36 protein-coding genes (1 of these 36 running past the window's edge) are annotated in these 42,555 nt (G+C 42.3%); 21 read left to right on the top strand and 15 right to left on the bottom strand.

Annotation, left to right across the window (positions count from 1 at the left end; genetic code table 11):
- The first annotated feature begins 88 nt into the window (after positions 1–88).
- The 4 genes from EAG18_RS08040 (at position 89) to EAG18_RS08025 (ending at position 4,647) form a co-directional block, all read left to right on the top strand.
- Entirely contained in the window at positions 89–799 is a 711-nt protein-coding gene (locus tag EAG18_RS08040; protein ID WP_275557251.1) for an AraC family transcriptional regulator, read from the top strand.
- A gap of 135 nt (positions 800–934) precedes the next feature.
- Positions 935–2,839 (top strand): S9 family peptidase, encoded by a 1,905-nt coding sequence (locus tag EAG18_RS08035; RefSeq protein ID WP_125251855.1) that lies wholly within the window; start codon positions 935–937, stop codon positions 2,837–2,839.
- Between the two features lie 376 nt (positions 2,840–3,215).
- On the top strand, positions 3,216–3,971 hold the full coding sequence (locus tag EAG18_RS08030; protein ID WP_125251854.1) for a type 1 glutamine amidotransferase domain-containing protein: 756 nt from the start codon (positions 3,216–3,218) through the stop codon (positions 3,969–3,971).
- A 277-nt stretch (positions 3,972–4,248) separates the two neighbouring features.
- Positions 4,249–4,647: a hypothetical protein gene (locus tag EAG18_RS08025; RefSeq protein ID WP_125251853.1), complete on the top strand. Its 399-nt coding sequence runs from the start codon at positions 4,249–4,251 to the stop codon at positions 4,645–4,647.
- A 227-nt stretch (positions 4,648–4,874) separates the two neighbouring features.
- Here EAG18_RS08025 and EAG18_RS08020 read toward each other — a convergent pair whose 3' ends face one another.
- Positions 4,875–5,246 carry a helix-turn-helix domain-containing protein gene (locus EAG18_RS08020; RefSeq protein ID WP_125251852.1) on the bottom strand — a complete coding sequence of 124 codons (372 nt, stop codon included), beginning with the start codon at positions 5,244–5,246 and terminating at the stop codon, positions 4,875–4,877.
- A gap of 119 nt (positions 5,247–5,365) precedes the next feature.
- Between EAG18_RS08020 and EAG18_RS08015 the strand changes: the two genes are divergently transcribed.
- A complete protein-coding gene (locus tag EAG18_RS08015; protein ID WP_125251851.1) occupies positions 5,366–5,947 on the top strand; it encodes an NAD(P)H-dependent oxidoreductase in 582 nt (193 codons plus the stop codon).
- A 387-nt stretch (positions 5,948–6,334) separates the two neighbouring features.
- Here the strand turns inward: EAG18_RS08015 and EAG18_RS08010 are convergent, their stop codons facing one another.
- The 7 genes from EAG18_RS08010 to EAG18_RS07980 all read right to left on the bottom strand — a co-directional run bounded on the left by EAG18_RS08010 (position 6,335) and on the right by EAG18_RS07980 (position 19,410).
- A complete protein-coding gene (locus EAG18_RS08010) occupies positions 6,335–7,939 on the bottom strand; it encodes a HAMP domain-containing methyl-accepting chemotaxis protein (RefSeq protein WP_125251850.1) in 1,605 nt (534 codons plus the stop codon).
- A gap of 390 nt (positions 7,940–8,329) precedes the next feature.
- Positions 8,330–10,342: a HAMP domain-containing methyl-accepting chemotaxis protein gene (locus tag EAG18_RS08005; RefSeq protein ID WP_125251849.1), complete on the bottom strand. Its 2,013-nt coding sequence runs from the start codon at positions 10,340–10,342 to the stop codon at positions 8,330–8,332.
- Positions 10,343–10,629: 287 nt separating this feature from the next.
- Positions 10,630–11,490, bottom strand: a complete 861-nt coding sequence (locus tag EAG18_RS08000) for a DNA-binding domain-containing protein (RefSeq protein WP_125251848.1) — start codon at positions 11,488–11,490, stop codon at positions 10,630–10,632.
- Positions 11,487–12,440, bottom strand: a complete 954-nt coding sequence (locus EAG18_RS07995) for a DUF692 domain-containing protein (RefSeq protein ID WP_125251847.1) — start codon at positions 12,438–12,440, stop codon at positions 11,487–11,489. The genes EAG18_RS08000 and EAG18_RS07995 overlap by 4 nt, the downstream gene beginning before the upstream one ends.
- 12 nt (positions 12,441–12,452) lie before the next feature.
- Positions 12,453–14,765, bottom strand: a complete 2,313-nt coding sequence (locus tag EAG18_RS07990) for a ferritin-like domain-containing protein (protein ID WP_125251846.1) — start codon at positions 14,763–14,765, stop codon at positions 12,453–12,455.
- 442 nt (positions 14,766–15,207) lie between these two features.
- Positions 15,208–18,459 (bottom strand): S41 family peptidase, encoded by a 3,252-nt coding sequence (locus tag EAG18_RS07985; protein ID WP_185745571.1) that lies wholly within the window; start codon positions 18,457–18,459, stop codon positions 15,208–15,210.
- Between the two features lie 153 nt (positions 18,460–18,612).
- On the bottom strand, positions 18,613–19,410 hold the full coding sequence (locus EAG18_RS07980) for a putative porin (RefSeq protein WP_125251844.1): 798 nt from the start codon (positions 19,408–19,410) through the stop codon (positions 18,613–18,615).
- Between the two features lie 189 nt (positions 19,411–19,599).
- On the opposite strand from EAG18_RS07980, the gene EAG18_RS07975 reads away from it, so the two are divergent.
- The 7 genes from EAG18_RS07975 to EAG18_RS07950 all read left to right on the top strand — a co-directional run bounded on the left by EAG18_RS07975 (position 19,600) and on the right by EAG18_RS07950 (position 26,094).
- Entirely contained in the window at positions 19,600–19,986 is a 387-nt protein-coding gene (locus EAG18_RS07975) for an STAS/SEC14 domain-containing protein (protein WP_125251843.1), read from the top strand.
- 143 nt (positions 19,987–20,129) lie between these two features.
- Positions 20,130–20,822 carry an SDR family oxidoreductase gene (locus EAG18_RS07970; protein ID WP_125251842.1) on the top strand — a complete coding sequence of 231 codons (693 nt, stop codon included), beginning with the start codon at positions 20,130–20,132 and terminating at the stop codon, positions 20,820–20,822.
- A 249-nt stretch (positions 20,823–21,071) separates the two neighbouring features.
- Positions 21,072–21,728, top strand: a complete 657-nt coding sequence (locus EAG18_RS07965; RefSeq protein WP_125251866.1) for an ABC transporter ATP-binding protein — start codon at positions 21,072–21,074, stop codon at positions 21,726–21,728.
- Positions 21,721–22,506, top strand: coding sequence for a hypothetical protein (locus EAG18_RS22330; protein WP_275557250.1), 786 nt, complete (start codon positions 21,721–21,723; stop codon positions 22,504–22,506). Before EAG18_RS07965 ends, EAG18_RS22330 begins: the two co-directional genes overlap by 8 nt.
- 26 nt (positions 22,507–22,532) lie before the next feature.
- The gene (locus tag EAG18_RS07960) at positions 22,533–24,074 is read left to right on the top strand and encodes an FtsX-like permease family protein (RefSeq protein ID WP_275557249.1); all 1,542 of its coding nucleotides are present in this window, start codon (positions 22,533–22,535) and stop codon (positions 24,072–24,074) included.
- Positions 24,064–25,134, top strand: coding sequence for a lipocalin-like domain-containing protein (locus EAG18_RS07955; RefSeq protein ID WP_125251841.1), 1,071 nt, complete (start codon positions 24,064–24,066; stop codon positions 25,132–25,134). The genes EAG18_RS07960 and EAG18_RS07955 overlap by 11 nt, the downstream gene beginning before the upstream one ends.
- 273 nt (positions 25,135–25,407) lie before the next feature.
- Positions 25,408–26,094, top strand: coding sequence for a porin (locus EAG18_RS07950; RefSeq protein WP_125251840.1), 687 nt, complete (start codon positions 25,408–25,410; stop codon positions 26,092–26,094).
- 85 nt (positions 26,095–26,179) lie between these two features.
- Here the strand turns inward: EAG18_RS07950 and EAG18_RS07945 are convergent, their stop codons facing one another.
- Genes EAG18_RS07945 through EAG18_RS07935 form a run of 3 tightly spaced genes read right to left on the bottom strand, consistent with a single transcriptional unit; the run spans position 26,180 to position 28,573 of the window.
- A complete protein-coding gene (locus tag EAG18_RS07945) occupies positions 26,180–26,680 on the bottom strand; it encodes a GNAT family N-acetyltransferase (RefSeq protein ID WP_125251839.1) in 501 nt (166 codons plus the stop codon).
- Positions 26,680–28,014 (bottom strand): FAD-dependent oxidoreductase, encoded by a 1,335-nt coding sequence (locus EAG18_RS07940; protein WP_125251838.1) that lies wholly within the window; start codon positions 28,012–28,014, stop codon positions 26,680–26,682. Before EAG18_RS07940 ends, EAG18_RS07945 begins: the two co-directional genes overlap by 1 nt.
- A gap of 1 nt (position 28,015) precedes the next feature.
- A complete protein-coding gene (locus tag EAG18_RS07935; protein ID WP_125251837.1) occupies positions 28,016–28,573 on the bottom strand; it encodes a GNAT family N-acetyltransferase in 558 nt (185 codons plus the stop codon).
- A 214-nt stretch (positions 28,574–28,787) separates the two neighbouring features.
- Between EAG18_RS07935 and EAG18_RS07930 the strand changes: the two genes are divergently transcribed.
- The 3 genes from EAG18_RS07930 to EAG18_RS07920 all read left to right on the top strand — a co-directional run bounded on the left by EAG18_RS07930 (position 28,788) and on the right by EAG18_RS07920 (position 31,811).
- The gene (locus tag EAG18_RS07930; RefSeq protein WP_125251836.1) at positions 28,788–30,221 is read left to right on the top strand and encodes a chitinase; all 1,434 of its coding nucleotides are present in this window, start codon (positions 28,788–28,790) and stop codon (positions 30,219–30,221) included.
- 131 nt (positions 30,222–30,352) lie between these two features.
- The gene (locus EAG18_RS07925; RefSeq protein ID WP_125251835.1) at positions 30,353–31,552 is read left to right on the top strand and encodes an RsmB/NOP family class I SAM-dependent RNA methyltransferase; all 1,200 of its coding nucleotides are present in this window, start codon (positions 30,353–30,355) and stop codon (positions 31,550–31,552) included.
- A gap of 19 nt (positions 31,553–31,571) precedes the next feature.
- The gene (locus EAG18_RS07920) at positions 31,572–31,811 is read left to right on the top strand and encodes a DUF2999 family protein (protein WP_125251834.1); all 240 of its coding nucleotides are present in this window, start codon (positions 31,572–31,574) and stop codon (positions 31,809–31,811) included.
- 59 nt (positions 31,812–31,870) lie between these two features.
- On the opposite strand, the gene EAG18_RS07915 is transcribed toward EAG18_RS07920, so the two are convergent.
- Together EAG18_RS07915 and EAG18_RS07910 are read right to left on the bottom strand one after the other, a co-directional pair.
- A complete protein-coding gene (locus tag EAG18_RS07915) occupies positions 31,871–32,629 on the bottom strand; it encodes a DUF3667 domain-containing protein (protein ID WP_125251833.1) in 759 nt (252 codons plus the stop codon).
- Positions 32,630–32,670: 41 nt separating this feature from the next.
- Positions 32,671–33,669: a WD40 repeat domain-containing protein gene (locus EAG18_RS07910; protein ID WP_125251832.1), complete on the bottom strand. Its 999-nt coding sequence runs from the start codon at positions 33,667–33,669 to the stop codon at positions 32,671–32,673.
- A gap of 359 nt (positions 33,670–34,028) precedes the next feature.
- On the opposite strand from EAG18_RS07910, the gene EAG18_RS07905 reads away from it, so the two are divergent.
- A complete protein-coding gene (locus EAG18_RS07905) occupies positions 34,029–34,913 on the top strand; it encodes a DMT family transporter (RefSeq protein ID WP_125251831.1) in 885 nt (294 codons plus the stop codon).
- Positions 34,914–35,289: 376 nt separating this feature from the next.
- Here the strand turns inward: EAG18_RS07905 and EAG18_RS07900 are convergent, their stop codons facing one another.
- Both EAG18_RS07900 and udk read right to left on the bottom strand, forming a co-directional pair.
- Complete coding sequence (locus EAG18_RS07900) at positions 35,290–36,513, bottom strand: NupC/NupG family nucleoside CNT transporter (RefSeq protein WP_125251830.1); 1,224 nt, start codon at positions 36,511–36,513, stop codon at positions 35,290–35,292.
- A 12-nt stretch (positions 36,514–36,525) separates the two neighbouring features.
- A complete protein-coding gene (gene udk / locus EAG18_RS07895; protein ID WP_125251829.1) occupies positions 36,526–37,155 on the bottom strand; it encodes a uridine kinase in 630 nt (209 codons plus the stop codon).
- A gap of 307 nt (positions 37,156–37,462) precedes the next feature.
- Here udk and EAG18_RS07890 point away from each other — a divergent pair, with 307 nt between their 5' ends.
- The 5 genes from EAG18_RS07890 to EAG18_RS07870 form a co-directional block, all read left to right on the top strand.
- Positions 37,463–38,674 (top strand): phosphopentomutase, encoded by a 1,212-nt coding sequence (locus EAG18_RS07890; RefSeq protein ID WP_125251828.1) that lies wholly within the window; start codon positions 37,463–37,465, stop codon positions 38,672–38,674.
- A 14-nt stretch (positions 38,675–38,688) separates the two neighbouring features.
- A complete protein-coding gene (gene deoD, locus EAG18_RS07885) occupies positions 38,689–39,390 on the top strand; it encodes a purine-nucleoside phosphorylase (protein ID WP_125251827.1) in 702 nt (233 codons plus the stop codon).
- A 509-nt stretch (positions 39,391–39,899) separates the two neighbouring features.
- Complete coding sequence (locus tag EAG18_RS07880; protein WP_275557248.1) at positions 39,900–40,871, top strand: hypothetical protein; 972 nt, start codon at positions 39,900–39,902, stop codon at positions 40,869–40,871.
- 69 nt (positions 40,872–40,940) lie between these two features.
- On the top strand, positions 40,941–41,681 hold the full coding sequence (locus EAG18_RS07875; protein WP_125251825.1) for a ferredoxin--NADP reductase: 741 nt from the start codon (positions 40,941–40,943) through the stop codon (positions 41,679–41,681).
- A gap of 5 nt (positions 41,682–41,686) precedes the next feature.
- Positions 41,687–42,555: the 5' portion of a hypothetical protein gene (locus EAG18_RS07870; protein ID WP_125251824.1), read on the top strand. 28 nt of this gene lie beyond the right edge of the window; the window shows 869 of its 897 coding nt (coding positions 1–869); its start codon is at positions 41,687–41,689; its stop codon lies beyond the right edge, outside the window.

Genomic DNA, 42,555 nt, shown 5'->3' with positions numbered 1-42,555 from the left:
CGTTTAATGTTGATAAGTCGCCAAGATGCAAGCAAATGACCTAATCAAAAACGCTCCGCATACACAATTCATAACAAAGACGATTAATATGGCGGCTGGTTATATTGATGACTTCCACTGTCATTCGTGGCACCAAATCGTGTTTCCATTGCGAGGGCTACTACAGTCAAATATTGGGGATAAACGTAGCATAGTGCCTCACAATGGCATGCTTTACATACCTGCACATACAATTCATAAATCCATCGCAGTGACCAATACAACGTTTTTAGCGATTTACCTCAACCCTGAAAAGTATATTCAATATGCGCAGCAACCTAAATCTTGTCAGGTCACACCCTTTATCAAAGCATTGATATTAATGCTGTTTGAAACCAATACGCACAAACAGCCACAAGCGAATATCACGCATTTATTGACGGTATTGCGAGATCAAATTGATATGGCAACAAGTTATGAAATCCCTTTGCTCATTCCTACTGACAAGCGGCTTTTATCCATTTTCTCACAACTAAAAGCGCAGCCATATCTTTCATTTACGTTAAAGGAGTGGGCAAATATAGTGGGTGCATCAGAGCGTACTTTGTCTCGATTATGTGCTAGAGAGTTTTCTCAATCATTTGCACGATGGCGGCAAAACATAAGGTTAGTGTTATCTTTGCAATTGTTGGACTCGCAAAAAACCATACAGGAAGTTGCCGTTGAGCTGGGTTATGCCTCTGACTCTGCTTTTGTCCAAGCTTTTAAGAAACTATTCAACCAAACACCAAAACAATACCGTACTGATAACTTACGGTAAAACGCAGATTGGCGGCGTGAAGCGGTTGTTCTTCATCATCTTTACTTGGGAAGACAGTATCTTGTCGCGTATTCTTTTAAGTTTTCTTCTTATTATGTAATCTAATTGGGTTTTGATTAGTGGAGACATTTGCCAATGTTGCGAATTTTTTTATGTGCTAGCTTAGGGTTAGCACCAATAGTGGGGGTATCTGCCCAAGAGGTAATGACCCCAGAGAAGCTATGGCAAGTAAAGCGCGTAAGTGCACTTGGGTTATCTAAAGATAAAACACATGTGATTTACCGAGTTACTACACCAAGCGTTGAGAATAATGACTTTGATAGTAAAGTGTATCAAGTACCATTAAAAGGCGGCACTGCGCAGCTACTCACCGCTTATCAGGGAGTGCTATCAGATAACAATGTGTCACCTGATGGTAGCAAAAAGTTGTTCCATGATAGCGTTAAAGTAGAGTCTGTTTTAGCCACAGATAGATACCAAGCATTAACTCAAGCCAATGCTTATGTATTTGACGATTTAAACTACCGTCACTGGGATACATGGAAAGATGGCAGCGTTAAACATGTTTTTTATCAAGACCTTATCACGGAAGAAAAAGTCGACATTATGAAAGGGATGCCTTTTGATAGTCCAACGTCACCATTTGGTGGCTCCAGCGACTACATTTGGGGTCCTAAAGGTGAGAATATCTACTATGTCAGTAAAAAACTGACTGGCACAGAGTATGTAACAAGCACCAACACTGATATTTATCGCTACAACTTAGCCAGTAAGAAAACCACAAACCTGACAGAGCAAAACTTAGGTTATGATAAAAGTCCTGAATTTTCGCCAACAGGCCAGCTTGCTTTTTTGCGTATGGATGAGCCTGGTAACGAAGCTGATAAGAACGACATAATTGTTAAACTGGGTGAAAGAGAAGTAAACCTGACGGCACACTGGGATGGCACGGTGAGTAGCTTTGAGTGGAGCCACGATGGTAAGCACATTTATTTTATCGCGCCAATAGACGGTACAATTCAGCTGTTTCAGGTTGCAGTAAATCGTAAAACAAAAGATAAGCCAAAAATTAAGCAGTTAACCAAGGGTATGTTTGATGTCAATGGCATCGTTGCAGCCTTGGATGGTCAGCTGGTGGTTACGCGAAATAGCATGAACCAGGCGAAAGAGATTTTCCGTTTTGATCTCAATAGCAAAAAGCTTGTCGCGCTAACCAACGTAAACGAAGCACTGTATGCAGGTCTTGATTTACCGAATGTTGAAAAACGAATGGTGAAGACAAAAGACGGTGAAGATATGCTAACGTGGGTGATCTATCCACCTAATTTTGATAAGCGCAAGCAATATCCAACCCTGTTATATCTACAAGGTGGTCCGCAGTCACCGTTGTCTCAGTTTTATTCATACCGCTGGAATTTCCAAGTGATGGCATCACAGGGCTACATTGTGGTGGCACCAAATCGTCGTGGTATGCCAGGTCATGGTGTGAAGTGGAATAAAGACATAAGCCAAGACTGGGGTGGCAAGGTAATGCAAGACTACCTTGATGCGATAGATAATGTGGCTAAAGAATCTTACGTTGACAACAAACGAATTGCAGCTATTGGTGCAAGTTTTGGTGGTTACTCTGCATTTTACTTAGCTGGTAAACATGAAGGGCGATTTAAAACCTTTATCTCTCACTGTGGTATTTTTGACTTACGCAGTATGTATGGCACAACGGAAGAAATGTTCTTCGTGAACAATGAACTTGGTGGTGCGTATTGGGAGAAAAATAACGCGGCAATCAACAAGGCTTACGCGCAATTTAATCCAATCAGCTATGTCGACAAATGGGATGCTCCCATGTTTGTGATCCATGGTGGTAAAGATTACCGAGTTCCTCTAAGCCAAGGCATGCAAGCTTTTCAGGCAGCTAAATTACGTGGCCTAAAAAGCCGTTTCTTATATTTCCCTGAAGAAAACCACTGGGTACTGACACCGCAAAACGGCATAGTTTGGCAGCGCGAATTCTTCAAGTGGTTAGATGAGACACTATAGTAGATATAACTATCATCATTGATTGAATAATTAAACTGAACGCGGAATAGCAACGTCTTTGAGTCGTTGTTATTCCGATACAAAACAGGCGTTAACCTTGTATCTGCGACTTTTAATCGTAATTGTCGTTTATTCTTCAATAAAAAAATGCTGTCAAAAACCTTGCTACGGCAGTGTGCTATCAACAAGATAGCTATCTCCATATAGACAAAACAAAAGTGTCGCTAACAAACAACCCTTATCGCAATGCTTGAGCTGAGCCAATCTATTTGAGTCCAATGAGTTTAACTCTAAGGTGTTATCAACCTATGTAAATGAAGTAGGTAATGAAGCGCGCTACAGTGTAATCACTGAAAACAAATAGGGTGATTAGCATATGATTAAACAGATATTTTTGATTTTTATTTTGACGATTGGCACTTTTACTTCGGCGGCAAACGCATCTAATGAGCACACAGTATTAATCGTACTAACCAGCCATGATCAACTTGGCACTACGGGGCGAAAAACAGGGTTTTGGCTCCCTGAATTAACACACCCATATTACCGTTTAAAAAAGGCTAATATCAACGTGGATATTGCCAGCATTAAAGGTGGCCTTGCACCAATAGATGCAAAAGCATTGGCTGAGCCGGACGATTATCATCAGGTTTTTTTAAATGACGTGGAGTTAATGACTAAGGTGATCAATACGATCCCACTAAACCAAATAGATGCGAATGACTATGATGCAGTAATTTTTAGCGGCGGATCTGGGCCTATGTGGGATTTCCCTGACAATCGTGATGTTGCGCGTGTCGCTTCCGATATTTTAAATAAAAATGGAGTACTTGCTGCTGTTTGTCATGGTGTAGCAGCGATCACGAATGTTAAGCTTGCGAACGGAGATTATTTAGTTAAAGGTAAGCGGGTTACAGGGTTTAGCAATCAAGAGGAAAGTGATTTAGGGACAACGGATATCGTCCCATTTCTATTGCAAAACCGGCTYATCGAACGTGGTGGTATTTACTCTTCAGCAGCTGCATGGCAAACCAATGTAATAGAAGATGGTCAGTTAATTACGGGACAAAACCCAGCATCAGCTACACTGCTCGCTGAGAGAGTTATCGCGAAGCTAAGAGCAAATAATTGACGCATCCTGCGGGGGTTACTAAAGGCTCACAACTTAGTGTTCAACAGAAAGTAACCTGTGTGGCGACAAGTCTTGTTAAGCTAGTTGAGTTTCAAGTGAGTTGGCAGCTATAGCGTATATAGATCGTAGGCATACTCGAGTAATCTGAGCTTCGGATGAGGGATGTCTTTTTTAACACGTTTGGTTTGGCGCTACTTCCATTTTCAAAAACAACGAGCTAACTTACTCATAGTCCCAGTCTCAGGTTAAACAGTTCACAGGAATAGGAAAATAAAAAATGTATAAAAGGATAATGAGCGCGCTTTGGATGCTGTTGGCTGTGCAGAGCCAAGCTGCAGAAGAGGCGTTGACAATAGACAGTGTAGTACCAAGTCATATGGAGCTGGCCTTTCCAAACGATGCTAAGGTGTATCCAGACAGCAGTGATTTTACAGTGCTTAACACTGTGCTGATGAGTAATGATAGCGGTGAACGATTTGCAACAGTTACCCTTAAAAACCAATCAAGTGGACGGCGCACATTAACGCAAAAACACCTGTTAGCATTGACGGCAAATGGTCAACGGATCATGCCTATGGAGCTTTCAGAGCACTTTAATGGTGGGGAAACCCTCTCGTTAACGTTATCGTTTGGTGAGAGTAAATTCCCATTGCTTCAAGTTTACACAAGAAATTAGTCACAGCTCTAATTGAAACGGGGTAGCTAGCTTATTTTTAAAGTCAATAAACTTTGAGCTGTTCTGCCCAACTCGATTAGTGGTGATTAATCACACCTAACAGTCGCGTCCGAGCCGCAAATATGGGTAGCTTTACGATACTTATCTTGATCTTAAGTTTTTTCTGTTGTTGATTCAGATAAAACTTAGCTGAAAAATGAAATTGTTTGAAAAGATGAGCAGACCAACTACTTTGAACTTATCTGTAGATCATTAGACTCAGACCAAATTCTTAATTCTTCTAAAATATGGAGTGCGGATCTCCCAAAGCTTGTTAATTCATAGGTTACGGCAATGGGCCTGTCACTAATGACTCGGCGTATGACCATTCCTTCTTCTTCAAGTTCTTTAAGCCGTTGGTCTACCATTTTCTTTGTGGCACCACCAAGCATACGAGTTAAGTCATTGAATCGTACAGGTTCATCTTTTAGGTGATAAATGATAGAACCTTTCCACTTTCCACCAATTAAGCGCATTCCTTTTTCAATAGCACAGGGCTCCAAACATGCGTTGTAAACTTTTTTTCTTCCTTTAACGTCTGTTTTTATTGAACTTTTCATTGTCACCCACTCATTTATTCTAGGTTACTAAAAGTATACTAATTGATTGTTGTTAAAAGGTATCTAAAATATACCACAATTAATCACTCAAAATAAATTTTAATTTTGGAGAGGTATAAATGAGCAACATCTTAATCATCAATGGTCACCAGTATTACCCTTTTTCGGAGGGCAAGTTAAATGCGACACTGGTAGAAAAAGCAGTTTCAATGTTAGAAAGTAAGGGTCATAAGACACGTGTAGTGACAATCTCAGAAGAAACTAATGTTGAGCAAGAGCTAGAGCATCATCGGTGGGCTGATATCATTATTCTTCAAACTCCAATTAATTGGATGGGAGTCACCTGGTCATTCAAAAAATATATGGATGAAGTATACACAGCAGGTATGGGTGGTGCGTTATGTTCTGGAGACGGTCGAACACAGAAGGCGCCTAAAAGAAATTACGGTACAGGCGGCGCGCTAACCAATACCAAATATATGATGTCTCTAACGTTTAATGCGCCAGAAGAGTCATTTAATAATGCGACTGAGTTTTTTGAGGGTAAATCAGTTGATGATCTTCTATTTCCAATGCATATGAACTTTAAGTTCTTTGGTATGCAACCGATGGAGACTTTTGCGTGCTTTGACGTGATGAAAAATGCAGATATTGAAAATGACTTCAAACGTTTTGAAGCTCACATTCACAAGCATTTTTAGGAGTCATACCAATTTTCTTAATTAAGTGGTCTATTTTGAGGCGAGAAAATCTTGTCGATAACCCCGCTACCGCGTCCTGCTATCGCTAAGGTACCTAAATCTGTGTAGGCAAGGCAAAAATTTTGCTATTTAGTGCTCTAAATAAGAAATTTTTAACGCAGTTACCGTCAGATTTACTCCTTCAAATATTCACAATTAAGTCAAATTGGTATTAAGCCCTATTGTTTGGAAATGCGTTTGCAAAAGACACGCTAGTCGAATCAACGCATATCGCGTCTCCAAGTCAATATGAAGTTCTACTTAAGAACGCTTACATACTTGAGACACAAGTACGTAAGATCTAACTTTTAGGGTAAAAACGGCAATAAAGCGCTTGATTGACCAACCTTACGTGCGCAAATTAAATTTTTGTACAAGCTGCGCCAGTGTCGTTGCTTGGGTACTCAGAGCCTCACCAGAGCGTGCAGCAACTTGAGTGTCTTGCAATGAGTTGCGGCTTGATTCTTCAATATGCGAAACATCACGCGCCATTTCACTTGCCACAACTGACTGCTCTTCTGTTGCTGTTGCAATAGATTGGATCATGGAAGCAATTTCTGAGGCACTTTTCACGATTTCTCCAAGTTGAGAGCCTGCGGCTTCGGCCATTACGACACTTTGCTCTACTTGGCTGACGCTACTTTGCATTGAGTTGACCGCGTGATCAGTTTGTTGCTGTATTGACTGTACTGTCGAAACGACTTCTTCAGTAGCTTGTGAAGTGCGTTCTGCTAAGGTTCTAACTTCATCCGCTACAACAGCAAAGCCTCGTCCTTGCTCTCCAGCTCTCGCTGCTTCTATGGCTGCATTGAGCGCGAGCAAGTTAGTTTGCTCGGCAATACTACCTATGACGCTTATGACATTACCAATCTGGCTGCTCAGCTCTCCAAGGCTAGTAACGTTGTCCGCGGTGTTTTGTACGTCCTTTGACGCTGCTCTTATCTTGTCTATTGTTTCGCCGACGGATTTACCCCCTTGGCTAGCAAGAGAGCGAGCTTGCTCTGCGTGCCCAGCCGCAATTTGACTTTGTGCTGCCACTTCCGACACTGTGGCACTCATTTCTTCAATTGCGGTAGCTACTTGGGTTGATTGATCTGAAGATGTTTGGCTTCGCACAGCTATCTGATTATTTGTTTCAGCAATACAATGACTAGAGGTGCGCACTTCACCGACAACTTTGCTAATTTCTTTTAGAAGGTGGTTAAGGGAGGCTGCCATTTTATTTGTTGATGTTGCCAAGCTGTCTATTTCATCCTGGTTTTGATGAATAATATCAGGTTGAGAAATATCTCCATTACTGACACGCTCAGCAATTTCTAGTACCTGATTTAATCTAGTGATAATAGATTTATTTAATGAGTAGGCAATTACTAAGCCTAATATCGCGGCAATTATACAAATAGTAATAATAATCAAAAGCGTTGAGTTTAATCCATTAACCAACTGGTCGAGAGATTGAGTCGCATCGTCTCGTTCCTCAGTTGCAGAGACAGTTAATATTTTTTTCAAAGGTTGGAGATAGTTTTTGTCTGCGAGCTGAATAGCACGGGTGCTGCTTTGTGCATTAACGTTGCTGGCGAAAATCGTGGCATCTATCTGTTTATGGTATTGAGACATCAAGCGCATAATCTCAGCCATTTTTTGCCGGTCAGATGCTTTGGCTGATTCATAGAAATACAAGGTTTCGTGTGTTTCCTTAAAGTCTTCCAATAGCTCATTAAACTGACGCTTTTTACTCAGATCACCATTAGCATATTCCAGTGCAGATGCCTCAAGTCTATGACCTATATCCAATAATTTGTTGTAATAGATCATACCGGGGAGATCATCATTTTTGATCTCAAGTGCGCGCGATGTTTCAGTCGACACCTTAAACCATACGAAAATACTGGATAGTGTCATGAGTAAAATCAGAGTACCAAATGCGAAATAGAGTTTTTTACTTAGCTTCATTGTTACAACCAGAGAGTAGAGAGTCTTTATTGAGATAGATTATTTTTATGTGCACTGTAATTAGTTTGCAGTTCAGCTGCGGTTTCATCGCATTTAATCGTAACGATTTGTTATTATTAAGCGCCATTGAAGAAAATGAAATAAGCCAGTTAGTCATACCGGAGTATTTCATTTTTAGATATATAGCACGCAGCGTAAAGAGGCTTTTTGCACCGATTTACTTATACACTGGATTGAGGGTTATTGCATTATTTATTGCGCTTAGTTGAATTTTATTTGACGTGAATCAGCTATTTAAAAGGTGAATTTATGGATGTGAAAACCCGTTGAGACTAATAAGAATAATTGTTGATAAGGAAAAGTGCGGTGGCTTTAACCGCACTTAATTTGCTAACGTTTTAGCTTAAACTTTTGAACTAACTCCGATAGCGCTTTAGCTTGTTGGTTTAGTTCTTTGGCCGAATGCGCAGCGACTTGAGTATCATTCAATGAACTTTGGCTAGATTGCTCTATGTGAGCAATATCTTTTGCCATTTCACTGGCCACAACAGATTGTTGCTCAGTTGCTGTTGCAATAGATTGGATCATCGTTGCGATTTCCGATGCGCCTTTTACTATGTCTTCTAATAGCGAACCGGCTTTTTCAGCCATAGTAACGCTTTGCTCAACTTGTGCAACGCTGCTTTCCATTGAGGCTACGGCATGCTCCGTCTGAGTTTGGATAGATTGAACAGTTGACACTACTTCATCGGTGGCTTTGGATGTTCTTTCTGCTAATGTTCTTACTTCGTCTGCGACCACGGCAAAACCCCGTCCTTGCTCACCTGCACGAGCAGCTTCAATGGCTGCATTCAACGCCAGTAGATTCGTCTGCTCTGCGATACTACCGATCACACTTATTACATTACCAATTTGATTACTAAGCTCTCCTAGGTTGGTTACATTATCAGCGGTGTTTTGCACATTACTCGATGCTTCTTTTATTTTAGTTATGGTTTGACCAACCGAGTCGCCACCTGCACTGGCTGAAACTCTAGCTTGATCTGCATGCCCCGCAGCGACTTGGCTTTGCGAGGCAACTTCAGAAACCGTTGCGCTCATTTGCTCAATTGCAGTTGCGACCTGTGTAGATTGCTCTGACGCGCTTTGGCTTCTATTTGCTATCTGGCTATTAGTATCCGAGATTTCATTACTGGAGACTTGTACATCGTGAACCACTTTAGTGATAGCCACAAGTAGAGTATTCAGCGATGCTGACATTTTGTTTGTGGCATCCGCAAGACCGTCAATTTCATCAACGCCGTCGTGGCTAATATCTGGTTGAGATATATCTCCTTCGCTGATCCGCTCAGCCACTCCCAGTACCTTGTTTAATCTAGAAACAATTGATTTGCTGATGAAAAATGCAATGGTTGCGCCGAATATTGCGGCAACCAATGTGATCAGAATGATGATAAGTAGCGTGGTATTTAATCCATCTACCAGCAAGTCGAGTGCGCTTTCTGCATCGTGGCGCTCTTCCTCAGATGAAACACTAAGAATTTTTGCAAGCCCGACCAATAAGCTGTTGTCGAGCTGCTGAAGGCTAGCTACTGCACGAGCTTTTGCACCGCCGTCATATTCGCTAAATATGTACTCCGCTTCTTTTTGAATTTCATCATACATTGACTCAATGGTTGCAATGTCTTTTACTTCGTTTTCTTTTTGTTCAAGTGGTTTGAGTTTTGCGAGATAATGCTTGAAACTATCAGAGTCTTCCTTAAATTCTGCTTTTGCTCCCGGTTCACCCATGGTGTAGGCAATAATTGCCGCGAGCATATCGCCTGATTCATCGACTAACTCAAGGTAGTAGCGCACGCCAGGTAAATCATCGCTGAGGGATTCCTGTAAATCGGTAGATTGCAGCGCATCATTGAATTCTTGCTCTTTGGCTTTGTCTAAAATGGACTCTAAATCTTCACCTATGGTTTGTTTGAGCTTATAGACGCGGTTTTTGATCCGTTCGTGAGATGTGGGATCATAGGAATCGAATACCTGACGGTTAACTTTTTCGTGAAATTGAGTCATGGTATTTAAGATTATTGCCATTTTTTCCCGATCAGATTGTTTGGCTGACTCGTACTTGTACAGCTCCTGCTGAGTTTGCTTAAATTGAGCAAATAACTGGTTGAAATCGCTTTTTTTACTAATGTCGCCGTTGATGTATTCAAGCGCTGATGTTTTGAGTTTATGCTCTATATCGATGAGTTTGTTATATAACAATATACCGGGTAAGTCGTCATTTTTAACTTCTAATGCTCGAGCTGTTTCGGTTGAAACCTTAACCCAAACAAATGCGCTCGAACAAGTCATTAGCAGTATTAATGCGCCGAACGCTACAAAGAGCTTTTTACTTAAATTCATAACACACCTATTTGGTAGATAGCGTGCTTTTCCTTGCCCGTAAAGTTATCGTTCAATGAGCCTAAGTCAAAAATGAGCATAGCTATGTCATCTTTGTACGATCAGCTGCCGCTCCAGCGAAACGATATTGTGGTTGGTTAAAAATCGAGGTTTGCATAACTAGCCGATTTAAATCCCAGATTAAATAATAGTTTAAAAAGTCAAATAGGCTAAAATTAAAAGTAGTTCCGCTGTGTTGTGAAACAGTGAGATCCCTACCTCACCTATAGGCTAAAGAGGTTTTACTGCTACGGTACTCGCATTACCAGCCCCACATTCATTGCGCTTGGTAACCAAACGGCTAGCTGTGAATGGAGCGCTTGTACAGTCACATTGGTGCGATGAGCACAGGAGCTTATTGCATCTCGTAAGCGTAGAGGCTTAGTTTGCAGATGGAGTAAAAAGTCTGCTTGCCAATTGCTTATCGTGCAAGCCTTGATACGGTATTGCTGTCGAGACACTGCAATATGCGTCTGCATTGGCTCTGGTATCGTGTATGGTGTAGATTGCTCAAGTTGCGCAATAAGTGGTAGCAGGTGGTAGTCGGTATGAATAAGCTGTGCTGATTCTGGCACTGCGATAATAAAGTCCTCCGCTATCCCACACAGTAGCTCTATTTCATTTATTGCTGGGGTGGGCAGGGCGGTTTCTGGTCCGGGTTTTAGTAGAGCTTGTGCTTTTGCTCGTTCAAACTTGGCAAGCTCTGCGGGTATACTCAGCATCGCTTGCTGATGAGCGGAAAAATCTCCAATGGGTTTTGTTTGCCTCAGAAAGTCAGCGAAGCGCCCGCCAAGCTGATGCAGTGTCCAAGACTCTGAGGGGAGGCTGACGATGAAAGCTTTGGCGAATGTTTCAAACACTTCCTCTCCCATGAATTGGTTAAGCAGCGCAAACTCGCCTTTTAGGCATTCGACCAACCGCATCACATAGCCTGCAGCATAGATGTCGACTCTTCTCATCGCCCCCAATTTTTTCGTACTTTTTATACAGTCATGTAGCATTACACCATGAGGGTTGGCTGCGATATTTAGCTTTTGCTCTAGGTCGCCTCGCACCATTAAAACTGTGCTAAGCCACTGCTGAGTTTGCGTTAAATCTGGCGTTTTCATTTGATTAATTCTGCTCTGTCATTAACGATTGGAGTTGAAATGGCGTTAAGGGTGGTGCCAGTCTCTTGCTCTGGAATGTGTCCAGCAAGCACTGATTTTGCTTTGTTTAACTCATCCACAAGTTCACCAAAGCTTGGAATATTGGCATCCCATTCAAGCAAAGTAGACACACCACCGGTTAACTGTTGCGCCAGTTGATAGAGTTGCCAAACTCTTGCGGGTACTGGATGATCATGAGTGTCTATTAAACAATCACCGCAGTCACTAGGACCTGCTAGATGGAGTTGGACAATGTGTTGATGAGGGAGCTGACGAATAAAAGCTTCAGCGTCAAACCCGTGATTGAAACTACTCACAAAAACGTTATTTACATCCAGCAGCATACCGCAGCCAGTTGCTTTGACTAACTCACTAAAAAACTCGCTTTCAGTGAGGGTCGAGTGTTGAAATTCAAGATATGTTGATGGATTCTCAAGTATTAAAGGGCGCTCTAAAAAACTCTGTACTTGGTCAACACGCTTGATAACGTGTTGCAGACTTTCGTCAGTGAGTGGCATTGGCAGTAAATCGTGGCTATTTAGGCCAGCAATACCTGTCCAGCATAAATGATCAGAAATAAGCTGCGGCTTGACATACTCACCCAACGCTTTAAGTTTACCTAAGTATTCAAGATTGAGTGGATCGCTACTACCTATGTTCATTGATACACCATGCATCACGAGTGGATATTGCTCCTTGAGTTGAGCAAGCACATGCCGACCATAGCCGTGATTATCAATATAGTTCTCACTGATGATTTCAAACCAGTCTACACCAAGTGATACTCCGCGCGCTAAGTGAGACATAATAACGGGATAGTGTTGGCTGCGAAGGCCAACACCAAATCCTAAGTTGGTTAATTGTTGTGTAGCGGACGCAGCAAACTGCTGTGTCCGGATTGGATTTTTCATACTCGCTCCCAATCAAGTTGATGGAGGCAATGCAAGGCGAATATCTGAAGGCTCTGGTTTATCCATGGGCGTATTATCCTCTTTCAACAATCCATTGGCATTACAGTAAGCCTGCCATGCAATATCGTATACAGCGTCCCCTTTTTTGTAGGGCATAAAATCTTCGTTTTGACCTTTTGTATTTTTGTATTGAATCGGCGAGAAGGTGTTATCTTTTAAGTCAAACTTAAATAGCTGCATCTCGTATTCATTGTCTTCACCAGAAAGCTCTGGGAATAGTTGAGAAGCAGAGATAGGTACTGCGCAGCCGCCCAAGTTGTTACACTTGTTATCAGCAGGCGCACTTTTTGGCCCAGTCGATACACTCCCCCCACAGCTGCCGCCTGCGGTTGTACTATGCACGAAACCACAGCCACCTTGAGCTTTACAATCGTTACTGCCCTTACAGCTGTGATAAACCTCAGGAGGTGGCAAGTTATCTGCACCAATGTTGGTGTAACTCATTCCTTGACAGGCATGGTAGAGGGTATTTGGATCTTGTGCTTTAATCCCAGTAACTAAATCAGGTGCAATTCCAGTCGTTGCCCAACAGATAGAAATTCTATCACCAGAGCCACCCATTGCAGGGCCCGGAAATTCACTGGTTTTACCTGACCAATAGCGGTCAAGTGCTGTGGTTAACCCTTTAATCGTACCCACTGCAGATTGACTAAATAATTGGTGCGTATTACCAATATTAGATGTCAGTTTTAAGTTATTTAGTGCTTTAACAACGCTGGTTACACAAGGTAGATTTGGGTTAGTTTTAGCCGCTTTATCACCACCTTTGGGATCCAACAATGCCTCGTTCCAGCTATTCCCCTCAGCAAACCAAGTCGGCCAAGTGATGTAGCGCTCGTTTGACTTGTTTGCAGGCTTTTCAAATTCGACGATGAGCTTCATCGTATCTGTAAAAATCTGAAAGTGGTCTTTGTACTTGTTGGTGATCCGTGCACATGCTGACCCTGAAATTGGGCCCTCTTCGGGGCTTGCAGGATAATCCGCTTTCAATGCTTCCGCACTAGGTTGAAACTTCTCTTCTACGGTACTGAGATGGGTATCATCAGCTTTAGCCGCTTTTGCTGCCAGTAGAGTTTGTGCCCACTTTTCATCAGCCCAGCGTTTGCATATCATGTCAGCTACACCATCGCCTTCTCCTTGATCGGTAATGGCATTCACGTTATTCATTAGTGCTTCTTTTAATGCAGTGTGATCTTCTTGAACGTAAAGTGAGCCCTTAATTCCAGGGAATTGCGCCTTGTAATCTTTATTACCAGGGCGTTCATTAAAATAGTCACGCTGAATGGTCGCGTAATCGAGCAAGCTCGTGCCATCATTATATTGGATCTGAATGTAATCCCAATAGCAGAGGTACATGTGTCCAATCGAACCAAATAGCGGTAGGTTCTTTTCGGTGTAATCTGGCTTCCACCAATCAAAGGGAGCTTGCTCAAAATATTTTGGTCTTGTGTTGTTCTCATCCACTTTAACGCATGAGTTCTTAATAATTTTTTTGGCGTTTTCTTCCGTTTCCTCAATCAACATAAAGAGTAGTGTTTGCTCTTTGTTAAGTTCTGTGGCATTAACACGGAGATCCTTTAACGTCTTGTTTGGAAAGATCTGTTTAAAATAAGCCTGAACTTCAGGGCTGAGTTTAGACAAGTCATCGCTACAATCGGCAAAGTCTAAAATATGAGGGATACTACTTTGGTTGTTATAGCACTTCCAGCCATACTGTTCATCAATTAGCGCTGGGCTGGTAAAACTTGGTGTTAGACCCAGCTTACTTGCCATGTTTGAGGCAAGTTGTAAGTGCAACATCTCTTCGATAAAAACACTATACACGCCGTTAAACACTTGTTGGTTCACAGAAAGTTCAAAAGCGTTCTTTTGGTTGTTTGGGTCATCATCATCACCCACCAAAGTATCGATATCAAATAGGGGCTTAAGCTCTACGTCGTAGCCTTTGTTTAGGCGGTGCTCTGGAATATATCCCGCTGTTGGGCTAAGTCCAGGCCAGTAGCGACCGGGGTATAGATCTGACGGATCTGCAATTTGGTGAGTTCCTTGAATTGAATAAAGTCCTGTCATGTAAAGTGGGATGGTAAAGAGTTCAACATTAATTGCAGCTTGTGCAATTGCTCTCAAACAGGATAAATCAGCAGCTTTATACTGACTATCACGGGCTTTAATTTGTTGCTTTTGGGCATTACTTAGCATCGCGCCGGCATCAATTTCTGCTTTTACTTCAACAACAGATTGATCCGTTTTGTTTTGCACATTCATGGTTTGCTCCTTTGTGACGGTGAATGTTGTGCAATACCACAGGCTTAAATAGTACTAATCTGTTTAAATATGTGTTCAATTTTAAGGAGTAAACAAGGCACGAACAGCGTTAAATATTTCATATTAAAAACAACTTAATAGCAAAATTTTTGCCTGATTACTGGTACAGTCTTTTCACCTCAAAATAGATCATGTGATTAAGCAAATTGGCATAAGTTAGGATACAGATTGCGTACCTAAAGCAACTTAGAACTTAAGCATATAGGCATATGTAATAAACACACGAGATAAAAGTAGACGTAAATTAGGAAAAATTCGATTACGGAGTATTACGTACCAGTAACTTTTTTATAACGTGCTAGTGTGAGTGATGAAGTCGGTGACTTAAGCGAGGCTGAAAAGTGGTTTAAAGGTGAGCCTTTAAACCACTTTGAATATGAATTTAAAACTTAGTTGGTGCAGGTGGCACTGTTAGTGTTTTTTTCGGGTTGTCTTTTAACTCTTTCAATAACTCTTCGACAGCACGCTCGACAGAAGGGTCTTTACCTGCGTGGATCAATTCAGGCCTATCTATCACCTCGATATCAGGGCTTACTCCTTCATTTTCAATGATCCAGTTGCCGTCATTATCTAGGATACGGAAGGTTGCTGCTATCACTTGGCCTCCATCAACAAGGCTTGGGTTTCCGGAAATCCCAATTAAGCCCCCCCAAGTGCGTGTACCAATTAGCTTTCCTAGACCCGCTTGGCGGAAATAGTAAGGTAGGGCATCACCACCTGAACTTGAATAGCCGTTGATCAACATCGCTTTTGGACCGTCGTGGGCAAATTGTGGAGTTTTTGTTGGCTCAACACCACGACGTTTCCAGTAATTAAGCGGTTTACGAGCAAGCCAAGTAATAATGTGCTCAGGAATAAAACCACCACCATTATAACGATCGTCGACGATCAGCGCTTCTTTCGTTGTTTGTGGCATAAAGTTCTTAAATAAAGAACGGTTACCATCATAATGCGTATTTGGTAGGTGGACGTAGCCGATTTTACCATCGGAAAGCTTGCTTACGTAGTCAGCCCGTGATTGCACCCAAGCCATGTAACGTAGTCCTTGCTCACTGGCAACAGGCTTGACCGTTGTCTTCCAGCTATTTTCGGCACTTGGAGACTTGCTTAGAACAAGCTCAACCTGCTCACCTTGGGTATTTTCAAGTAACTCATAAAAGTTAACCACTTCTTTTACTGAGCGACCATTTACAGAGATGATGTAATCACCTACATTGGCATTGACGCCAGTCTCGTCAAGCGGTGAGCGGTAGTTCTCATGCCAATTTTCACCTTTAAAGATACGTTCAATTTTCACATAACCTGATTGGTGAGCGCTTATTTCTGCACCAAGCAAACCGTGCTTTTTGCGCTCGGCTGTTGGAGCATCACCAGATTGCACGTAAATGTGACCGGCGTTTATCTCTCCTGCAATTTCACTTAGTACGTAGTCTAAGTCGCTACGATGCGCAACTGCATTGGCAAGAGGCTGATACTTCTCTAAAATTGCATCCCAATCTTGGCCATGGTGATTCTCATCGTAGAACCAATCACGCAATGTACGCCAACCTTCTACATACATTTGTTGCCATTCAACTTTAGGGTCGATTTTCAGTGTCATCTTAGATAGGTCAAGCTGACTGCTCTTTAAGTCCTGTTTTGGCTTAGGTGCGATAACACTGTAATTATTGCCAGCACGAGCAATTAGATGCTTACCGCCAGCGGCAACCTTATAGCTGCTTACCCCTTCGGCAACTGTTTCTAGTTTGCTATCAGGTTCGCTACCAAGTAGCTTTAATGCACCACCTGTTAGTGTTAGAACGCCACCGTCGACACCTGTTAGCGCACCGTAGTTACCGGCTGGAGCGGAGAGGGATACAACCCGAGACATAAAGCCGTTGGCATCAATATAATTTTCTTTTTTGGTGCTATCAGCTTTTGCTTCATCGTCTGATTGAATGCTTAACTCATCGCTTTCAAACGCGTTTAATGGCTTGATATGATTGTTTACCGCGACGCTGTAAATACGTGTGGCGTTGTTGAACATATAATCAAACTCATAGCTACTAAAGGTGAGGTTGTAGTCGCGTTCAGACGTAAAGTAAATGTAGTTACCATCTGGCGAGAAAGTCGGGTTACGCTCGCTGGTCATTTCGTCAGTCAGTCGAGTGACCTTTTTATCTTTGATATTATAGTGCCATAGCGAGGCGTAGCGGTTCTCGTTGTTTTTAACAAAAACAATATCTTCGCTGTTAGGTGACCATGTGTATTCGGTTAAACCATCTTCATCGTATTTGGCGGTATCAATTTTATGCGTATCACCAGATTTCGCATCAACCCACCATAGCGTGTGGTTTTTATCAGCAAAGAGCAGTTTGCTGTTATCAGCCGACCAAATTGGCGTAAAGCGCCAGATGGTACCATTGTCGGTTAACTGGATGGTTTTGTTGTTATTTGCTCTATCTTTAAGATAGATCTCATATTCACCTGTTTTATCACTCATGTAGGCAATATAACGGCCATTTGGTGACCAGCTAGCTTCAATCTCTCGGCCTTCTGGGGTGTAAGAAAGGTTGCGAGTTGGACCTTGTTTTACTGGAACAGAGAATAGCTCACCACGAGCAGTAAACAATGCACGTTTACCATCATGTGAAATATCCATTGAATCAATAAAATCACTGACATTTTTGCTGTAAGGCATGGCATATTGGCGCACACCAGCAACATCAATGTTTAGCTTTTTGGCAGATTTTGTCGCTTCATCAAAACGATATAGGTAACCGCCATTTTCATAAACGATGGCGTCAGGACCTGCTGATGGCCACAAAACATCAAAGTCTTTGTGGTCAGTCATTTTTACTGGAGACTTACCGTCGCGATATTTATACAGGTTGAGTGTATAGTCACGATCAGATACAAAATAAATACTGTCATTTACCCAAGTCGGTTGCTGATCCGTTGCTTTATCAGTGGTGAGCTGTTTAGACGTGTTGTTTTCAAGGTCGTAAACCCACACATCTTGTGCACGGCCACCGCGTGAGCGTTTCCAGGTTCTAAACTCCCTGTCGATAGGGGTGTAAACATACTTGCTGCCATCAGGCGAGAGCATACCGCCACCAGTTTCTGGGATGGCCATCGGCTGCTCAAGTCCACCTTCGACAGGTACCATATATGGGCGACCCATGCGTTTACCCCATGGGGTGCGGTTTGCTCTGAACACGATATGTTTGCCGTCAGGCGTCCAATCCATCACCCGATAATCAAAACCACCGCGGGGAGGCATCGCGCCGACATCGTTATAATAGGTGAGCTGTTTTAAGCCTGAACCATCGGCATTGATGACATAGATCTGGCGGCTACCATTGTACTCAGCGGCAAAAGCAATTTTGCTACCATCTGGTGAAAACTTAGGAAAAGTTTCAAAACCAATGTGGTCAGTTAATCGCTGACTTTTCCCTGAATTGGTATCTGCGATATAAATGTCGCCAGCATAGACAAAAGTGACTTTATCTTTGTGAATGTCAGGAAAGCGAAGTAAGCGAGTATCTTCTGTTTGATACGCTGAAACAAAAGGCGCGGCTGCCGTAGCAATGGCGAGCACGAGTGTTTTTATTTTCATCATAATATAGGCGTTTCCGTTATTATTTTGATACATAATAACGATTAAGCACTGAAATGCACCCAATTTAGATGAGTAGCTTGTTTCAAAATGTGAAAAACACCCCAACGCGGAGTGTGGTCGCGAAGGGATGTTGAGTAGTTGGGGGAGTATCAATGAGGTACTGGTGTACCTCAATATTGTGTCAACTTAGAACTGTGCAACAAAAGTTAGGTTGCTTGTTTCGCCGCCATCTGTGTCAACAACACTACCTGTAAGGTAGTAAGTGTCATTGAAGAAGTACTTCGCTTCCACCGCTAAGTCTGAGTCATATGAGCCAAGACCAAGTGCAAAGTTACGAGTGAAGTAGTAGTTTGCTAGTACATTCGTCACATTGTCATCAAAGCCTTCGATGTCAATGCGGTTATGTTCCACGTCGATTGTGAAGTAGCTTTCGCCACCCACGTGCATCAAATAACGAGCACTTAGGTTTAGGTAATCAAACTCATCTTCGGTTTCAATGGTAAAACCAATATAATCTGTAGAGTTGAGCTCATGGTTATATTCTGCTTTGAACCAAGTTGTATCACCATGTTCGAACTCTTCCTGACGAATACTTAGCTTTAGGTTCTCGTTATATAAGTAACCAAAGCCAAAAGAGTAATGATCGTCAGCTTCACCAAGATCTGAAATGCTACCAGTAACAAACCACTCTTTAGTGATAAAACCTTCACCGTGAGCAGAAAAGGCATTTGAGAAATCATCGTTGGCATAGCTTAGGCCAACATTACTGTCTGTATCTAGGTAGCCAAAGCCATCCCATACGCCAACTGATTCTTGAGGTGCGAAAAAGTAATCAGAAGAAAGCATCAGTAGGCTGTTATCGGAGCTATCGTAGTCTGTGTAACTAGCAGCGTTGAACCACTCTTTTTGAACGTTTCCTGCGTTAGCTTGAGCGGTCGCTGAAACAAGTAGTGAAACAGCTGCGATAGATAGTAGTTTTTTCATGTTCATCCCTTTAATTTCCATATATTGAGCTACATCAACTCAACGGCGCGCATAGTAGTACTAGAAATCTGAACAGGAACTGACAGGAGTCAAAAATTTATGAATTGGCGTAAATGCTCAGCTTTACATATGCTTTAGTTGGATTTGCAACTTCGGTTTTAGCTGGTTTACATGTTAATAGGAAGCGTAATGTCAGACTCGTTTCATGGTATTTCTATAGGCACTGAGAGGCGTCAAAGCGATATCTACTTAACCTTAACACTCAGCGGTAAACTTACCCATGAAGATTACATTACTATTACGCCTATTATTGAAGAGGTTATAAAAACGGTAAAGTCGCCACAGGTGTATGCACTAATTGATGCAATTGACTTTAAAGGCTGGGAGCTTAGAGCAATGTGGGACGATTTTCAGATAGTATTATCTCACAGCCACGAGTTTAAAAGAGTGGCCATTTATGGTGGCAAAAAGTGGCATCGTCTTGCTGCATTGATTGTTAATTGGGTTATAAGTGGGGAGGTAAAATATTTTCGAGATAAAAATCAGGCAATACTTTGGATTGAAAACAAATCATAGCCATACACAAAACGGTAATACATTGATGCGCAATGATGAATACAGAAATGCCATTTGTCTAAAAAGTGGATTATCCAGTTGCTCATCATGTATAGTGAATAAACACCAGCGGCTTTTATCTGAATGGCTTGGGAGTTGACTCTGTGAAAACAATACTGATAACAGGTGCTAATCGTGGGATTGGACTTGCGTTAACTAAGGTCTACCTGCAATCGGGGTGGCATGTGCTGGCAACATGTAGAGATCCGCTAGCTGCAACTGACTTAAATGCGTTATCTGCGACGTTTCCTGAACTTCAGGTGTTCGCACTAGATGTCACTAATTTTGATCAAATGACGGAGTTGAGCGAAAAGCTTGCGCCAGTTGCCATTGATATTGTCGTTAATAATGCTGGCATATATGGACCAAAGGGTTACGCCTTTGGAGAAACAGATATTGAAGCGTGGCGTGAGGTGATGGAGGTCAATGTCTTTGCTACCATGCGACTTGCTGAGCTTTTTTATACCCACTTAAGTAACTCAACAGAAAAAATATTTGCCGCGGTGTCATCCAAAGTTGGTAGCCACACAATGAATACCAAAGGCGGTGGATATATTTATCGCAGCTCCAAAGCTGCAGTGAACTCAGTGATTAAAAGCTTATCAAATGATTTACTGGTTGATGGGATCCGTACCGTTGCATTGCACCCTGGTTGGGTTCAAACAGACATGGGGGGAGCTGAGGCACCGGTTACACCAGAGGAGTCGGCTGCTGGGCTTTATAGCGTGTTATCACATTTTGTTGATGCACAAAGTGGCGGCTTTTATGACTACAAAGGAGATGCAATTCCTTGGTGATCGCCGCATAAGTTATGTTTAATAACAACTAGCCTTAATACGTGCTCAATTTGAAGGAGTAAATCTGAAGCCTAATTGCGTTAAAAATTTCTATTTAGAACAACTAAATAGAAATTCTTGCATTGCTTACATAACATAAATACCTTGGCGTGAGCAGGGCGTGGAGCGGTGCTATCGACAAGATTTTCTCGCTTCAAAATAGTAGACCACTTAATTAAAATAATTAGTATAAGAAAGGAATATGTGTCTGTGGTAGAAGTACAAAATGTTGTCTTCTCTCGTCGTGACGGAGAGTCTCGCAGAGAAATTTTAAGTGATCTTAATCTTAGTATTGGTAAAAATGAGCAAGTGGCAGTGGTAGGAGATAGCGGCTCTGGCAAAACCACATTGATCCATTTAATAGGTGGGCTACTCAGGCCTGACAGTGGCAGCATCATTATCGACGGCCAAGATATTACCAAATTTAACGACACAGCGCAGGCCAGATACCGCAGAAGTCTGGGCATGATATTCCAGCATTATCAACTACTATCAGTACTCAACGTATACGACAATATTACTTTCCAAGCACAGCTCAACAATATAAAACTAGCACCACAGACAGTCAAAACACTTGCTTCACGCTTGGGGATTGCAGATAAACTCAATGCCTTACCACATCAATTATCTGGTGGGGAGCAACAGCGAGTAGGTATTGCACGGGCTATGTTGAATAAACCTCAGTTGCTATTAGCAGATGAGCCTACAGGCAATTTAGATGCAGCCAAAAGCGAAGAAGTTGTGTCACTTTTACGTCAGCTATGCCAAGAGCAGTCGGTGAACCTGATTATGGTTACTCACAGCCAACACCTTGCCAATAGCCTAGATAGAAAAGTGACCATTGAGAATAAGCGCGCTTATGGTTAAGCACTCTCAGTTAAACATGGCCTTACCTACAGCGCTTGAAATTAGATTAATACTGGGGGTTTTTTTCCAGTTTTATCGCCGACACCTTTGGCTCTTTTTCCTGTTTGTTCTTGGTTTGTCGCTGGGGAGTGCGTTATTAGGTGCAATCCAAGGGCTGAATCAAGAAGCGAGTAACCGCTACCACCAAACCAGTGCGTTGATAAATAATCCAATCAGTCACTTTGTGAGGCCAATTCACGGTAGTAAAACACTTGAAGCGACTATTTGGCAGACGCTACGAAAAGCAGGTGTACGTTCTGCTGAGCCGGTTGCTGAAGGAGTGGTCACAGTAGTCGAAGGTCAAAAAGTACGTATAAAAGGTGTAAATACTCTTCAGTGGCTTGGCAAAGGGAGTCAGCCAGACCGTCAACAAAATCAAAATCCTAGTATGCAGTTTGGTTTTAACACTATTTATATCTCCAATGCCTTGGCGGAGCGCTTCTCCTTGAAGCAGTATCAAAGTATGCAAATTGCCGGTGTTGATTGTGTGTTTGTCGTATTACCAGGGCTTAGCGGGAATACCGCATTGGCAGACATAGCCTTGGTTGACCGCCTGTTACATTTGGAAGGAAAAATCAGTTACATAGAAATTTCAGACTTTCATTTGAATAGTGCGCAGGTAAACGCCATTATTGCCAACAAAGCGCGACTGCAAAGTGCCGAGGCGCAATCATTCGACTCCCTGTCACAAGCCTTCTTTTTCAATCTCAAAGCGCTTGCGCGCTTGTTGTCGCCGTAAGTATAGAAATAATACTACTTAGCTTTTTGGCAGCATTGCTCGGTGCCGGTATCGCTTTTGTCGGCTCGAATGCTTTGGTGGCAGAAATCACACTCGCACTGAAAGGTCTCTTCGAACTGGACAGGCATTTACCGGTTCATTTTAGTTGGGTGGTCGTTTTACAAGCCTTTATGCTAAATATGTTGGTATTGGCGAGCATTGCTTATGCACAAACCAATGTGTTGACTTTCCATCGTAAGAAAAGATTTCGAGTACTTTGTGTCATAGGAGCTGGACTGATAGCAGGGTACTTCTATATTGGTAGCGATAATCCTTTTTTCGCGCTTGGCCTTTGTGTGTGTTTATTGCTGGTGTTCTTTATTATTACGCCTGTGGTACTGCGAATATCGTTTGCGTGTATACCCACAACCCGGCCATTACTCAAGTGGATGAAAGCTGATAGTCATGAGCAGATCAGAGTATTAACCACAAGCGTCTATGCAGTTTTGCTGGCTGTGGGCACGTCGGTGGGGTTGCAAATTATGGTTGCTAGCTTTAGCACTGCGTTGCAAATTCATTTAGATAGTCGTTTAAGTGCCGAGCTCTATATTCGGCCAAATCATATAGAAAGCTGGCAGTATCAATGGTTATCAGCAAGGCAGGAAGTTGATACTGTGGGTGTTTTTTGGCAAGCAGAAGGCAGTTATCAGCRCAATGATAGTGACCCTAATACACAATCAGTGAGATTAATCAGCTTTGGCTCTCATGCTGATTTACATCAAAATCTTACGTTGCTTTCTGGAGCTCCACCAACTTCAAAAACGCTGTACCACGAAGCCAGCATACCGCGCAGTGGATGCCTTGCTAATGAACCAAGTAAACTATTACATGGCATAAGATTGGGTCAATACGTCACCATCAAACAGGGTGAGCGTCAGATTAACTGCGAAATAACAGGGTTTTACTATGATTATGGTGAGCAGCGCAGTGTTTTTGTGGTGGTTACTACAGCCATTTTACAAGCCAAGTTTAATTACGAGGCTTTTGGCTTCTCATTGCGTTTAAAAGAAGAAGCTGATGAGCTCGGCTTGAAACAGCAACTTTTACAGCAATTTGAGCTTACCGAATCACAAGTTGTTGAAAATCATGTGTTTAAAAAGTATGCGACACAATTATTTGAACATACATTTTACGCGACCAATGCTCTGAACCTGATGATAGTGGTGATTGCTTTATTTGGTCTTTGGGTGTCATTACTCACTTTGGGAGTCAAGCAGGTGCAGCCTTTGGCTGTGCTTAAAACCTTGGGGATCACTACACTACAAGCATTTCAGGTTAAGCTTTCGCAAAGCTCGATTATCTTATTGATAAGCTTGGTATTAGCAATGGTATTAGGTGGGTTATTGGGCTGGGTATTGCTGAAGTTTGTTATGCCTGTTGGGTTTGGCTGGAGCATTCCTTTTTTGATTCCGTATCAAAGTATTATGGTGTTTATCATGAGTATTTACAGTTTAGCCTTGTTGGTAAGTATTGCCCCGCTCATTAAGCTCAGTCGATATGCAGTTGCGGACTTATTACATGAAGACTAGATTGTGTTTATTGTTATTTATATTGGCACTATGTGTGGCTTGTACGCCAGAGCCTGCCGCCGACACCGAGGCTCAAACGCGCTTTTTTAGCCAAGTGCGAGGCACTGCTGTATCACCGGATTATCAGCTACGCTTTCCTCATGATCATGGCAGTCATCCAGATCAAGGTATTGAATGGTGGTATATCACGGCAAATCTTCACAGCGATTTAGGCAAAGCGTTTGGGGTGCAATGGACGTTATTTAGAGTATCCGCCCCAAACACACATTACGCGAGTCATTGGTGGGATGATCAGCTCTACTTTGCGCATTTTGCGATTCAAAATGATGAGTCTCATCAAGCTTATGAGCGTTATGGTCGCGCAGGTCAAATAGAAATCGCGACTACTCCTTTTATTGCCCGCCTTGACGACTGGTATTTAAAAAGTGACTCAAGCGCTTTTTTGCCTCTGTCTCTGCATGCAAGCGAAAGCGGCAACAGTATTAATCTTAAGCTTAATGATAGTCCCTTGGTATTACATGGGGAAAATGGCTATAGCGAAAAGACCGCAGATGGTCATGCATCTATGTATTATAGCTACCCATTTTTAAATGCCTCTGGCACGCTTTACTTTAACGGTGAAAGCCATCAAGTATCAGGTAAAGCTTGGCTTGATAGAGAGTGGTCATCAGCTTTTATAAGTAAAACACAGCGTGGATGGGACTGGTTTAGTATCCGCGCAAAAGACAGCAAACAGGGGGCTCTGATGGTGTTTTGCATTCGTGATAATGAGCAAAGCTATACTGATTGTCGAGGTACCAAGATTGCAAGCGATGGAAAATCGCCACAGCAGATAGAACATAATGAAATTAAACTGACGGTGCTAAAGTCAATACCGCTTGATGGTGTTCATTATCCTTCTAAATGGCAGTTAGAGCTTGATGGTGAGTCACCAATTATCATTGAAGCCATTAATCGAGACTCTAGAAATCAGCTCTCTATCCCCTATTGGGAAGGGCGAGTCAGAACCTCTGGAGGATTTGATGGAGAAGGTTTCGCTGAGCTGGTGGGCTACGAATAAGCGCTAAAAATTATATTGAATCTAAGAAACAGAATAACCTCAGCTACCTTATCTAGTGGTAATGTCTGGTATATTAATTGTGAGCTAAGCAAAATAGCTTATGTCGGTGACGGGTTAATTAGACAAAAGTTGTTACAAAGTGAAGCTGTATTTATTTAAAAGCCTTGTTGTTTTTGCTCGAAAATACAGTAGTATGCGCCGCGAATTGTACCAATATGCGTGACTGTTGGGTGCCGCAAATTGGTATTGCATACGAGCAATATGGAGTAAATCGTGAATTCAGTATTAAAGCAAGTAGTAGCAGTTTCAGCCTTACTAGTATCAACCGCCAGTGCTGCAAACTCAACAGATTTTGTTGAGCTTGKCTATGGTAAAATAACGATTGATAACTTAGATGAGGTAAAACCAGCGGGTGTCGTGGTTACTGCAAATAAGGCTTTTGATGGTTTTTATCTTCAAGGAAGTTATGCGGTACTTAGCGATGATATTAGTCGCTCTCAGCTAGAGGTTCATCACGATATACGTATAAATACAGCCCTAGAGGTGGATACAGATTTAGACTACTTGACCTTGTTGGTAGGGCACCAATTTGATGTTAGTGATGCAGGTTTTATGGATATTTACGGTGGCTACTCAAGGTATGAGGTAGACGTTGAGTATTCAGGTATTACAACAATAGTGCATAACAATGGTCAAGCTTATCAGCAGCAACTTTCAGATAAAGACAGTGATAATAGTGACCACTATCACTTAGAAGCTGCGTATGAGCATGCTTTTGGCGCATTATCTGCGCGCATTGGTCTTGGTGTTGAGCGTATTCAAAACGACGAAAGTGAAACCAACTTTGTATACCTAGCTAAGCTTGGTTACCAGTTTACAGACCGCATTTCAGCTAATATCAGCTACAGAAATGCAGATGAATACGATAACTTCGGTTTGAACTTGCGTTATAGCTTCTAATCAAGTTTATGTAATGATGAGATACAGGTCGTTGTAAAACGAGGCTGTATCTCTGATCCCCTGTATAAGCTTAAAAATGGCGTGTTTAGTCAATCCGACTGGTATAAACATGGTTTGCAATCACTTTGCCATTAAATGAAAAATCAAACTGACCACAGTGAGCTAACCCAAGCTTTTGATAAAATTGATTTGATTCATTCTCTACCCATGTGTACAGCCAATATTTTTCACCTAGATCGGCACATGCGGCCGTGATGAGTTGCGAGCCGGCTCCCTTACCATGCCATCTTCTTAATACATAAAGCTTTTCAATCTCGAATCCAAGATCTTGGTCGCCGTATTGTGAAGACCTGTTAGCTTGAATGTATCCCTGTATTGCACCATCATGCTCAGCAACATAAATGCTGATTTCATCACGTTGTAACAAAGCTAAAAAATATGCTTGTGTAAAGGTGGTAAGTGCATAGTCGGCATATTCTTGTTTTACTCCCTCTAACGCATACGTGTCGAGCCACACCTGAATAGATAAGGCTGCGAGCGAGGCGGCGTCGCATGGTCGGGCTGGACGAATTTGGAAGTAGTACATTATCCTAGTTTATCCATTATTTGTGCGTATTGGTAATAAGCGAGCTGGCCAAATCGACGTAATTGTGGCAGCGGAAATGTGGGTAGCGGTTTAGTATAAATAGGTAGATTAGGTACAGGTTGTCCCATTAACTTTTCAGCAAGGCGTTTACTGGCCTGCGCACTAAATGCCACTCCTGAGCCACAGTAGCCGAGTATGTAACCGGTGTTATTTTCAGTATAAATATGTGGAATATCATCAAGCGCTGCCGCAATATAACCACTCCAGAAATAATCTACTGTAAATGGCAGTTGTGCAAAGCAATCTTTAAGCGCCGTCTGTAAGTTGTGTTGATACTTTAAGTTATCTTGACTGCGCCCAAATACAGCACCACGCCCACCAAATAAAATGCGATTATCTGGAAGTCGGCGGTAATAATACTTGAGTCGCCGGGTATCCATGACGACTTGCTCAGTGAATAGACCATGGGCATTTAACACGTCATCACTAAGAGGGTTGGTAACAATAATACTGCTTAAGATCGGCAAATAACGACCTTGTGTTAAAGGAGATAAGTTGCGTTGGCTATAGGCATTTGCTGCAATCACCACTTTATCTGCTGATACCTTGTGACCATTAACTTCTAAATGGTGTTTACCATTTGGGCTTTGGTGGTGTGTGACCAAGCTATTTTCGTATATCTTTACTCCGGCTTGCTGTGCCATCGCTTTGTAACCCATTAATAATTTTAATGGATGGACACCAAAGGCATTATCAAAACGCAGTGCGCCAAATCCCTGTTGATTACGCATATAAGCGTCACGGAGTTGTTGCTGGTCAAGCAGTTGGTGTTTGTTACAGCCCACTGTGGAATTTAAGTACTCAGACTGCGCCTTTAAAAGCGAAAATGCTTGCTGATTATGTGCTACTTTAAGGTAACCTGACGCTTGGGTATTACACTCAATGTGGTTCACTTTGATATGATCACGCACTCTATCTACCGCATCATTATATTCTTGGTAGATGGATTTACTGATGTCTACACCATATCTTTTAGCAATCTGAGAATAACCTAAACGTCCTGTACTTGGTAAAACAAACCCTGCGTTTCTTGCGCTTGCACCAAAGCCAATTTGGTTGGCTTCAAATAATGCCACACTTTGCTGAAAGGTAGTCGCTAGATGATAAGCTGTCAGTAATCCAGTAAAGCCGCCGCCAATGACTGCCACATCAACCTGCAAGGGACTATCAAGTGCTGTGGATGGCTCACCGATGTCGCAGGTTGCAGCCCAGTAACTCTTGGCAAAAGCTTGCCCCTGACAATGTGGCTGGGTTAGAGGATCAAATCCGGACATACTAAAACTCCAGCACCATTTCTGCCGCTTGGCAGTGGCACTGTGCGCCACAAATAGTGCAGACATAACCATGATAGATACAATCGTCTAGCCATTTGTCATCGTGTACTTTGATGAGTTTACCACCTGCTTTAGTGAAGTATTTTACTGCGCCATTGCCTGGGCTTTGCTTCCATAGGTGAGAAACACCGGCTTTTGCACCTTGTTGTTTTAGTGCTGCCACTGCATGGCTTAATAATTGTGGTCCTATACCTTGCCCCTGTGCATTGGGCGAGATAGCAATACACTTAAAGTAAGCCATATCATTTTCATCAACCGGCCATAGTGTTGGCGAGCTCCATTTGTCAATTGGCCATTGTCCGGCACTGTAGGTGGTTCTAAAACCAAGTAGTTCACCATTCTCGCCCAGCGCAACAAAAGAAGCATTGATACCGTTTTTACAACCTTTTTGGTACATCTGTTCGATACCGGTTTCATCTAAGTAGTTATCACCATGAACGAGGTTACCAAGCTCAATAACGGGTAAGAAATGCTCTGGTTGCAAGGGAGTGATTTTCATAAGAAGCTCTATTGTTGTTATTTATAATCAATTTTTATTAGCGTTGGCCTTAGCATATCACGTTGACTGACGTACCAAAAAGTCTTGGTCGTGCTCATTTTTTGAGACTCTGTTATTGAGCTTCGGATCGTTAAATTTGACAGCGATGTCATTTTGTTAATAATTGTTAAGTTAGTGGGTTCCACTATTAACAACAACGTGTAAAGGAAAAAACATGAAAACGCTTAAATTAGCAACAGCAATTTCGCTGGCTATTACTGCAAGTCAAGCAATAGCTATGAGTCCGCAACCAGATCCGCAAAACCCGGGGGGCTATATCGTGTCGCGAGTAGAGCTTTCTGCAACTGAGGGCGCAAAAACAAACAATCCAATGTATGCAATCTGGTCCAAGGCACTAGAAACTCTAGATAACACAATCGTTGAGGGAATTGCTCCTAACCTTGCTAGTAATCCCAATAACGTTAAGCGAGCTGAGCGTGTCTTTGGTGAAGCACAATGGCAATTTTTAACCCAAATGGCTGCGCCTGAATACACATATACCCGTTTTTTACGTGCTATTGGTAAGTTTCCTGCTTTTTGCGGCGACTACACCGATGGTCGCGATGCTGATGCAATCTGTAAACGCTCAATCGTCACCGCTTTTGCGCACTTCGCCCAAGAAACTGGAGGCCACATTGCCAAAGATAATATTTCTGATAACCCATTAGGTCTTGAAGAGTGGCAACAAGCCTTGGTACATGTGCGTGAAATGGGGTGGTCAGAAGGAGAGGTTGGTTATACTACAGGGTGTGGTCAAAATGATTGGCAGAATCGTCGCTGGCCCTGTGGCACTGGGCAAGGTTACTTTGGTCGTGGTGCAAAGCAGCTGTCTTATCACTTTAATTACGGTGCGTTCAGTGAAGTCATGTTTAATGGCGACGCCACTGTATTGCTTAATAACCCAGGTTTAGTTGCTGATTCTTGGCTAAATTTAGCGTCCGCAATTTGGTTTTTCTTAACTCCTCAAGCACCAAAGCCGGCGATGCTGCATGTGATTGACAAAACTTGGGTGCCGTCACAGCGTGAGTTAAATGCAGGGATTGGTTATGGTTTTGGTACCACTATTAATATTATTAATGGTGGTATCGAGTGCGGAGCACAAAACCGTGACAAAGGTCAACCTGTTAACCGCATCCGTTATTGGGAAGGGCTATCACATCACTATAATATTGCCATTGCAGCGGATGAAGAAAACACCTGCTGGCAGCAAACCCCTTATGGTAGCTTAAATTTAGATGGCGCAACTGACGTACTATACACCAACTGGGAAGGAGACTGGACATATTACGCAGACCGCCCCGGAGGCTATTCTTTCGAGTGTAAACTTGTTGGGTATCAAACGGCTTATTCGGCACTTGTACCAGGAGACTACGAAAAATGCGTGACAAACTTTTACCAATCCCACGCAAGTTGGCCTCAAGTTCGAGTGGTTGACGACTTACCTACAACCCCTGTTGAGCCGCCTGTGGGTGGTGTACCAGCTTGGGATGCTGATAAAGTCTACTTAAAAGGCGACCGTGCCAGCTACAATGGCGTGATATATGAAGCTAAATGGTGGACCAAAGGGAATATTCCAGCAGCTGACGGCCCTTGGTTAGCTGTTAAATAACACGGCAGTCGTTGTGGAGCGCATTATTTTGCTCCACAACTTCAAGATTCTCAGCAAAGATCACAAACTCCAATTGAAGCCCTTCTGTAGGCACGCTAAAATAGTATTTTAGCAATAACCGAGACCATATTGTGTCTGTAACTCGCGCATTAGTTCAAACTTTATCTGAGTGCATTGAACATGTACTTGACACCTCCCTCCATGCCGATAAAGCATTAACTCAACTACTGCAAAATAACCCGCAGTGGAGCCTTGATGAAAGGCAGTATGTAGTGAGTAACTATTACCATATTTTCCGCTTTAAACGATTACTGACTTACTTGCTTGAGCATGAGAATTTACCATTAGATGGGTTTGGCTATTGGTTGACTTGTCAAGTTGTAACTAAGCAGGCGTTGCCGGAGTGGGTAGATACCGAGCGTTATCATGTCGAGCGTTTACAAAGCTTGATAGAGCAGGCCCCCGAATCTATTCGTCTGTCATTGCCGGATTGGCTCAATGAAGTGGCGCATATACAGCTCGGTGAAAAATGGCAGGTGATTGCCAACGCGCTTAATCAAAGTGCTCAGCAATATTTGCGAGTCAATACTCTCAAAAGTGATATTGCAACGGTTACAGCATCTTTAGCAAAAGAAGGGATCAAGGTTTCAAACGTTGAACTTGATGCGCATATTGCCTTAAAAGTGGAGTCAAATAGCCATTTGTTTCGCTCTCAAGCATTTCAGTCCGGATGGTTTGAAATGCAAGATGCAGGCTCTCAGCAGATAGCACCATTTTTAGATGTGAAACCTGGACATAAAGTGGTGGACGCATGTGCTGGAGCTGGTGGAAAGAGCTTGCACTTAGCTGCATTGATGGAAAACAAAGGTCGATTACTGTCGTTGGATATTCATGAGCATAAACTTGAAACGCTAAAGCAACGGGCGAAACGCGCAGGGGTTCATGTTGCTGAGACCCGCGTTATTCAAAATAACAAAACCATCAAACGACAAAAAGAAAAGTTTGATCGTGTTTTGTTGGACGTACCTTGCTCAGGTTTAGGTGTACTAAAGCGAAACCCAGATGCAAAGTGGCACTTGAATTCGCAAAATTTAGACACACTTATTGATTTACAAACAGATATTCTGGCGCGCTACAGTCAAATGTGCAAAGTGGGCGGTAAATTAGTCTATGCAACTTGCTCTATTCTACCCGCTGAAAATGAGCAACAGGTTGAACGCTTTTTGGAGAACAACCCCAACTGGCAACTAGAAGACTCACTTTGCTTACTTCCGGGAATAAATTCGGAATTTGATGGTTTTTATGCCGCACGATTAGTAAAAAACAGTTAGGAAACAAGATGAATCCAATATTGCATTACTTAAAGAGCACAATATTTCAGACGAGCAAATTGAAGCGGTGTTTACCCAGCTGACGGAAAACCCAATGATGGCAATGGCAACAATTCAGCAATTAGGTATTCCACCTGAAAAGCTTCAACAATTAATGGGTTTAGTAATGCAAAATCCTGCATTGATCAAAGAAGCGGTCGATGAATTAGGTCTGGATTTTGAAAAAGTTGAGGCTGCAAAAGCCCAGCTAAAACAGTAGTGTTAATGGCTAGACAAGCTCAGCCTTGTCTAGCCTAGCTAAATTAATTCACATACCGCTCAAATCTTGTGAGTAAAACCACTGTATACACCAAATAAAAATGTGAGCATTGCAGAAAATAGTGTCGAGCCTATCGCGTAGGCAAGTATTGCCTTACCCCAATTTTTCCACTTTGCCAGCTCATTTCCCGCCATTTTATAGTTAAGTATTATGCTGTACAAAGCAGAAAATAAGAGCGAAAGAATAGCGTAAAGCTGCTCGCTGAAGACCTCTAGCATGAGTGGAATAGAGAATATCATTGCGCTTAGGGTTAGGATGAGTAGGTGTCCTATGGTGTACTCCAGCATTGTGTAGGGCGCAGAGCGATACACTAGCTTAGAGGCTAATCCGAGTAAGAATGCCAGTATAAAAACGCGATAAATGTGCGTTGCTTCATATAGTGCGATTTCAGATTGCCATTTGAGCTGTTCTTTCGATTCCAAAAGTTGACTGCTGGGCATGAAGCTGGTTTCAAGTAGATGTGAGACAAGCACGATCACGGTGAGTAGAATAAAACTAAACTTGAAGGGATTACCAAAGCGACTCCTCTGTCCATTCAAGTATCCAATAATGGTGCTAAAGGGTTGCAATAGCAGCCCAAAAAGCAATCTAAAAAATGGTGACTCTAAGTCGAATAATGCACTTTGAAGTAGTACACCTAAGTGTTTGAAAGTGAGCCTTGAGGCTCTTTTTTGTCCACAACTTGAGCAGTATTCGCCAGCTAACGGTGTGTGGCAGTTTAAACAGTGCGATTGGTTTTCGAAGTTTAGGTGATCCATACGATTTTTTATTATTTTTTACTTATAACGAATGCTACCTTTTATTGTCTCTTAGGAGCAAACAAAATGGGTGTCACAGCCCACTTTTCAAGCATACCATCCGAACTAATTGTTGTAAGCACGTTACTATCGGAGAGGTGGAAGTCATAAACGGTACTGCCAGCGCTTCGTTGTGCGATTGGCCAGCTTATGATTTCTGTTCCAGATACAAGTTCCCATAACGAGATATAGGCTTTGGATGAAGTTGTTAACAAAAACTCATCGCTAACTAGAAATTGGGCACCGCGAAAAAACTTGAAGCGTTGAGGGTAGGAGAGTGATAAAACAGGCTCGCCAGAACGAGTATCAATGAGCTCCTGTGCTTGGAGGGCGTCTGAAATAAACAGTCTATTTTCATTTTGTGATAAAGCTAAACTGGTAATTCGGTGAGGAAGCGCATAGTCTATCTTGATTTCTTTACTCTGTAATTCAAGCCTCTTAGCATGACCATCTAAAGAGGCAGAGTAGAGAGAGGTTAAATTCCGATTAAAAATCAAATGTGTGACGCTGCTTTCATGAAGGTGTATTTTAGTGATAGTTTGTTTATCTAAACTCAACAGCAGTACGCTGCCGTCATTGTAGCCAAGGGCAATAAGCTGCTCATCGCTGGACCACTGTGCCTTCGTAATACGAATAAATGAGTCAAATTCAGGTAATGAATAGCTTACTACCTCGTTCGTGTGTAATTGCCAGATGTTGAGTTGCGTGTCTGAAATACTAACAACACTTCGCTTGCTCGGCGCTATTAAAGCGTCACGAAAAGTAAGTTGGTATTTACTGCCTTCAATCTGTTTCATGAGCTGTTGGCTTTGGTTATCCCACACTTGTAGTAAATGATCGTCAATAAGTAGTAAGGTTAATGCTGCATCATGAGAGAGCGTCGCAAGATTAACAGGTAATTGAGTTAACTGTACCTGTGTTATCGGTTCTATAGCCTGCTTTTTGCTGCATCCAGCTAGAATAAGCAAAGTAATCATACATATATAAAAATAACGTCTCATTCTGTGCTCTTTCCGCTTTTCTCTTTTTTATCAAGGGTAGTCTTAACCATAACCTGAGCTTAAGGCAATTACAGTCTCTTTAGCTAGCAATGCGTGCAGGTGTCTGGGTGCAAGAGCACCGTGCTCTACAAAATTCGCTTATCTAGAATAAGACAATCATTTAACGTGATTGTAAAAAAATGAGTTAACTTATTTTATCCCACTCTCAGATTACGTAAATAAATGGCCACTTCACTTAGCAAGCTGGCTATAAAAGTTGTGTAACGCGCACTTGCTAATTTGAGTGCCAAAAATGGCTTGTGCTCGATTACCGTATCGGCTTATGGTAGCTGCTCATTAGTATTTTTCTGGAGTTTATCGTGAAAGGATTATTGGGATTAGTACTATTAGCTGCAATTTGGGGGGGCTCTTTTTTATTTATGAAGCTAGCCGCGAGCGAGCTAGGGCCCGCTGTACTGATTGAATTTAGGGTGATATTAGGTGCTGTTACACTGAGTGTGGTGGCATTACTGCTGAAGCGCAATTTGCATTTTTGGCGCTATAAAAAACATTTTCTAATCTTAGGCATGTTCAATTCAGCAATCCCTTTTATGTTGTTTGCATATGCTGTGCAAACGCTTGATGCGTCAATGGTATCTATCTTAAATTCAACTGCGCCATTTTGGGGAGTGGTAATTGGAGCATTATGGTTAAAAGTGCCAACGCATAAGTCGGTATGGATGGGGTGTGGGTTTGGCCTTGCCGGTGTTGTTACGTTAGTGGGGTTTGATAGCGCAGTACTCAAAGAAGGTGCATGGTTGCCTATTTTAGCGGCATTGTGTGCGACACTGAGCTATGCGGGCGCATCGCACTACACAAAACGTGCACCACAGATGACTTCATTTAATCATGCTCATGGCAATTTGTGGGGAGCTGCCATATTTGTTTTACCTTTCATATTCTTTCTGCCGATAAGAGAAACTCCCAACTCAACCGTGATAAGTGCGGTCGTTGGGCTTGGTATTATTTGCACAGGGATTGCGTATATTTTGTATTTCAAGCTTGTAGAAGAGTTAGGCGCGGCTTCGGCGCTATCAGTGACCTTTCTGATCCCGGTTTTTGGCATTTTATGGGGACATCTATTTCTTGATGAAAAAATAGGTATAAACACCATTTTAGGCAGCGTATTAGTGCTAGTTGGTGTGAGTTTAGTAACAGGGCTGCATGAAAAGCTGTTTACGTTAAAGAGGTTAAAAGCATCATAGTTGCTCCAAGATACAGTGATGTTAGCAATACTACGATGTTTTTATACATATTCAATTTAAGGCTTTAGCCGCGTTAAGCGTTTTTTAGCTTATACCAATTATCTTAATTAAGTGGTCTATTTTGAGGCGAGAAAATCTTGTCGATAACAGGACGCGGGAGCGGTGTTATTCCCAAAACTGCCTGGCTAGGGAAAGGTATAATTTAATGTGGTATTAAATAGCAAAGTTTACAGGGGGAATAGTGAGCGATAGCTGGAAACGATAAAAGGGCCTAAAAGGCCCTTTGGTGAAGTATCGTTCAAGTTAGTATGGTCACTTTAACCCCTTAAAGCAACCAACCAATTGTTTTGCAACTGCGGCTTATCTCAATAAGTTTCTAAGCTAGCGAGAGGAAGAAACCTGCAATTGCTGCACTCATGAGGTTAGCCATAGACCCTGCTAACACTGCTCTGAGCCCTAGGCGAGCGATATCCTTTCTACGACTGGGAGCCATACCCCCGAGTCCGCCTAGTAAGATGGCAATCGACGATAAGTTAGCAAATCCACATAAAGCAAATGTGACAATCGCTTGAGTGTGTGTGCTCAACGTATCGCGATAATTCATATAATCTAGGTAGGCAACAAACTCGTTTACTACCAATTTTTGGCCGATAAAACTACCTGCCGTTACAGCTTCCGACCAAGGTACCCCAAGTAGCCAAGCGACAGGGGCAAAGACGTAGCCTAAAATTTCTTGTAGTGTCAGTGTTGGGTAATCAAAGATTCCCCCAATACTACCTAATAAACCATTGAGTAAGGCAATTAGCGCTACAAATGCAAGTAGCATTGCACCTACGTTTAGTGCTAAGTGCATACCACTTGATGCACCAGATGCTGCTGCATCTATTACATTAACAGGTTTATCTTCGCCACTATCAACATCTGATAAATTTTCATGTGGCTTTTCGGTTTCTGGCACAATCATTTTTGCCATTAAGAAACCACCCGGTGCCGCCATAAAGCTTGCTGCTATTAGGTATTTAAGTTCAACACCAATCGCAACATAACCAGCCATTACCGAGCCGGCGACTGTTGCTAAACCGCCCACCATGACTGCAAACAATTCTGACTGCGTCATTTTTGGGATAAACGGTTTTACGATTAGAGGCGCTTCCGTTTGACCAACAAAGATGTTTGCTGTAGCTGAAAGCGACTCAGGTCGTGATGTTTGCAACAGCTTTTGTAAGCCGCCACCTAAAATCTTAATAATCCAATTCATTATGCCAAGGTGATACAACACAGCCACGAGCGCTGAAAAGAACACGATTACCGGCAATACTTGAATTGCAAAAATAAATCCTAGCGAGTCTTGTTGAGCCAAAGGACCAAATAAAAAGCCAATGCCATCATTAGCATAGCTGATTACCTTTGCAACCGCGCTAGACATTGAAGCTAAAACGTTTTTGCCTGCTTCAATAAATAGTACAAAGCCGCCTATTAAGACTTGCAGTAAAAATGCGACGCCTACGGTGCGCTTATTAATAGCACTGCGGTTAGTCGAACACGCAAATGCTACACCTAGGAGCATCATCATACCCACTAGGCTCATAATTGTTGTCATGCCAATTTCCCGTTATTCTTGTAGCAAATATTTTATTTTACTTTTTATAATATCAATCGCAACGCGATTCATACCACCACGGGTCACAACCAAGTCGGCATTATGCTTGGATGGCTCGATAAACTGATAAAACATCGGTCTTACCGTTGCCTGATATTGTTCTACCACAGATGACAAACTTCTTCCTCTGTGCTCTATATCCCTTTGCATGCGACGCAGCAAACAAATATCCAAAGGTGTATCAATGAACACCTTTATATCAAACTCTTCACTTAATGCAGGATCACTTAACAATAAAATACCCTCAACGATTAGTATCTTTGCAGGATTAACTATTCGGGTTTTATCGCTACGTGTATGCTGTCCGTAATCGTAGGTAGGAACCTCTACAGATTCACCTTGGCGAAGCTTTGTTAAATGCTCGCGTAACAGCTCGTGTTCAAACGCATCAGGATGGTCATAATTCGTTTGAGTACGATGCTCTATAGGTAAATGCGATTGATCTTTATAATAGGCGTCCTCTTCGATTACCGCGATAGCGCCTGAGGCAAGCTCATTCACTAATTCGTTGTAAATCGTTTGACTAAAAAGAGACTTACCAGACGCAGATGCGCCAGCTATGGCTATAATAGTTCGTGTCACTAAAGTTCACACCCAGCAGTTGTTTATGTTGGAAGATCACAATAGCAAAAAAGACACGATTAATCTCTTTTGCCTCGCTTAATGAGCAAATTTAACGGGTTTGGCGGACTCAAAACAGGACTTATGTCCGCTGAAGGCAATTGATTGAAATTTGCAAGATCGCAACTTTTCGTGAATTTTGTGACTATTTTATGACAGCGGACTTATGTCCTGTACGATTTTTTTAACCAAACATAAAGTAACCAACGCTTACGGTAACCATGTATTTAAGAATAAATAACAGCCTAAGCAGTATAGAGAGGTATCTATGGCAAGAGCAATCATATTAATGGCGGATAGCCTAGGCATTGGCGCAGCACCAGACGCAGAACAGTTTGGTGATCTAGGTGCTAATACTCTCGCACATTTATTGCAGGCATATAGTGAAGAAAAAGGTGAAGCACTCGATTTACCTAATCTTTCTAAACTAGGTCTAATCGCAGCATGTGAAGCTGCGGGTAAAGAAACCTGCATCATTGCACAAAATATCGAGCCAAGTGCAGCTTGGGGATATGCAAAAGAATTATCAAGTGGTAAAGACACACCGTCTGGCCACTGGGAAATGGCAGGGGTACCTGTATTGTTTGATTGGGGTTACTTTCCAAATACTAACCCATGTTTCCCACAAGAGTTTATAGATGAGTTGTGCAAGCGTGCGGAAATCCCAGGTATTTTAGGGAACTGTTACGCGTCGGGCACCACTATTTTAGAACAGCTGGGTGAAGAACATATGCAAACTGGTAAGCCAATTTGCTATACCTCAGTTGATAGCGTCTTTCAAATAGCCGCTCATGAGCAATCTTTTGGCCTTGACAAGCTTTATCAAGTATGTGAAATCGCACGGGCACTGCTTGATGAAATGAATATAGGACGAGTGATTGCGCGGCCATTTATAGGCACGTCAAGTGCCGACTTTATTCGTACCGGTAACCGTAGAGATTACTCCGTGTTACCACCTTCGCCAACAGTGTTGGATAAGCTAGCCAACGACGGCGGCGAAGTAATTAGCATTGGTAAAATTGCAGATATCTACGCACATCAAGGGATAACGCAAAAGCATAAAGCCCCTGGTTTGTTGAATCTACTAGCAAAAACAAGCGAAGTGATGGACTCTGCACCGGATCACAGCCTGATTTTCACCAACTTGGTCGACTTCGACGAAAAGTTTGGTCATCGCAGGAATGCAGTAGGTTACGCTGAAGCATTAGCTCAGTTTGATGCTTTTTTACCAGAGATTATTGCCAAATTAAAAGCAGATGATTTGCTGTTAATTACCGCCGATCACGGTTGTGACCCAACTGCTGAAGGCACAGAGCATACGCGTGAATACGTGCCTGTATTGGCATATACACCGGGTATGAACAATACTCCATTAGGAGAGAGACAAAGTTTTGCTGACATAGGTCAAACGCTTGCCCAGTGGTTTGATTTAGACGCAACACAGTACGGTGAAGGCTTTAAGGCCGAAATAAAAGCCTAACTAAAGGAAACAATATGAGCACTCCACACATTAGCGCAAAGCCAGGTGATTTTGCAGAAACGGTATTAATGCCGGGCGATCCATTAAGAGCAAAATACATTGCAGAAAACTTCTTGGAAGATGCTCGTCAGGTAACTGACGTTCGCAACATGTTTGGTTTTACAGGTACTTATAATGGTAAGCCAGTCAGCATCATGGGCTCAGGCATGGGCATCCCGTCTATGTCAATTTACGCACGTGAGCTTATAGTTAGCTTCGGCGTTAAGAACCTTATCCGTATCGGTACATGTGGTGGAATTAGCCAAGACATTAAGATCCGCGATGTTATTTTTGCCCAAGGCGCAAGTACAGATTCAAACGTAAACCGTGCTCGCGTACGTGGCTATGATTTTGCTGCTATCTCTGATTTTGGTCTTTTGGAAAATGGTGTAAATGCCGCGCGTCGTTTAGGTATTGATGCAAAAATTGGTAATGTATTCACGACAGATACTTTCTATCAAGCGGATAGCGAATTTTACAAAGAATTAGACAAGCTAGGTGTAATGGCCGTTGATATGGAAACGGCGGGCCTATATGGTGTTGCGGCTGAGTATGGTGCAAAAGCAATGGCATTATTCACTGTAAGTGATCATGTTATTACTGGTGAAGCAACACCACCTGAAGAACGTCAAAGTACGTTCAATGAAATGGTAAAAATTGCGCTAGAGTCAATTTAATACAATTTAAAAAGTTCCTTGGTAACGTAATCGCAGAGTTTTGGAGACACGCCTAAAACAAAGCGAATCACACCCAAAAAAGCCGCTCCTAGCGGCTTTTTTTTTGAACATCACTCTTTGAAGCATTGAAAATTAGCTCGCACAAGATAAAGGTGGTAGAGTTTTAAGCAAGCGACTTTGTTTTATACCAATTGGCCTTAATGCTAACTAAATTTAGAAGAGTAAGCCTGACGCTAACTAGGTTAAAAATTTTTTCTTTTGAGCAATTAATACCAATGAGGCTTAATACTTGCTCAATTCGAAGGAGTAAATCTGACGCTAACAGCGTTAAAAATTTCTTATTTAGAACAACTAAATAGCAAAACGTTTGCCTTGCCTATATGGATGCGCAGGTACCTTAGCGATAGCAGGACGCGGTAGCGGAGGTATCGACAAGATTTTCGCGCCTCATAATAGACCACTTAATAAAGATAATTGGTATAAACTGGTTTGAGTTAGGAGTAATGACGATGCTCGCTATAGTTCTTTTTACTTTGATGATAAATAGTGGGGTTGGGCTGGACTGGGTTAGCCTTAACTCGCTAGTTAAAAATAAACCAGATGAAGCAATACAAGCATACCAAATTGCACTTTCGCGAGACAATCTCACTTCACGTGACTACTATCGGCTTCATAGCCTTGCCATTCGTGCGGGGGCAATTACATTTAATAATTCAGTGTTGTTAGCGGCACTGGAAGCGCTAAAAAATAAAGATTTTGATGCACTCATCGAGGAAAATAAAGTCAAACTACTCGCCAATATTGGTGTTGCTTATCGCTATCGAGAACAAAATCAACAGGCCATTTGGCACTATCGGTGCGCAATGAATGAGGCAACTAGCTCGCAGTACAAAGCGGCACTTAAAGTGAATATTGCCATTGCCTATACGCGAATCAATCAGCCTTCCCTTGGTTATAGCTTGCTTAAAAACATAGAAAAAAGATTCCTTCCAGATTACATGCGGGCAGGACTTGCAACTGCACTTGGGAATATTACGTTTGCACTAGGTGAGTCTGAAGAGGCGCTACGCTATTTTCAGGAAGCAGCAAAACAATATCGAGATGATGAAAATTATAAAGCAATGAGGCAAGTAAGTGTAAACAGCCTCGGAATACATCTCTTAAATGAAGACTTTGCTAGCTATCACAAAGTTTTGGCAGAAGTTGAGCTAGATGATGAGTTGATGAGCGCCAAGCAGCACTACCTATCTTGGCTTACTGAGTTAGAGCGCCTGTTAAAGCAAGGTAGCAATAAACCAAATTTGAATACGCCTGATATTATGAAAGCTTATGCGTTGGGTGCTGCAAAAGAGGATTATGCAGCGATGGTCAATGCCCATATTGATAAGTTTTCTCTCTCAATACCTAAAGTCGATGCACAGATTGTGGTTAAGGAGCCATTACCAATTGAACTGGGCAAGCCGTGGTGTTTAAACCTTTGACAAACGCCTGTTTTTTGCCATGGTTATGTTATTGCTTTTTATTGGTGAATAGCTACTTTTGGAGAAATCATGTCACAGTGGGTAAAAGGAGAGGTGATCGACATTGTTCATTGGACACAAACGCTTTTTAGTATTCGATTTAGAGCAGATATCGCGCCTTTTAAGGCCGGTCAGTACACTAAGCTGAGTTTAGTTGAACACGGCGTTCGAACGTCCAGAGCCTACTCTTTTGTGAACTCTCCATCAGAATCAACTCATGAAGTTCTGGTTGTAAGTGTACCTGAAGGCAACCTGTCCCCTGCGTTACATCAGCTCAAAGCTGGGGACTTCATTGAGGTCTCTCATAAGGCCAATGGATTTTTTATCCTAGATGAATTACCGCCATGCGATACACTATGGATGATCTGCACAGGTACAGCCATTGGACCATTTTTGTCTATGTTGGATGACGGTGAAATATGGCAACGGGTAAAACAGGTGCACCTCATTCATGGCGTTAGACTCAATGCTGACTTGTGCTACCGAGCAAAGCTAGAGCAACTGCAAGCGCAAAGAGATGAGTTTACTTATATCCCTTTAGTAACGCGAGAGCAACCTGAGGTGGGCTATCAGGGACGAGTTACGGAGCTTGTGGAAAACAAGCAATTATTAGCGCATTTTGGTTATTTACACTTCCCAGACAAAAGCCATTTTATGCTGTGCGGTAATCCCGATATGGTAAAACAGCTCAGTGCTCAGTTACAGAAGATGGGTTTTGAACGTCATAGGCGGGCAAAGCCCGGTCAGATCACTGTCGAGCAATACTGGTAATAGCAATGCAGACTAGGTTTATCTTTTTGGTATATCTGACACTGGTATCTTATAGCGTTATTGCCGTCCCAAAAGTCATCAAAGTCGTAGATGCAGCGAAAGAGAATGGAACGCCCCAGAATCAATACTTTCTGTCGGTTTTACGCTTGGCCCTAGATAAGTCACAGCATAGATATGGCGAATACTGGTTGGAGCGCATCGACTTACCAATCAACCAGTCTCGACAGTTTAAAGAGTTAATTAAGCACAACATTGATGTATTTTGGACTGTCTCTACAGCTGCAAGGGATGGGCAAGCACAGCCTGTAGCTATCCCAATTGCATTTGGCAGTTTTGGTATTAGGGTATTGGTCAAAAATGTCGCTGATAAGGCCAAGCTAAATACACATTTGTCCTTATCGGAGTTGCAAAAGTTCAAGGTCTTATTAGGTAAAGACTGGCCTGATGTTGAGATTTTCGAAAAGTCAGGTTTTACAGTCGAAACGTGTATGGATGGCCTCACCTGCTATCGAGTGCTTACAAATAGTACCGGCAGGGTCTTTCCGAGGGGAATAATTGAAGTAATACCCGAAATAAGATCTTTTGGAGATCAACGACTTAGCTACAATGGCAAGAATCTATTGCTCTATCCGTCTACAGTGTACTTCTACGTCAATAAGGAAGATAGCAGCCTTCACCGTCGCTTGGAATACGGCTTAACCCAAGCGCTTAAAGATGGCTCATTAGCTGCACTTTTCTATGAAAGTAGCTTGATGGATGAACTAAAAAAGCACTTTAATCTGCAAAGTGCTTCGGTCCATCAAATAGGTAATCCTTTGATCAAGTCAAAAAAGCAGCTCGAGACAGTGACTCAATTACAAACCGAGCTGCTAAA

The sequence above is a fragment of the Pseudoalteromonas sp. J010 genome (assembly GCF_003934235.1).
Classification (GTDB): Bacteria; Pseudomonadota; Gammaproteobacteria; order Enterobacterales; family Alteromonadaceae; genus Pseudoalteromonas; species Pseudoalteromonas peptidolytica.
Note: the sequence above shows the minus strand (reverse complement) of the source record. Positions and strands in the feature narration are given on the sequence as shown.

What these genes read in the sequence shown, in the direction of transcription:
- EAG18_RS08040 (WP_275557251.1), top strand. Translation starts at nt 89, where the DNA reads ATGGCGGCTGGTTATATTGATGACTTCCACTGTCATTCGTGGCACCAA.
- EAG18_RS08035 (WP_125251855.1), top strand. Translation starts at nt 935, where the DNA reads ATGTTGCGAATTTTTTTATGTGCTAGCTTAGGGTTAGCACCAATAGTG.
- EAG18_RS08025 (WP_125251853.1), top strand. Translation starts at nt 4,249, where the DNA reads ATGTATAAAAGGATAATGAGCGCGCTTTGGATGCTGTTGGCTGTGCAG.
- EAG18_RS08020 (WP_125251852.1), bottom strand. Translation starts at nt 5,246, where the DNA reads ATGAAAAGTTCAATAAAAACAGACGTTAAAGGAAGAAAAAAAGTTTAC.
- EAG18_RS08015 (WP_125251851.1), top strand. Translation starts at nt 5,366, where the DNA reads ATGAGCAACATCTTAATCATCAATGGTCACCAGTATTACCCTTTTTCG.
- EAG18_RS08010 (WP_125251850.1), bottom strand. Translation starts at nt 7,939, where the DNA reads ATGAAGCTAAGTAAAAAACTCTATTTCGCATTTGGTACTCTGATTTTA.
- EAG18_RS08005 (WP_125251849.1), bottom strand. Translation starts at nt 10,342, where the DNA reads ATGAATTTAAGTAAAAAGCTCTTTGTAGCGTTCGGCGCATTAATACTG.
- EAG18_RS08000 (WP_125251848.1), bottom strand. Translation starts at nt 11,490, where the DNA reads ATGAAAACGCCAGATTTAACGCAAACTCAGCAGTGGCTTAGCACAGTT.
- EAG18_RS07995 (WP_125251847.1), bottom strand. Translation starts at nt 12,440, where the DNA reads ATGAAAAATCCAATCCGGACACAGCAGTTTGCTGCGTCCGCTACACAA.
- EAG18_RS07990 (WP_125251846.1), bottom strand. Translation starts at nt 14,765, where the DNA reads ATGAATGTGCAAAACAAAACGGATCAATCTGTTGTTGAAGTAAAAGCA.
- EAG18_RS07985 (WP_185745571.1), bottom strand. Translation starts at nt 18,459, where the DNA reads ATGTATCAAAATAATAACGGAAACGCCTATATTATGATGAAAATAAAA.
- EAG18_RS07980 (WP_125251844.1), bottom strand. Translation starts at nt 19,410, where the DNA reads ATGAAAAAACTACTATCTATCGCAGCTGTTTCACTACTTGTTTCAGCG.
- EAG18_RS07975 (WP_125251843.1), top strand. Translation starts at nt 19,600, where the DNA reads ATGTCAGACTCGTTTCATGGTATTTCTATAGGCACTGAGAGGCGTCAA.
- EAG18_RS22330 (WP_275557250.1), top strand. Translation starts at nt 21,721, where the DNA reads ATGGTTAAGCACTCTCAGTTAAACATGGCCTTACCTACAGCGCTTGAA.
- EAG18_RS07955 (WP_125251841.1), top strand. Translation starts at nt 24,064, where the DNA reads ATGAAGACTAGATTGTGTTTATTGTTATTTATATTGGCACTATGTGTG.
- EAG18_RS07945 (WP_125251839.1), bottom strand. Translation starts at nt 26,680, where the DNA reads ATGTACTACTTCCAAATTCGTCCAGCCCGACCATGCGACGCCGCCTCG.
- EAG18_RS07940 (WP_125251838.1), bottom strand. Translation starts at nt 28,014, where the DNA reads ATGTCCGGATTTGATCCTCTAACCCAGCCACATTGTCAGGGGCAAGCT.
- EAG18_RS07935 (WP_125251837.1), bottom strand. Translation starts at nt 28,573, where the DNA reads ATGAAAATCACTCCCTTGCAACCAGAGCATTTCTTACCCGTTATTGAG.
- EAG18_RS07930 (WP_125251836.1), top strand. Translation starts at nt 28,788, where the DNA reads ATGAAAACGCTTAAATTAGCAACAGCAATTTCGCTGGCTATTACTGCA.
- EAG18_RS07915 (WP_125251833.1), bottom strand. Translation starts at nt 32,629, where the DNA reads ATGGATCACCTAAACTTCGAAAACCAATCGCACTGTTTAAACTGCCAC.
- EAG18_RS07910 (WP_125251832.1), bottom strand. Translation starts at nt 33,669, where the DNA reads ATGAGACGTTATTTTTATATATGTATGATTACTTTGCTTATTCTAGCT.
- EAG18_RS07900 (WP_125251830.1), bottom strand. Translation starts at nt 36,513, where the DNA reads ATGACAACAATTATGAGCCTAGTGGGTATGATGATGCTCCTAGGTGTA.
- EAG18_RS07890 (WP_125251828.1), top strand. Translation starts at nt 37,463, where the DNA reads ATGGCAAGAGCAATCATATTAATGGCGGATAGCCTAGGCATTGGCGCA.
- deoD (WP_125251827.1), top strand. Translation starts at nt 38,689, where the DNA reads ATGAGCACTCCACACATTAGCGCAAAGCCAGGTGATTTTGCAGAAACG.
- EAG18_RS07880 (WP_275557248.1), top strand. Translation starts at nt 39,900, where the DNA reads ATGCTCGCTATAGTTCTTTTTACTTTGATGATAAATAGTGGGGTTGGG.
- EAG18_RS07875 (WP_125251825.1), top strand. Translation starts at nt 40,941, where the DNA reads ATGTCACAGTGGGTAAAAGGAGAGGTGATCGACATTGTTCATTGGACA.